Source organism: Pseudomonas sp. MIL19, from assembly GCF_028680365.1.
In the GTDB taxonomy this organism is placed as follows: domain Bacteria; phylum Pseudomonadota; class Gammaproteobacteria; order Pseudomonadales; family Pseudomonadaceae; genus Aquipseudomonas; species Aquipseudomonas spirodelae.
In genome coordinates this window covers 115343-173013 of sequence record NZ_JAPPVG010000002.1, presented here as the reverse complement: position 1 = coordinate 173013, position 57671 = coordinate 115343, and the positions used below count along the sequence as shown (strand labels likewise).

Here is a 57671-nt window from a genome sequence, read left to right as displayed (position 1 = left end):
CGCCAAGGCGCTAAGCGAGAGCGAGCGCTGGATTCGCCTGATCACCGACCACGTGCCGGCGCTGATTGCCTACCTCACGGCGGACCTGACCTATCAGTTCACCAACAAAGTGTACGAGGAATGGTACTGCTGGCCGCGTGGCGCAATGCTCGGGCAGAGCCTGCGTGTGGTGCATCCTGAGGAGCACTGCCGACGCCTGGAACCGTTTATTGAGCGTGCGCTGTCTGGCGAGAGCGTGACCTTCGAGTTTGCCGAAACTAACCACAACGGCCAGGAGCGTTACATGCTGCGCTCCTATGTGCCCAATCGGTTGGCCTGCGGCGAGGTGGTGGGGATCTTTGTGCTGATCCGCGACATCACTGAGCGTCGGCGTACCGCCGAAGCGCTGCATCAGGCCTACCAACACTTGGAGCAACGGGTGCGTGAGCGCACCGCTGAGCTGACTGACCTGAATAACCAGCTGCGCCGCGAGATTGATGAACGTACGCAGATGGAAGCGCGCCTGCGTGAAGCCAAAGGCGAGGCGGAGCAGGCCAACCTGTCGAAAACCAAGTTCCTCGCCGCCGTCAGTCATGATTTGCTGCAACCACTCAACGCGGCGCGGCTGTTCACCAGCGCGCTGATGGAGAAACGTGAGCTGGCCGAGAGTGCCAGCCTGGTGCGCAATGTCAGCAACTCGCTGGAGGATGTTGAAAGCCTGCTGGGTACCCTGGTCGACATTTCCAAACTGGATGCAGGGGTGATCAAAGCCGACATTGCGCCTTTTGCGGTCAGCGAGCTGTTGGAGAATCTGGCTGCCGAATATCACCAGATCGCCGGCAGTGAAGGCCTGCAACTGGACTTTGTGCCCAGCTCGGCTGTGGTGCACAGCGACATTCAGTTGTTGGCGCGCATTCTGCGCAACTTGCTCAGCAATGCCATCCGTTACACCAGCAGTGGGCGCATTTTGCTGGGTTGCCGGCGGCGTCGGCAAAGCGTGTCGATTGAGGTGTGGGACACCGGCATGGGCATCGCCGAAGACAAACTGGAGGAGATCTTCCAGGAGTTCAAACGCGGCGACGTGGCGCATTTGAAGCAGGACCGCGGGCTTGGCCTCGGGCTGGCCATCGTCGATAAGATTGCCCGTATCCTGGGCCACCGTGTCCGTGTGGCGTCATGCCAGGGCAAGGGTTCAGTGTTTGCCATTGAAGTGCCGCTGAGCACACGTATGCCGCGCGCGCGTGAGGTACATGACACGCCAAACCTACTGCTGGAACGTCTCAGTGGGTCGCGGATCTGGGTGCTGGATAACGATGCGGCGATCTGCGCCGGCATGCGCACCTTGCTGGAAGCCTGGGGGTGTCAGGTGGTGACCGCCTTGTCGGAAGGGGATTTGGCGCGTCAGGTGGATAATTATCATGCTGATGCCGACCTGCTGATCGCCGACTATCACCTTGATGATGACCATAACGGGGTGGATGCCGTGGCCCAAATCAATGCCCGGCGCAGCTCACCCTTGCCGGCACTGATGATCACCGCCAACTACAGCAACGAGCTCAAGCAGCAGATGCGTGAGTTGGGTCATACCCTGATGCACAAACCGGTGCGACCGATGAAGCTGAAAACCGCTATCAGCCATCTACTGGACCGCAGCGTAGCGGGTTAGCCACACCTTTAGCGCGCCGGCTTCTTTACCGGGCTGCGCTAAAGGTGAGGGCCGTTACGACAGCTTGCTTAGCAGTGTTTCGGTGCTCGCCACATTGGCATAGGCAAACGCCAGTGCGGCCATGTACGCCGCATGAACCTGGCTGGCGGGCACGCTCACCCCGTTGAATTCCAGTGCCAGGGTGGCGCAAGCATCATGCGCCACCGCGCAGCTGTAACCGAAATCGTGGGCCGCACGGGTTACAGCGTCGATGCACATATGGCTCATGGCGCCGCAAATAAGCACTTGGCTAACCCCGGCCTGATCCAGCACCTGTTTGAGCTCGGTATCGCGAAAGCTGTTGATCTGCTGTTTGATCAACACCGCTTCGCCAGGGCGTTCAGCGACCAGTGGATGCACCTCGGCACCCGACGAACCTGGGGCAAAGAAGGGGGCGTCGGCGTTGGCGAACACGTGACGTATATGCACCACTGGCCAGCCTTTTTCACGAAACGCGCTGAGCAGGCGAGCGGCGTTGGCGGCTGCGGCTTCGGTGCCTTCGAGCTGCCACTTACCACCTTGGAAGTAGTCTTTTTGCAGGTCGACGATGATCAATGCTGTTTTAGACATGCGGTTAACCTTTTATTTGGGGAGGGTAGTGCGCGAGTAGGGTGCTAGCGGGCCCATCCGTGGGCGTGCTGGCGCAATAGCTGCGGGGATTAGCGACGCAGGTAGGCCGCGAAATCAATATCGCCAGCTGAAAGAATCGCCTGCACCCGGTTGTGCACATTGAGCTTGCGCAAAATGGCCGAGACGTGGGCTTTGACCGTGGTTTCGGCGATGTCCAGGCTGTAGGCGATCTGCTTGTTAGACTCGCCCTTGGTCATGCGTTCGAGTACCAGCAGTTGTTTGCGGGTCAGCGCTTGCAGCAATTCAGGCGGGAAGCTGTGGTGGTCGTGATGGCTGCGCTGCGAACCGCTTTTCTGGGCGCGGATGATGTCCGGCGGTAGGTACACGTTGCCGTTAAGAATTTGCTGGATGGCATCAGTCATCTGCACCCGTGGCGATGACTTGGTAATAAAGCCGACCGCACCGTAGGTGATGGCCTGCAGGACGATTTGTTTGTCCTGTTCGGCCGAGACAATCACCACTGGAATAGTCGGTGCCTCGTTACGCAGGTTGATCAGGCCATTGAGGCCGTGCATGCCGGGCATGTTCAGATCGAGCAGGATCAGGTCGAGGTCATCGTGCTCCTGGGTCATTGCCAGGGCGCTGTCGAGGTCGGCGGTTTCCATGATGCTGCTGCCGGGGAAGCCGTCACTGATGACGTTATGGATGGCCTCGCGAAACAGCGGGTGGTCATCGGCAATTAAAATTTTGTACATGGCCTTATCACCTCGTTGTTTTGATTATGGTGGGGTTGAGCCGTAACGCTGGGGTTAACGTAGCAAGGGCAAAGGTTGTGCGGGTATCAGGGGCAGGCCGGCTTGTTGCCAGGCATCAATGCCGTCACGGTACCAGTAGAGGTTGCGGTAACCCAGATGATGGGCGCGTTTAATTGCGTTCCAGCCCAGCCAACAATCAGAGCGGCAATAAAACACCAAGGGCCATGCCGTGTTGCCCTGGCTGGCTTGGCGTAGGTGTTCGCTCAAGTAGCGCTGCCACTGCGGCGTCAGCTGACCGTCGCCGGTGTTGGCCAGCCACAGGCTGTTTGGCAGGTTGGCGTGCAGCTCATCCTCGATAAACTGACCATGCAGCCATTGCCGGCGGTAGACATCAATCAGGCGGGTTTGGGGTTGTTCACGCAGCAGCTGCTGCAGCGCCGCGGTATCCAGCGTGCGGGCATTGTCGTGGCTAATGGGTGTGGGGCTGCGGTAATGGCTTAGGCGGTAACCTTCGGCTGAAAACAGCGGGGCTTCGGCCAGTGCAGCGCTGGTCAGCAACAAACTAGCCATCAGTATCAGGAGCTTTGGCAGCGCCAGGCAGTGTTTCATCGCCTTTCTTCTCGGTTCTTTTTATCGTTCTATTACAGGGCAATGTTGCTGCTTTGGGAATTCTACGTTGGAGATGAAAACCAGTACCAAAGTACTAGAGCGCAGGCCTGCTGGCTGTGCTGGCGCCCCTTAGGCATTGCCCTTGCGCAGCGCCGCATGCTGCGGGTTGAAGGTCAGCACGGCGAGTACGGCGAACAGCAGCGTCAGGCCCAGACACACGGCCAGCGCCAACGGGCTGAAGCGTTGATAGAGGGCAAAACGCACCAGCTCCACCGCATGGGTAAACGGGTTGAGGGCGCACAACCAGTAGAGCCATTCATTGGCCTCACGCATCTTCCACAGCGGGTAGAGCGCTGAGGAGAGGAAGAACAACGGGAAGATGACGAAATTCATCACCCCGGCGAAGTTCTCCAACTGGCGAATGCCGTTGGACAGCAGCAAACCAAGCGCGCTGAGCATGAGTGCCACCAGCAGCAGCGCCGGCAGTGCGCTGAGCAATCCCCAGGCGGGCGGTTGCACGCCGTAGACCCAGGCAATGGCGAGAAAGGCATACACCTGCAGCAGCGAGATCAGGGCAATGGCCAGCAGCTTGGCGGCCAGCAGAAAGGCACGTGGCAGTGGGCTGGTCAGCAGAATACGCATGCTGCCCATTTCACGGTCATAGACCATCGACAGCGAGCCCTGCATGCCGTTGAACAGCAAGATCATGCAGGCCAGCCCCGGCACGATGTAGGTCTCGTAAGTGATGTAAGTGTCGTACGGCGCGATGATGGCGATGCCCAGCGCGGCGCGAAAACCGGCGGCGAACACCAGCAGCCACAGCAGCGGCCGCACCAGGGCGCTGAAGAAGCGGCTGCGCTGCAGGACAAAGCGCAACCACTCGCGCTGAACGATGCCCTGCAGGCAATACCAATAGGCGCTCATGGGCGAGGCTCCAAGTGAAAGAAGGCCGTTGATAGGGCTGTCATGGATGATGCTCGCTCCCTGTGAGGCGGGCGAAGGTGGCGGCCAGGTTGGCGTCAGCGCGGCTGATTTGAGCAACGCCACCCTGGGCGACCAGACGGCTGCGATTGAGGATCAGCAGCTCATCGTGGTGCTCAACTTCATCGAGCAAATGGGTGGTCCACAGCACCGCAAGCGCATGCTCAGCGCACAGCTGGCGCACATGCTGGTTCAGCGCCAGGCGGCTGGCCGGGTCGAGACCAGCGCTGGCCTCATCGAGCAACAGCAGGCGTGGGCGATGCAGCAGGGCGCGGGCAATTTCCACGCGGCGACGGTGGCCACCATTCAGTGCACGCACTTTCTCATGGCGGCGTTCATCGAGTTGCTGGCGCGCCAGTTCCTCGTCGATGCGCGCCAGTGCCTCGCGCTTGCTTAAACCATGCAGGGCCGCGTGATAGGCGAGGTTCTGCTGCACCGACAGGTCCAGATCCAGGGTGCTTTGTTGAAACACCACACCCAGTTGCCGCAGCGCCTGGCGCGGGGCGCTGCGTAGGCTGTGGCCGAAGATGTGGATATCGCCCTGTTGCAGGTCGTAGAGCCGGGTGAGCAGGGCGATCAGGGTGGATTTACCTGCGCCATTCGGGCCCAGCAGCGCGCTAAAACTCCCCGCAGCAACGCTGAAACTAACGTCCTGCAGAGCTTGGCGCTGGCCGTAGGCAAAACTCACGCCCTCTACCTGAAGTGCACTCATGGTGTGACAACCACGCCCCAAGGGTAGCGGCCGACCTTGATCGATTTGCTGACCTTGAGCGAGTCGACATCAATCACCGAAACATCGCCGCTAACGCCGTTGGTGGTCAGCAATTGCTTCTGGTCCGGGGTAAAGGCCAGGTGCCAGACGCGGCGGCCAACCAACAGGTAATCGAGGATCTCATAGCTCTTGGCGTCGAGCACCGCCACGTGGTTGGCCGGACCGAGTGCGACAAAGGCGTACTTGCCGTCGTCACTCAGCTTTACGCCCACCGGTTGCACTTTGTCCGGGTGCACGCCCTTGATCTGGAAGGTCAGGACTTTTTCGATCTGCTTACTGGCCACATCAATCACGCTGACCGTGCCACCAATCTCGGCCGAGGCCCACAGGCGTTTGCCGTCCTTGTCGAATTCGACATGGCGTGGGCGCTGGTCGACCAGGGTGTTGTCTACCAACTGCTGGGTGCTGGTGTCGATCCAGTGCAGCATGTTGGTGGTTTCACTGGTGTTCACCGCCCACTTGCCATCCGGGCTTACGGCCATGCCTTCGGGCTCGACGCCCACATCAATCTGCCCCAGCACTTCGTCGCTCTGGGTATCCACCACCGTCACTAGGGCATCGTCTTCGTTGGAGATGTACAGCCAGCGATCGTTGGGGTGCAGGGCGAACTGCTCGGGGTCGGCGCCGGAGGGCAGTTCCTTGATGATTTTGCGCGTGGCCAGGTCCATCACCTGTACGCGGTCCGAGTCGCTGGCGCAGATGTACAGCAGCTTGTTGTCACTGGAGAGCAGCAAGCCGCGCGGCCGCTGGCCGACCTCCAGGGTGGCGGTGACCTGCAGGCTGTCCAGGTCGATCACGCTGATGCTGTCGTCTTTTTCGTTGGACACATAAGCCGTGGCCGCCAGGGCGCTGTGGCAACTGAGACTAATGGCGATGGCGCAGGCAAGGCGAGTAAGACGCATGGGGTTGATCCTCTTGTTATAGGTTGGCAGCCAGATCGCAGCTCACTTCCGGGCGGTCGTAACCGAGGCTGTCGAGTTCAGTGTTGGGGTGCAGAAAGCCTTCTTGTGGCGAATTGCTGACCAGGGCGCGGGGCTGCACCAGGGGGATGGGTTGGCGCAGCTGGCCGTTCCAGCTGCGAAAGCTCAGTTTGCGGCCCTTGAAACCGTCGAGTGGCAGTTGGTCACTCAGGGCCAGGCTGCGGATGGCCTGGGCGTCGTTCTGGCGCAGTTTGCTGACGGCGCTGGCGATGCTGCGTACGGCGATCCAGGCGGCGAAGTCACGGTCATTCATCCAGCGTTGCGCATGGGCCTCAAAGCGCTTCTGCAGTTGCGCAGCACCGTAGGTTTCCACCGTCTTGTGCCAAGCCGTCGGGGTCAGGCCCTGGGTACCAGCCACAGGGCGCGGGTACCAGGTCTGGTAGGGCAAGTATTCGCCGAAGTCACCGCGTTCATCGGCCACCAAGACCACGTCGTATTCCGCCGTTTGGGTGAACAGCGGCATCTCGGCCTGGGCGCTGCGGCGCTGGTCGTTATCAAAACTCCAGGCTTTTTCCGCGACGATGCGCAAGCCAAAGCGTTTGGCCGCGCGTTTGAGTGCTGCGGCATAGGCTTGATCGTCCGCAGTCGGGCCGCTGATCAGCAGGCCACGCGTCCATTTGCGTACAACCAAAAACTGCGCCAAGGCATCGGCGAGCATGGCGCGGCTGGGCAGGGTGTGCAGCACATTACTCAGGCACTGGCTCTGACGCAGGCTGTCGTCGGCGCTGCCTGCGTTAAGCAACAGGCTGTCAGGCAGCGCTTGGCTGAGCTGGCGCAGGGTGACGGCAGGGGCGTTGACCACAAACAGGCGCACGCCTTGGCCATGCAACTCGCGCGCGGCGGCCAGCAGGCTGTCACTGTCGCTGCGCTCGGCCACGTCTAGCTGGTAGCGGTGCTTGAGAAAACGCCCGGTGCTGTTGTTGTCAATAATCGCCAGTTCGGCGCCACGGCGGCCGGCATCCTCGGGTTCAGGAATCACGTTGGACAGCAGCGGGCCGGTCTCGGGTGTGTAGCCCAGGTAGGCGATGCGGACCTCTAACTCAGCCGTACCTGGGTTAGCCAGACACGGCGTGGCCAGGCTGCACAGGGCAATGGCGCAGAGCATGAGGGATTGGCTGATCCGGCGCATGGGCAACTCCTGAATAGGTGCTGCCAGCATAGGAACAGCCGGGCGTGCGGGAAATATGCCCAAAGTACCACTACGCCTGTACCAAGGTAGTAAGTCAGTTGCTGCGCCTGGGTTTTACGATGGGGTCATTAACTAAAACAACAAAAGGTATCCGTCATGACCACGCTCAAAACCCTGACGCTGGGGCTTATTGTGTTAAGCGGCCTGATCGGCTTCGACAACATTTACGCCGCTGGCGACCTGACTCGACGTTCACAGGCGCTCCCGGATTTAGTGTTGGGTAACGAGGCCAGCGACTACAGCATGTCGCAAATGGAATACCAGCTGGAAACGGGCAAAGCCTACCAACTGAAGATCATCGCCAGCGGGCAGAAGGAATACGCTTTTCAGTCCCCCGAGTTCGCCACCTCAATCTTCCTGCGCAAGGTCGAAGCTGGCGGCGTGGAGATCAAGGCCATCACCCTTACCGAGCTGGAGTTCGAGGATGCCGGTGAGGCGGAGATCTTCTTCGTGCCGATCAAACCAGGGAAGTTCCGCTTCTACGCCAAGGGCCTGGAAGGCAAGGGCATGCTCGGTCATTTCGTGGTCAAGTAACGTGTCCGTTCTATGGCGCATCTACCTGCTGGTGACGCTGTTCTTCGCGCTGGTCACGGTGCTTGGGCTGGCACTGCTGTTGCGCCAGGCCAGCGAGGATGTGCAGCGCGAGGTGCAGGCCGCCGAGGCGGTGGTCGAGTACCTGTACGAAACGGCCCAGCGTGATCCAGCCAGCCTGCACAGCGGGCTGACCGGCAACCTGCGGCATGTGCGGGTGCAATGGTTGCCAGCGCCTGTCGCCGTGCCGGAGTTGTCGCTTGAACAATGGCTGGGGCAGCGTCTGTTCCCGCAGCAACACCGCCCGCGTGTGGTGCAACTGGCCGATGGCCGACAGTTGCAGATTGCCGTCGATCCGGCGGATGAAATCGATGAAGTCTGGGATTCGCTGCTGCAATTGCTGTTGCTCTGCCTACTGGCGCTGTTGATCAGCCTGGTGGCGATTCGCTGGGCCGTGCACCGTGGCCTGCGGGTGCTGGATGAGTTGCTGTGCGGTCTGCAACAGGTGACTCAGGGCCAGCTCGATGCGCGTTTGCCGGCGCACAGCCTGCCAGAGGCACGGCAACTGGCCGGGCATTTCAATGCCATGGCCACCACCCTGCAACAGGTGCAGGCCGACAATACCGAACTGACCCAAGCGCTGATGGCGTTGCAAGAGCGCGAGCGCACCCGTCTTGGGCAGACCCTGCATGACGACCTCGGCCAGTACCTCAGCGGTATCCGTGCCCAGGCCTGTCTGCTGCAAGCGGTGGCCGCTCAGCCCGAGCAGGTGCGCCTGACCGCCCAGCATCTGGACAACCACTGCCAGCGCTTGCAGGACGGTTTTCGCGCCTTGATCCGTGATCTCTACCCGGTGGTACTGGAGCGCCTTGAACTGGACGAGGCGCTGCAACTGCTCGCTGATAACTGGCAGGCCGCACAGCGCGTGCAGTGTCAGGTTTCGCTCAGCCGCCGGCTGCCAAGTTTGCCACTGCCGACCAAGGCGCATCTGTACCGGCTGGTGCAGGAGGCCCTGACCAACGTCGCCAGGCACGCCCAGGCCAGCGAAGTGCGCGTGCGCCTGCATTATCAGGGGCAGCGTTTGCGTCTGTTTATTCGTGACAATGGTTGTGGTGCGCAACTGCCGCAGCGTCCCGGTATTGGCCTGCGCTCGATTCACGAGCGTGCGCGCAGCCTGGGTGCAGTGTTGCGCGTACACAGCCGTCCTCAAGCGGGGTGGGCACTGTGCCTGACCCTGATAGTGCCGGAGCCCGAACTATGAAGATTCTGCTGGTCGATGATCACGCGGTGGTCCGTCAGGGCTATGCCAGCCTGCTGCGGGCCTTGTTGCCAGAGGTGCAGGTGCGCGAGGCCTGCGATGGCGAACAGGCCCTGCAGATGGTGCAGGAGGAAATCCCCAACCTGGTCATCATGGATATCGGCCTGCCAGGGATCAGCGGGCTGGAAACCACTCGGCGGCTGCGTCAGCGCCTGCCGCAACTGCGGGTGCTGTTCTTCAGCATGCACGATGAGCTGCCCCTGGTTCGCCAGGCCCTGGAAGCCGGCGCGCTGGGCTACCTGACCAAAACCTCCTCACCCGAAGTGCTGGTCGAGGCCGTTAAACGCACCCTGGCCGGCCATGCCTATATCGAACAGAGCCTGGCCACGCATCTGGCCTGCAATCCGCTGGGCGATGGCAGCAGCGACCCGCGTCTGCGCGGCATGACCCAGCGTGAATTCGAGATATTCGTGATGCTGGCCAAAGGCATGCCCAGCCGGCAGATCGCCGAACGGCTGTGCATCAGCGGCAAGACCGTGTCCAACTACCTGACCTTGCTCAAGAGCAAGTTGCAGGTCAGCTCCCAGGCCGAGCTGGTGCATCTGGCCATCGATACCGGGGTGATTCGCCTGGGCCTGGAAAGCGCCTGAGAACCTGTTCACGATCTGCTGCGCGTCGGCGCTACTGCGTTAAAAACAAGCTCGGCCTGCTCATTTACAACGCGTAAACTCCGCGTGATTCGCTGCGCTCACCCTGCGGGCCAGCCGTTGTCTGTTACTCCGCTGCGCTGCGTTTCTCGCTTGTTTTGACTAGCCGGAGGCTGTTACTAACGTAGCGCCTTGTATCGCTCTAGCTCGCGAGATCGTGAACAGGTTCTGAGCCGTTTTTCTAGATAAAAGAATAGGTAGCCCGGCTGAACTCCTCGGAGTGCAGCCGGGCTACGGCTTTGTGCTGTGTAGAGGTTCGCGGGCATGGCCCGCTCCTACAGAGGAAGGGGGGGTGTAGGAGGGGCGTTAGCGTGAGGTTATTCCCAGCCATCGGGGCAGGCGGTGCAGCCTTCCATATTGGCGCCCTGGAAGTTGCCGTAGTGGGTGCGCGTGCCGCTTAGGTCGGCGTCGGCGAGGTTGGAGCCTGAGAGTTTGACCTCTTGCAGGTTGGCGTCCTTGAGGTTGGCGCCCTTGAGGTCAGCCTTGCTTAGCCAGGTCATTTCCAGATTGGCCGCTTGCAGGTTGGCATTGTGCAGTTTGGCGGCAGACAGGCGGGCGAATTCCAGGTTGGCAGCGCGCATATCGGCTGCGTTGAATTTTGCCGCCTGGGCATACATGGCCCAGCCGTTGATGGCTACCAGGGTGCTGTTGCTGAAGTCGGCCAGGCGCAGCTGACTTTGTTGCAGGCTGGCACGGGTCAGGTCGGCACCTTGCAGTTGTGCTTTTTCCAGGTTGGCCAGATCCAGGCGGCTATGGCGTAAATCGGCACCACGCAGGTCGGCACCTTCCAGGTTCATACGGCGCATGTCCTGGTTGCTCAGGTTGGCACCTTGCAGGTTGGCTTTGGGGCATTGGCTGTCGGCTTCGATGCGGCAGCCGTTGACGGTGAGCACCTCATCGGCGTTGACCAGTTCGGTACCCAGCACCAGCAGTACGATGGGCAGAAGCAGAGGCAGGTAATTCATGGCGAGTCCTCGGGTAGGGTGCGCCGTGCGCACCACGGGGGCAACGCAGGTGGTTGCTTGGAAGCGCGAAAGTGGATGCGCATGACGCACCCTAGGGTGCGTCATGCGAGTTGCGATCAGCGTTGTGCGGTCTTGTTATCCCAGCTTGGCAGCTTGAATACCCAGAACGAGCCGCCTTGCGCGATCGGTTTGGTCAGCTCGGCCATGTCGCCGCCCCACAGCGGTACTGCTCCGCCGTAACCGGTGGTTACGCCGATGTACTGCTCGCCATCCTGTTCCCAGGTGATGGGCGGGGAGATGATTCCGGTGCCGGTCTGGAACTTCCACAGCTCCTTGCCGTTCTTCGCGTCGAAGGCCTTGAAGTAGCCGTCGCCAGTGCCGGTGAACACCAGATTGCCCTTGGTGGCCAGTACGCCGGCCCACAGTGGCAGTTTTTCCTTGTGCTCCCAGACGACCTTGCCGGTGGTCGGGTTCATTGCCCGCAGGATGCCGACGTGGTCTTCGAACAGGCGTTTGATGCGGAAGCCCATGCCCAGGTAAGCGGAGCCCGCCTTGTAGTTGGCTTCCTCGGCCCAGTAGTCCTCTTTCCAATGGTTGGCCGGCACGTAGAACAGGCCGGTGTCCTGGCTGTAGGCCATCGGGTTCCAGTTTTTGCCACCGAGGAAAGGCGGCGACACTTCTACCGATTTGCCTTTGGCTTCACCCGGCTCCGGTTTTGGTGGGCGTTGACCTTCGTTTTCCACCGGGCGACCGGTTTTCAGGTCGATATGGCTGGCCCAGGTGATCTTGTCGACGAAGGGGAAGGCGTTTTGCAGCTTGCCGTTGGCGCGGTCGACTACATAGAAGAAACCGTTGCGGTCGGCGTGGGCGGTAGCCTTGACGGTTTTACCGGCCTTGTCCTTGTAGTCGAACAGCACCAGTTCGTTGTTGCCGGAGAAGTCCCAGGCATCGTTCGGGGTGTGCTGGTAGAACCACTTCACTTCGCCGGTGGACGGGTCTACGCCAACCTGGCCTGAGGTGTAGAGGCTGTCGTAGTCCTTCGGATCGCCACCGTCGGCGGTACGCGCCCAGCCGTTCCAAGGGGCCGGGTTGCCGGCACCGATGATGATGGTGTTGGTTTCCGCATCGAAGCTGGCGCTCTGCCACGGTGCGCCACCGCCCTGGCTCCAGGCGGCCTTCTTGCCGGTTGGGTGGCTGGGATCATCCGGCCAGGAAGGGGCTTTGACGTCGCCGGTTGGCGTGCTGTCTTTGCCATTCAGGCGACCCATGTGGCCTTCGACAAATGGACGCATCCAGACTTCTTCACCGGTTTCCGGGTCGCGGGCGAACAGCTTGCCGACCACGCCGAACTCATCGCCAGAACTGCCGTGAATCAGCAGGGTCTTGCCCGATACCTTGTCCTTCACCAGGGTCGGCGCGCCGGTCATGGTGTAGCCCACTGCGTGGTCACCAAACTTCTTGTTCCACAGCACTTTTCCGGTGTCTTTATTCAAGGCAACGACACGGGCGTCTAGGGTGCCGAAGTAGACCTTGTCGCCATAAATTGCGACGCCGCGGTTGACCACGTCACAGCATGGACGAATGTTGTCCGGCAAGCGGTGGTTGTAGGTCCAGAGGCGCTTTCCAGTCTTCGCGTCGAGAGCAAAGACTCGTGAATAGGAACCGGTGACGTAGATCACGCCATCGTGCACCACACCTTGGGATTCCTGGCCGCGCTGCTTTTCATCACCGAAGGAGAACGACCAGGCGGGAGTCAGTTTGTACACGTTGTCGGCGTTCACTTGAGCCAGCGGACTCCAGCGCTGGGCGTTGGTGCCCATGCCGTACTGCAGCACATTATTGGTGCTCAAGTGGTCGTTGGCGATGTCGTCCCAAGTGACGTTTTTGGCCAGCGCACTGCCACTCAAGGCCAGGCCGCCGGCCAGTAATAGGCTGTGGATGGCGAGCGCCATGGGACGTGGCGAGCTGGGTAACGATCTTGTTGTCATGGTTGTGGTTTCCCATCGTGGTGGTGAAGGTTGCAGGTACTGCCCTGTTGGCGACCTGGCGAACCGATAGTGGAACCACGCGGATTACGCCGAAACGGAAAAACTCCCGGCTAGGCCGGGAAGAATGCCCAAACCGGACATGACTTAGCCTTGCTGCTAAAGCCACCTGTTACACGGCCACAAGCCCTACTACCAAGGGATTAGTCGCGGGCCACCAAAGCAGCATTCGGTGCGCGCGGCGCTGTTTCTAAGATGCTCACAAGCAAGCTCCATGAGCTGTTGTGCGTGCATTTGATGAGGCCTTGAACATGACAATTAAAAAGAACACCGGTTATGCATTTCTGCTGTTGGCCTTTTCCGCCAACCTCTGGGCCCATGGCGACGTGGTGCCCCAAGCCGTTAAGACCGAGGGGCTGGAGCCACTGGGCGAAGAGTGGCTGGATGAAAACCCCTACCGGGGTAATGCCCGGGCCATCGAAATCGGCTCTTCGGCGTACAACCAGAACTGCGCGGCGTGCCATGGCCTGGAAGCCAAATCCGGTGGCATTGCCCCGGACCTGCGCCTGCTCGAAGCCGGCATCAGCGGCGATGAGTGGTTCAAGGAGCGGGTGATCAATGGCGCCGTGCGTGATGGTCGGGTGTATATGCCGAAAATGGCCGACTACCTCAGCCAGGAAGCGCTGTGGGCCGTGCGCAGTTACCTGGAGAGCGTGGCCATCGAGGAGTAATCGGCATGGCTCGGCGACTGGTGTGGCTGGGGCTGTGGTGTTCTGCACTGCTGGCGGTCTGTACGCCGCTGCAGGCGCAGGTGCGCAGCTATGACTCGATTGTCGAGTCCGGTGTGCTCAAGGTGGCGCTGTATCAGGATTTCGCGCCTTACAGCTTTCAGCAGGACGGGAAATCCCGTGGCGTCGACTATGAGGTCGCCGAGGCTTTGGCCGCAGGTCTGGGGCTCAGGCTTGAAGTGATCTGGGCACCGCCGGGCGAGAAGCTCGATGATGACCTGCGTGATTACATCTGGCGCGGGCATTACCTGCGTCCGCACGAACTGGCCGATGTGATGCTGCGCGTTCCTTATGACCGCGAGTTTTCCTACAAGAGCAACGAGTTCGGCGAGCTGGTCAACGAACTGGTGGTGATGTTCGGCCCGTATCAGCGTGAGCGCTGGCAGGTGGCATTCGACCGCCGCCGGCTGGACGCGGTGCCCAGTGTGGCGGTGTTTCAGCGCCACCCCATTGGTGTCGAGGTGGAAAGCGTGCCGTCCTTTTATCTGTCATCGGTGAAAGACGGCATGCTCAGCCAGCAGACCCATCACTACAGCAATGTTCAGCAAGCGTTCGCGGCGATGAAAGCCGGTGAAGTGGATGCGGTGATGGCGCTGCGCGGCGAGGTCGACTGGCAGCTCAAACTGGCGGCTGACGAGCAACTGGCGCTGGCCGAGAACGCTTACCCGGACATGGGCAAGCAGGTCTGGGACATCGGCATGGCGGTGCATGAAAGCAATCGGCAATTGGCCTATGCCCTGGAAGAAAAGCTCGAAGAGCTGATTCTCGCCGGGGAGCTCAAGCGTATCTATGGCCACTACGGTCTGCGTTATGAGTTGCCGGGGTTGTACCAGGAGGTTGAGTAGGGCTGCAGGTCAACGGCACCGGGAGGTGTGGGATGGAACTGGATTGGCGTTCATTTCTACTGCTGGCGCTGTTTGCCGTGCCCTGGGACAGCTGGGGCAGCCAGCGCGACCCGGTCACATCGGTGATGTGGGACTACTACCACGAGCGTCTGCTGGGCGGCGAAGCCTTTGTTTTCGATGAGCGGGTCAAGCTCAGCGCGCCGCCGTTTGCCGAGGACGCGCGGCAGGTGCCGATTCAGATCGACGCCAGTGCCTTCGACGGTCAGGTGGTGCGCATGCTGGCCTGGGCCGAACTCAATCCGATTCCACAGATCTTCGATTTCCAGCCGGGTGAGCAGGTGCTGCCACGGCTGGCCATCCGCATTCGGGTCGAGCAGGCCACGCCGCTGCGGGTGGCGGTACTGACCCGTGACGGGCTCTGGCATGTCGGTTCGACGCAAATCGATGCTGCCGGTGGCGGCTGCACAGCCCCCAGTGTGGTGCGCGCCCAGGCCGGTTGGGAGGAGCATCTGGGTGAAGTGCTCGGCAAGCGCTTTGTCCTGGCTGATGCCAACCGCCTTCGCGTGCAGGTGGCGCACCCCATGGACAACGGCCTGGTCGGCGGTATTCCGGAATTTTTTCTCAACCAGGCGCAGTTGCGTGATCGCAGCGGCAACACCCTGGCCAGCCTCGAACTGTTTCCCGCCGTCAGCGAAAACCCGACCATTAGCCTGGATGTAAAGGGCAACGTCGAGACCGAGCTATGGTTGCGTGACAACAACGGCAATGAATTCAAAGCCGAACTCTGAAAGCCACAAGGACCTGCCATGATCAAAGTCAGCGTGCTGTACCCCAATACTCCCGGTGTGCGTTTCGACATGACCTATTACTGCGAGCAGCATATGGCGATCGTGCGCGAATGCCTGGGCAGCGCGTGCCAAGGCATTGCCGTGGACGCTGGCCTGGCCAGCGCCACGCCCGGTGAGGCCGCGCCCTATATCGCCATGGGGCATCTGTATTTCGACAGCGTGGCGGTGTTCGAGCAGAGCTTTGCCCCGCACGCGGCACGGATCATGGGCGATCTGCCGAACTTTACCGACAGCCAGCCGCTGGTGCAGATCAGCGAGGTCCGCCTCGCGCCCTAAATGGCGGTTCTGCCCTGGGCAGCCCAGCACGGCGCTGCCCGTCTTATCGCGAGGTGCTTATGCGCTGGATACTCATACTGGCGGCGCTGGCCAGCGCCTGCGTGCACGCCAATCCGCTCGCCTACGACCTACAGCCCCGGCAGATTGCCGATGGCGTGTGGCTGTTTGAAGGCAGCACGGACAACTTCTCCCAGGCCAATGGCGGCAATATCGTCAACACCGGGTTTATCGTCACCGATAAAGGCGTTGTGGTGATCGACAGCGGGCCGTCGCGGCGTTACGGCGAGGTGATGCGCCAAGCGATTGCCCGCGTCACTGACAAGCCGCTGCTCAAGGTCATGCTGACCCATCATCATCCCGACCATGTGCTGGGCAATCAGGCCTTCAGCGATGTGCCGATTGCCGCCTTGCCCGGCACCACCGCGTTGCTGGTAGAGCAGGGCGATACCATGGCGGAGAACATGTACCGCCTGGTGGGCGACTGGATGCGCGGCACCGAAGTGCTGCTGCCCACTGAGAGCCTTGAGCCGGGAATGCTTGAGGTAGGCGGGCGGACGCTGCAACTGCTGGCCCTGAGCGGCCACACCGGGGCTGATCTGGCGATTCTCGATGTGCAGAGCGGCGTGCTGTTTGCCGGTGATCTGGTGTTTTATCAACGTGCCCTGACCACACCCGGCACACCGAGCCTGGCCACCTGGCTGGCGGATCTCGACCAGCTGCAGCACCTGCCCTGGAAGCAGATCGTGCCCGGCCATGGCCCGCTGGCCAGCGATGCTGCGCCCTTTGCCCAGATGCGTGATTACCTCGGCTGGCTGGACGGCGTCATGCGCAGCGGTGCCGAGCAGGGCGCGGAAATGAATGAACTGATCCGCACCGCCATCCCGGAACGCTTTGCCGGCGTAAACCTCAGCCGTTATGAGCTGATCCGCAGCGTCAGTCATCTCTACCCGCGTTATGAGCAGGCCGCGATGCAGCGGGTGGATCGCTAAGAAAAACTGCGATACCCAGATGCGGTGGCTCTGTACCACGAGTGTGGTACGTCTGTATTTATCGACACAGACGTGAGGTGCTCTTGCTTCGTAGGGTGCGCCGTGCGCACAAGTCATTACTCGTCTAATTGGGGGTATGTCCGCGCAGACGTTGAATCCCGGTGCGCGCAGCGCACCCTACGGGTTGTCCCTGGCAACACATGATTGGCTTAGCGCAGCTGCAATTCCTCGCCGCGCTCCTGCTGCCACTCATCCTGGCTCGGCGCGGCCTGGTCGCCGTCCATATGGTGGATGATGTCGAAGTAGTGCTGCTTGAACGGGTCGAGCATCACGTCGTCACGCTTGCGTACCCGTACCGCATAGATGCTCTGCACGTTCTGATGGTCGAAGGCGCGCCACTGCTGCTGCCCCTTGAGCAACTGGTAACTGTGGTCTTCCAGGGTGCTGATCAGCCGTTCGCTGTCCAGGCTTTGCGTGCGCTGCACGGCATCGGCCCATTGCTTGACGATGGAGTAGGCGGAGGCGCTGGTGCTGCCGGGGTACTCCTGATAATCGCTGATATAGCGCTCAACGAATTGCTGGCCCTGGGCGATGTTGTCCTGGCTGGGCAGGTTCCAGGTCCAGGCTTCGGTGCCGATCACGCCCTCCATCACCAGCGGCCCGGCCTGCTGCACCACGCTCTTGGTCAGGTTGGGCACGATGATCTGCGTACGTTGCTTGAGGCCCATGTTGTGCACCATGCGCATGCTGCGCTGCAGGTTCTCGCCGAGCAGCACCAGCACGAGGATATCCGCCTCGCTGCGGGCCGCTTTATTGAGCGCCGCCAGGTACTGCTCACGGCGCACCAGACCACTGGGTAGCGCAGTACGGCCATGGCGTGCGCGGTCGGTGCTGTTGGTGGTCAGGCGCAGGGCGTTTTCCATGCTGCGGCCCCAGGCGTCATCGACAATGATGTAGTGGTAGCGCTGGCGTGGCATATGCCAGGACAGGTATTCGCCGAGCACCCGTGCACTCATCCAGGCGCTGTTGGACTCCCGGAACAGATAGCGATGGCCGGCCAGGCCGGTCACTTCATTGGCATAGCTCAGGGTGGCGAAGTACAGCAGGCCGCGCTCGCGGGCGCGTCGCCCGGCGGCTATCGCCTCTTCACTGGTGGCGCCGCCAAACACCATGCGTGCGTCCTGGTTGGCGAAGTAATCGACATTGCTGACGGCCTTGTCGGCCTGCGAGCTGGTGTTCTTGCTGAGCAGCTCCAGCGGTTTGCCGAGCACGCCACCTGCTTGGTTGATTTCGTCCACGGCCAGCAGTGCACCACGGCGCAGCTCGAGACCTTCATCCTTGTAATTGCCGGTACGTGGGTAGTTGAGGCCGATCTTGATGGGCTCGGCCTGGGCAAGGTTGCCCAGGTCTACCAGCAGCAGGCAGCTCAACAACAGGTGGCTGAGTGGGGTGGTGCGGCCCATATGGCTTGCTCCTTAGCGTGGGGGAGTAGCTTTCTAACGGCTGGGCCGGGGGCTGGGTATGCTCTTTTCAGGGGGCTGGGCTAGCACTTAAGTCGGCCAGGCCATGTGCCGGTACGGTGTGGGTGCACATCCGGGCGGGAAAATTGCCTGCGTGGCAGGTGCGTCAGGCAGCGATAAAACGGGCGGTATTGCTACCAAGGGAGTAGCTAAATCGGTACTGCGTTCAATTGTTGGGGGAGGCTGGGCAGCCAAGAATCTGTGGCAGATCGGGAAAAATTCCCGGTGATAACAATGAACCCGCAGAGGTAGCCGCAATGAAACACTCCGGTTTTCGCCAATCCTTCGTTCTCAGTGCCTTGTGTAGCGCAATGCTCGTGGCCGCCGCTCCAGCCTGGGCGGTGACTGATCAGGAAATCCTTAACGATGTGAACACCACCGATGAGATCGTCACCAATGGTATGGGCCTGCAGGGTCAGCGCTACAGCACGTTGACGACCCTGAACACGGATAACATCAAGGACCTGCGTCCGGTCTGGACCCTGTCCTTCGGTGGCGAAAAACAACGCGGCCAGCAAGCCCAGCCGATGATCAAGGACGGCGTGATGTACGTGACCGCCTCCTACTCGCGGGTATTTGCCGTGGACGCCCGCACCGGCAAAGAACTGTGGCAGTACGATGCGCGCCTGCCGGATGACATTCGCCCATGCTGCGACGTGATCAACCGCGGGGTGGCGCTGTATGGCGACTTGGTGATTTTCGGCACCCTCGACGCCAAGTTGGTGGCCCTGAATAAGGACACCGGTAAGGTGGTCTGGCGCAAGAACGTGGCGGATCACAAGGCCGGTTACTCAATCACTGCTGCGCCGCTGGTGGTCAATGGCAAGCTGATTACCGGGGTTTCCGGTGGTGAGTTTGGTGTGGTCGGCAAGATTGAAGCCTACGACCCGAAGAATGGCGAGTTGCTGTGGAGCCGACCAACCGTTGAAGGCCATATGGGCTATGTCTATAAAGACGGCAAGGCCATTGAGAACGGCATCAGCGGTGGCGAGGCCGGTAAAACCTGGCCGGGTGACCTGTGGAAAACCGGCGGTGCCGCACCGTGGTTGGGCGGCTACTACGACCCGGAAACCAACCTGCTGCTGTTCGGTACCGGTAACCCGGCGCCGTGGAACTCGCACCTGCGCCCTGGCGATAACCTCTATTCCTCCTCGCGTCTGGCCCTGAACCCGGATGACGGCACCATCACCTGGCACTTCCAGACCACCCCGCATGACGGCTGGGACTTTGACGGGGTCAACGAATTGATCTCCTTCAACTATGAGGAAGGCGGCAAGACCATCAAAGCCGCGGCCACCGCTGACCGTAACGGCTTCTTCTACGTACTCGACCGCACCAACGGCAAGTTCATTCGGGGCTTCCCGTTTGTCGACAAGATCACCTGGGCCAAAGGCCTGGACAAGAATGGTCGGCCGATCTACGACGACAGCAGCCGTCCTGGTTCGCCAAGCGCGAAGGAAAAGGGCAAGAGCGTGTTCACCGCGCCGGCCTTCCTCGGTGCGAAGAACTGGATGCCGATGGCCTACAGCCAGGACACCGGGTTGTTCTACGTGCCGTCCAACGAGTGGGGCATGGACATCTGGAACGAGGACATCGCCTACAAGAAAGGCGCGGCCTACCTCGGTGCTGGCTTCACCATCAAACCGCTGAACGAGGACTACATCGGCGTGCTGCGCGCCATCGACCCGAAAACCGGCAAGGAAGTCTGGCGGCAGAAGAACTACGCGCCGCTGTGGGGTGGGGTAATGACCACTAAGGGCAACCTGGTGTTCACCGGTAACCCGGAAGGTTTCCTGCAGGCCTTTAACGCCAAGACCGGCGAGAAAGTCTGGGAATTCCAAACTGGCTCCGGCGTACTCGGCTCGCCGGTTACCTGGGAAATGGACGGCGAGCAGTATGTCTCGGTGCTCTCCGGCTGGGGTGGCGCGGTACCGTTGTGGGGCGGCGAAGTGGCCAAACGGGTGAAGAACTACAACCAGGGCGGCATGCTCTGGACCTTCAAACTGCCCAAGGAGCTGGTCGCCAAGCGTTAATTAGCCTGTAGCGTATGAGATGGCCGGTCTAGACCGGCCATCTGCGTTTTAGGCGTTAGTACTAAGGATTCTCGACTAAAGCGGCATGGCCGAATGCACGGCCATGCCTCAGCGTGGCGCTCTATCGCCTGGCTATGGGGGACGTATGCAGGATCTTACCCGTCGTCAAATGCTCGCCGGCCTGGCCGCAATGCCTTGGTTGTTACCCAGTGGGTTAAATGCCAGCGTGAGTCGCGCGCGGGTCTTGGTAGTCGGTGGTGGTTTTGCCGGTGCCACTGCCGCGCGTTACCTCAAACGCCAGGCACCGGCGCTTGAAGTGGTGCTTATTGAGCCCAAGTCGGCGTTCTATACCTGCCCCTTCAGCAACAATGTGCTGGCGGGTATGGCTGAGCTCGATAGCCTGCGCCAGGATTACCGCGCCTTGCAGCGCCAGCAGGTGCTGCACGTGCGTGAGCGTGCGCGGGAAATTGACCTGCAGGCCCGCCAAGTGGTGCTGCAAGACGGCCAGCGTTTGCGCTACGACCGGGTGTTTCTGGCGCCCGGCATCGACATGGATTGGCAGGCCATTGAAGGCTACGACCGTAACGCCTCGATGCACCTTCCGCATGCCTGGCAGGCCGGTGCGCAGACCAGTCTGTTGCGCAGGCAGTTGCAGGCCATGAACGACGGCGGCCTGGTGATTATCAGCGTGCCGGACAACCCCTATCGTTGCCCGCCGGGCCCCTACGAGCGCGCGAGCCTGATTGCCCATTACCTGAGCCAGGCCAAGCCACGCAGCAAGCTGCTGATTCTCGACAGCAAGGACAGCTTCTCCAAGCAGGCGCTGTTTCAACAGGGCTGGCAGACGCTCTACGGTGAGCGTATCGAATGGGTCGGCCGGGCCGGCGATGGTCGTGTGGTGCGTGCCGATGCCATACGCCGCGAGTTGGTTTGCGAGTTTGGCCAGCGGCATCGCGCCGCCGTGATCAACCTGATCCCACCACAGAAGGCGGCCGAGGTGGCCCAGCGTAGTGGCCTGGTGGACGCCAGCGGCTGGGTGCCGATTCGCCCGGCGACGTTTCAGGCCCGTGAGGCCAGCGACATCTACGTGGCCGGGGACGCCTGTATCGCTGCACCGATGCCCAAGTCAGCCTACAGCGCCAATGCCCAAGCCAAGGTTGCGGTGGCGGCGTTACTCGCTGATTTGGCTGGACAGGCGCCGCCGCCAGCGGTGTGGCGTAACACCTGCTACAGCTTGCTGGCACCGGGTCAGGCGGTGTCGATTGCCGCGGATTACGGCGTGCAGGCGCAACGTCTGGTCGAGTTACCAGGCAGCCTGGCGCTCAGCCCGTTGCAGGCGCCTCTCGGTCTGCGCGCTCAGGAGGCGGCGCTGGCCGAGGCCTGGTATCAAAGCATCTGTGCAGATGCCTGGGGGCAGTTGCTATGAGCCTGCGCGCAGTGCTGTTGATGCTGATGCTGGCGGGGCCGGCTGCGGCGCAACCCTGGGGGCAGGCCCAGGAAGCGGTGGAGCAGTGGTTGCAGGGTGCTCAAGCGCAGACACAGGGACTGACTGTCGAGGTGCCAAGCTGGGTCGAGGACGGTGCGTTCGTTGCCGTCGACCTGACCCTGCACGGTGCTCAGCCGCCGTTATCCCTCAGCCTGTTGCGCAGCGGCGAGGAGGACCCTCGCATTGCTACGGTGCAGCTGCAGGCCTGGGAAGCGCCGCTGCGCCTGTCGACCCGCGTGCGCTTACCGCGCAGCCAGCAGCTGATTGTGTTGGCACGTGACGGCCGCGGACGGATTTGGCAGGCCGCGCAGTCAGTCGAGGTGCTGGCCAGCAGCTGCCTGTCACCCAGCCTGGGCAATAGCGCCGCCACGCTGGGCCAGTTGCAGGGCTGGCTGGAGGCGGGCGAGCACGGCCTGGAGTTGCGCAGCTTATTGCGTCATCCGATGGAAACCGGGCGGCGTCCCGGCGCGGACGGTCAGCTGCTGGCGCGGCACTTGCCGACACGCTTTGAAATCAATGGAACGCACGGCAACTTGCTGCGCGTCGAACCTTTTGAGGGTTTGGCGGCCAACCCTTACTGGCGGTTGTGGCTGCCGACTGGACATACGCCACTGCTGCTACGCTGGGTGGACGCCGATGGCCGCGAGTTCCGTCGGCAGTTGCCCTGACGTGTGCGAGTACGAGGCTCTGGGTCGCGGTTTGCGGCTCTACTACCAAATGACGAGAGGTTTTGTGCCATGGGCGCATACCGGTCGAGCAAGGCGCTTCATAAGATCGAACCATGACCTGCTCCACGTCCCAGGGGGCAGGCTCCGCCAACAAGAGAGGTTAATCCCATGCTTTACGCCAAACCCGGTACGCCAGGCGCTGTCATCACCCTCAAACCGCGCTACGGCAACTACATCAATGGTGAGTTTGTCGCCCCGCTGAGTGGTCAGTACTTCACTAACACCAGCCCGGTGGATGGTTCGGTGATCGGTGAGTTCCCCCGTTCCGACGCCGCCGATATCAACAAGGCGCTGGATGCTGCTCACGCCGCTGCCGATGCCTGGGGCAAGACCTCGGTGCAGGAGCGTTCGCACATTCTGCTGAAGATTGCCGACCGCATCGAAGCCAACCTTGAACTGCTGGCTGTGGCCGAGACCTGGGATAACGGCAAGGCCGTGCGCGAAACCCTCAACGCCGACGTGCCGCTGGCTGCTGACCACTTCCGCTACTACGCCGGGTGCATCCGCGCGCAGGAAGGCAGCACCGCCGAGATCAATGAAGGCACCGTGGCCTACCACTTCCATGAACCGCTGGGCGTGGTCGGGCAGATCATCCCGTGGAACTTCCCGCTGCTGATGGGGGCCTGGAAACTCGCACCGGCTCTGGCCGCTGGCAACGCCATCGTGCTCAAACCGGCCGAGCAGACGCCGCTGTCGATCACCGTGCTGATGGAGCTGATTGGCGACCTGCTGCCGCCGGGTGTGCTCAACGTCGTCCAGGGCTTCGGCCGTGAAGCCGGTGAAGCACTGGCCACCAGTAAACGCATTGCCAAGATTGCCTTCACCGGATCGACTCCAGTGGGCTCGCATATCCTCAAGTGTGCCGCCGAAAACATCATCCCGAGCACCGTCGAACTGGGCGGCAAATCGCCGAACATTTTCTTCGCCGACATCATGAATGCCGAGCCGGCGTTTATCGAGAAGGCCGCTGAAGGCCTGGTGCTGGGCTTCTTCAACCAGGGCGAGGTGTGCACCTGTCCGGCGCGTGCGCTGGTGCAGGAATCGATCTATGAGTCGTTCATGGTCGAGGTCATGAAAAAGATCAAGCAGATCAAGCGTGGTGATCCGCTGGACACCGACACCATGGTCGGCGCCCAGGCCTCGCAGCAGCAGTTCGACAAGATCCTCAGTTACCTGGAGATCGCCCAGCAGGAAGGCGCCCAGGTGCTCACCGGTGGCGGCGTGGAGAAACTCGAAGGCAACCTGGCCAACGGTTACTACATCCAGCCGACCCTGCTCAAGGGCACCAACCAGATGCGCGTGTTCCAGGAAGAAATCTTTGGCCCGGTGATCGGCGTGACCACCTTCAAGGACGAAGCCGAAGCGCTGGCGATTGCCAACGACACCGAGTTCGGCCTGGGCGCAGGCGTGTGGAGCCGCGACATCAACGTCGCCTACCGCATGGGTCGGGCAATCAAGGCCGGTCGCGTATGGACCAACTGCTACCACCTGTACCCGGCGCACGCCGCGTTCGGTGGCTACAAGAAGTCTGGCGTTGGCCGCGAAACCCACAAGATGATGCTCGACCACTATCAGCAGACCAAGAACCTCTTGATCAGCTACGACATCAACCCGCTGGGCCTCTTCTAACTCGTGTAACCCCGGCGTATCCGCTCCAGTGCGCCGGGCTCCTTCCTGCGATTCGCCGGTCGGCGAGATCTGTTTGTGGTCTGGGCAGATAACTGCTGCAGCAGGTCACTATCGCAACGCGGCTTCGGCCGCGTTTTTTTATTGGCTGCTGTCAGCGGCAGCGTGTTGCATCTGTTGCTGCATAGTCAGCGTGAGGCTGCCGGACAAAGCAGGTGGTGTCGCGCGCACCCTGCAAACACTACCAATGCCAGCAGAAATTCATCCCAAAGTACCATTTGGCTGCTGTCGGTCGGGGCGCTTAATGAAGGGGCCGGAATTCGCCGGCGTCGATAAGAAGAGGACCGCGCCATGTGGACTAAACCCGCCTACACCGACCTGCGTATTGGTTTCGAAGTGACCATGTACTTCGCCAATCGTTGAGCCGTTTTTGCCCCGGCATTGCCGGGGCATCCCAATAGGCATGCCCATTGGCATCGCAATCGGAAGCGTCCATGTATATCAAGATTCTTGGCTCCGCCGCTGGCGGTGGTTTCCCCCAGTGGAACTGCAACTGCCGTAACTGCCGTGGCATGCGCACGGGCAGCGTGCGGGCGCAGCCGCGTACACAGTCTTCGATTGCCCTGAGTGACAATGGCCAGGACTGGATCCTGTGCAACGCCTCACCGGACATTCGCGTACAGATCGAAGCCTTTCCTGCGCTCAACCCGGCACGTCGGCTGCGCGACAGCGCCATCGCCGGGATCATCCTGCTTGACAGCCAGATTGACCACACCACCGGCCTGCTGACCCTGCGCGAAGGCTGTCCGCACCAAGTCTGGTGCAGCGAGATGGTGCATCAGGACCTGACCAGCGGCTTTCCCCTGTTCAACATGCTCAGCCACTGGAATGGCGGCTTGCAGCACAACCTGATTGCCCTCGATGGTGAGCCGTTCAGCATTGCGGCCTGTGCCAACTTGTCGATCACGGCCGTGCCGTTGCGCAGCAGCGCACCGCCGTATTCACCGCACCGTGGCAACCCGCATCCGGGCGACAACATTGGTTTGTTTGTCGAGGATCGCCGCACCGGCGGCACGCTGTTCTATGCCCCCGGTCTGGGTCAGGTCGATGAACCATTGCTGGCCTGGATGCGCCGCGCCGACTGCCTGCTGGTGGACGGCACACTGTGGCGCGATGACGAAATGCGCGTGTGCGAAGTGGGCGACAAGCTCGGCAGCGAGATGGGCCACCTGTGCCAGAGCGGTCCGGGCGGCATGATCGAGGTGCTCGATGGCCTGCCATCTGCACGCAAGATCCTTATTCATATCAACAACACCAATCCGATTCTCGACCTGGATTCGCCTGAGCGCGCCGAACTTGACGCGCACGGTATCGAGGTCGCGTTCGATGGCATGAGCATCGTTTTGTAGGGAGCCCAGGCCATGCACACCTCAAAGAATACTGGTGCGCACGGCACACCCTACGGCAACGCGTATTGGAGATACTGATGAGCCAACCCGCCATGAGCCCTGCCGAGTTCGAGCAGGCCTTGCGCGCCAAGGGCGCGTACTACCACATTCACCACCCGTTTCATCAGGCGATGTATGCCGGCCACGCCAGCCGTGAGCAGATTCAAGGGTGGGTGGCCAATCGCTTCTACTATCAACTGAACATCCCGCTCAAGGATGCGGCGATCCTGGCCAACTGCGCCGATCGCGACACGCGCCGTGAATGGCTGCAACGCATTCTTGACCACGACGGTGCGCAGGGCGAGGAGGGTGGGATCGAAGCCTGGCTGCGCCTGGCCGAAGCCGTGGGCCTTGAGCGCGAGCAGGTGCTGTCGCAAGAGCTGGTGCTGCCCGGCGTACGCTTTGCTGTGGATGCCTACGTCAATTTCGCCCGCCGCGCGTCCTGGCAGGAAGCCGCCAGCAGCTCGCTGACCGAACTGTTCGCTCCGCAAATCCACCAGTCACGTCTGGACAGCTGGCCGCAGCATTACCCCTGGATCGATGCCGAGGGCTACAGTTACTTCCGCTCGCGCCTACAGCAGGCACGCCGCGATGTTGAGCACGGCCTGCGCATCACCTTGCAGCATTACGTCACGTGGGAGGCCCAGCAGCGCATGCTGGAAATCCTGCAATTCAAGCTGGATGTGCTGTGGAGCATGCTCGACGCCATGAGCATGGCCTATCAGCTGGAACGTCCGCCGTATCACAGCGTGACCTGTGAGCGCGTCTGGCACCGAGGACTTGCCCTATGAACCCGTTGACTATCGACCAGGTGCCCAAGCTGCGCCGCGGTTTCCGCCTGCAGTGGGAACCCGCTCAGGATTGCCATGTGCTGCTCTACCCGGAAGGCATGATCAAGCTCAATGACAGCGCCGGGGCCATCCTCAAACAGGTCAATGGCGACCACAGTGTGGGGCAGATTATTGCCAGCCTGAGCGCGCAGTTTCCCGATGTGCCGGGCCTCGACGAAGACATCCTCGCCTTTATGGAGGTCGCCAATGCTCAGTTCTGGATTGAGCTTCGCTAAGCCGGGGCACGAGGCTGGACCACCGTTGTGGTTATTGGCCGAGCTGACCTACCGTTGCCCACTGCAGTGCCCGTACTGCTCCAACCCGCTGGACTTCGCCCAGCAGGGGGCCGAGTTGAGCACCGCCGAGTGGATCGATGTATTTCGTCAGGCCCGCGAACTGGGCGCGGCGCAACTGGGGTTTTCTGGCGGTGAGCCACTGGTGCGCCAAGACCTGGCCGAGCTGATTAAGGCGGCGCGTGACCTGGGCTATTACACCAACCTGATCACCTCCGGCATCGGTTTGACCGAAGAACGTATCGCCAGCTTCAGCGAGGCGGGGCTGGACCATATTCAGATCAGCTTTCAGGCCGCCGATGAAGAGGTGAACAACCTGCTGGCGGGTTCGAAAAAGGCCTTCGCCCATAAACTGGCCATGGCACGCGCGGTCAAGGCGCATGGCTACCCGATGGTGCTGAACTTCGTCACCCATCGGCACAATATCGACAACATCGAGCGGATCATCGAGCTGTGTCTGGAGCTGGAAGCGGACTTCGTCGAGTTGGCCACCTGCCAGTTCTACGGCTGGGCTGAGCTGAATCGCGCCGGGTTGCTACCGACCCGTGCGCAGCTTGAACGCGCCGAACGCATCACCCAGCAGTGGCGCGACAAACTGGCGGCCGAGAATCACCCCTGCAAACTGATTTTCGTCACCCCGGACTATTACGAAGAGCGGCCCAAGGGCTGCATGAATGGTTGGGGCAACCTGTTCCTCGACATCACCCCGGATGGCACCGCCTTGCCGTGCCACAGCGCGCGGCAACTGCCGGTGCAGTTTCCCAATGTACGCGAGCAGAGCATTGAACAGATCTGGCGTCACTCCTTCGGCTTCAACCGTTTTCGCGGTGATGACTGGATGCCTGAACCCTGCCGCTCCTGCGATGAGAAGCACAAGGACTTTGGCGGCTGTCGTTGCCAAGCCTTTATGCTCACCGGCGATGCCAGTAATGCCGACCCTGTGTGTAGCAAATCGGCCCATCACGGCATCATCCTCGCGGCGCGGGCAGAGGCCGAGCAGGCACCCGGTGCGTTGGAAAACCTGCAGTTTCGCAACGAAAAGGCCTCCAAGCTGATCTGTAAGGTGTGACGCGCCGATGACGCCACGCACCGCCGACTATGGCCAATGGTCCAGCGCCTGGGGCAGCGCCCAGGCCGCCAGTGCCAGCCGCGATTTTGCCGAACTGCGCACGGGGCTGGGCGGCGTGGTGTGGTCCGAGTTCGATCCGGCGGATGCCTGCACCCGCTTGTGGCACTGGATGCCCAGCGGCTTGCGCTGCCTGACGGTCACGGGCTGGTCCGTGCGTAGCCGGGTGTACGAGTACGGCGGCGGCGCCTTCTGCCTCGGTGAAGATGGCCTGGCATGGGTTTGCGAGGCGGACCAGCAACTCTACTGGCAAGACCTGCACGGGCAGCCGCAGGCACTCACCGCACGCAGCGACTGCCGCTACGGCGACCTGTGTTATGACCCTGTACTCTTCGCCGTGCTCGCCGTGGAGGAGCAGCACACGGCATCAGGCGTGGTGCACCGCCTGGTGGCGATCGGTCGCGATGATGGCGTGCGTCAGGTGATCAGTGAAGGTTGTGATTTCTACGCGGCGCCCACCCTCTGCAACGACGCTCAGCGCCTGGCCTGGATCGAATGGGACCGACCGCAGCAGCCTTGGTTGGCCACGCGTTTGTGCGTGAGCCAGCGCACGGCGCAGGGCGGCTGGTCGCCAAGGCAGGTGGTGGCTGGGCAGGGGATGGATCAGTCGATCCAGCAACCGAGCTTTGATCAACATAACCGTTTGCTGGCCTTGAGTGATCGTCAGGGTTACTGGCAGCCTTGGCGTGAAGGCGAGGGCGGCATGCAGCCACTCAACTGCCGCGCGGCGGATCATGCCGCTGCGCCCTGGCAGCTGGGGGCGCGCAATTACCTGACGCTGTCGGGGGAGCGTTTATTGCTCAGCGGCTTTGATCGTGGGTTTGCCTGGCTGGCTGAGCGTGACCCCGTCAGCGGCCATGAGCAGCGCCTGGCGCCCGACTACAGCCGCTTTCGTCAGTTGGCGGCGGATCAGCAGTATTTCTACGTGATCGCCGCTGCACCGCAGCACGGCAGTGTGGTGCTGGCCATTGATCGGATCAGTCATGCCTGTCAGGTGCTGGCGGGAAGCCCGTGCGCTTTGCCGGCCGAGGCGGTTTCCTTGCCGCAGCGCTTGTTGTTTCTCAGCGGTGCAGGAGAAAGTTGCCACGGTTTTTTCTACCCGCCGCATAACCCGGTATTTCAGGCACCTGCTGGACAGAAACCGCCGCTGCTGGTGTTTCTGCACGGTGGGCCAACGTCGGCCTGTTATCCGGTGTTTGATCCGCGCATCCAGTTCTGGACCCAGCGCGGCTTTGCCGTGGTCGACCTCAATTATCGCGGCAGCAGTGGCTATGGCCGTGCCTATCGCTTGCGCTTGCAGGGCGGCTGGGGCGAGGTGGAGGTCGAGGATGCCGTGGCGGCCGTGCAGCACTTGGCTGAGCGTGGGCTGGTTGATGCTGATCGGGTGTTTATTCGCGGTGCCAGCGCCGGCGGTTATACCGCTCTGTGTGCGTTGGCTTTTACCCAGGTATTTCGCGCGGGAGCGAGCCTGTATGGCGTCAGCGATCCGCTGGCGCTGCGGCGTGTCACCCACAAGTTTGAGGCCGACTACCTGGACTGGCTGATTGGTGATCCGCAACGCGATGCCGCACGTTATCAAGCGCGCACGCCGCTGCTGCATGCCGAGCGCATCCAGGCGCCGCTGATTTTCTTTCAGGGCGCGCTGGATAACGTCGTGGTGCCCGAGCAGACCGCGCAGATGGTCGCCGCCTTGCAGCTTCGTGGCGTTGAGGTGGAGTGTCGCGTTTATGCAAACGAGCGTCATGGTTTTCGCCAGGCGGAAAATCTGGCCGATGCGCTAGACGCTGAGCTGGCTTTCTATCGTCGCCTGCTGTGAGTGGCGCCTGCTGCCATGGTGCAATTGCATAAAGCCGGGAATGCAGTAGGCTGGCGGACGATTTTTGATAACAACAAGAACAGGCCGTTGTATGAGCTACACCCTCAGTCAGTTACGTAAATTCGTTTCACCAGAAATCATTTTTGGTGCGGGCTGCCGCCACAATGTTGGCAACTACGCCAGTACCTTTGGCGCCCGCAAAGTGCTGGTAGTGTCCGACCCCGGCGTGGTTGCCGCTGGTTGGGTTGCCGATGTTGAAGCCAGCCTGCAGGCGCAGAACATCGACTACTGCCTCTACACCCAGGTTTCGCCCAACCCACGGGTGGAAGAGGTGATGCACGGCGCGGAAATCTACCGCGCCAACAACTGCAACGTAATCGTTGCCATCGGTGGCGGCAGCCCGATGGATTGCGCTAAGGGCATCGGCATCGTGGTCGCCCACGGGCGCAGCATTATCGAGTTCGAGGGCGTGGACACCATTCGCGTGCCGAGCCCGCCGCTGATCCTGATCCCGACCACCGCCGGTACTTCAGCGGATGTTTCGCAGTTTGTGATCATCTCCAACCAGACCGAGCGGATGAAGTTCTCCATCGTCAGCAAGGCTGTGGTGCCGGATGTATCCCTGATCGACCCGGAAACCACCCTGAGCATGGATCCGTTCCTGTCGGCCTGTACCGGCATTGATGCGCTGGTGCATGCCATCGAGGCTTTTGTCTCCACTGGCAGCGGCCCGCTGACGGATACCCATGCCCTTGAGGCGATGCGCCTGATCAACGGCAACCTGGTGCAGATGATTGCCACACCACATGACATCGCCCTGCGCGAGAAAATCATGCTGGGCAGCATGCAGGCTGGGTTGGCGTTCTCCAATGCGATTCTCGGTGCGGTGCATGCCATGAGCCACAGCCTGGGCGGGTTTCTCGACTTGCCCCATGGGATGTGCAATGCGGCGCTGGTCGAGCACGTGGTGGCGTTCAACTACAACTCGGCCCCTGAGCGCTTTCGCATGGTGGCCGAGACCCTGGGCATTGATGCGCGCGGCCTCAACCATAATCAGGTGCGCCAGCGCTTGGTGGAGCATTTGGTTACCTTCAAGAAGTCGGTCGGCTTCCACGACACCCTCAAGTTGCATGGGGTGAGCGTCTCAGACATTCCCTTTCTCTCGCAGCATGCCATGGAGGACCCGTGCATTCTGACCAACCCTCGCGAGTCCAGTCAGCGTGATGTCGAGGTCGTCTATGCCGAGGCGCTCTGACCCGTCGCAGAGCCAGAGTGAGGCCCTCGCCGGGCTGCTGGGGCTGGGCAGTCACTCCGCCCGCAAGAGCCACTACCCAGAGCTGTTGGCGCGGCTGGAGGAGTTGGAAACCGAGCGCAATCGCTACAAATGGTTGTTTGAGCATGCGGTACACGGGATTTTCCAAGCCAGCCTGCAGGACGGCCTGCTGGCTGCTAACCCGGCGCTGGCGCGCATGCTCGGTTATGACGACCCGGAGCAGGTGCTGTGGTCGCTGACTGGCTTGGCCAACTACCTGTTCGTGGGAGGTGCCACTGAACTGGAGCATATCCGTGATGTGCTGGCCCTTGAGCCCGGCTTGTTTGGCTACGAAACACAATTGCGTCGACGCGACGGCAAGGTCATCGATGTGTTGATGAACCTGCTGCTCAAGCCTGATGAAAATGGCCTGTTCGAAGGCTTTGTGGCCGATATCACCGAGCGCAAGCAAGCCCAGCAACGCCTGCAGCAGCTCAATGATCAACTGGAACAGCGGGTGAGTGCGCGCACCGGCGAACTGCAAGAAGCCAACCGCAACCTGTTGCAACAGATCGGTGAGCGCAAACGCATCGAGACGGCCCTGCGTGATGCACGCGATGCCGCCGAAGAGGCCAATCGCAGTAAGGATAAGTACCTGGCTACTGCCAGCCATGACCTGTTGCAACCCCTGAACGCTGCGCGTTTATTGATCTCGACCTTGCGCGAGCGCCGCTTGCCGGCCAGCGAGCAGAATCTGGTGGAGCGTACCCACCAGGCCCTCGAAGGGGCGGAAGATCTGCTGACCGATTTGCTGGATATCGCGCGGCTGGATCAGGCCGCGATCAAGCCCGACCTGGAGGTTTACAGCCTGGATGAGCTGCTCGCTCCGCTGGCCTCGGAGTTTCAGCCGGTCGCCGCCGTTGCGGGGTTGGCGCTGCGGGTGCGCATCAGTGGCTATCAGGTAAATACCGATTTACGCCTGCTCACGCGCATTTTGCGCAATTTTCTCAGCAACGCCTGCCGCTATACCGAGCAGGGCGGAATTTTCCTGGGGGCGCGCAAGCGTGGCGCGTTTGTCGAGTTGCAGGTGTGGGACAGCGGCAGCGGGATTGCTGATGACCAGCTCGACAGCATCTTTCTTGAGTTCAATCAGTTGAATGTCGGGCGAGCGCAAGAGCGCAAAGGCGTAGGTTTGGGCCTGGCGATTGTTGAGCGGATTGCACGCATCCTCGGCTATCCGATCAAGGTACGTTCGCAGCCAGGGCGTGGTTCGGTATTCAGCATCCGCGTACCGCTGGCTAGCACCGCGCAACAACGCACGGCCGTGCTGCCGACATTGTCACGGCCGCGGCTGGGGGATCCACTGCCGGGGCGGCGTTTGCTGGTACTGGATAACGAACTGAGCATTCTGCACAGCATGTCGGCGCTGCTTGAACAGTGGGGCTGTGAAGTACTGACTGCCACTGACCAGGCTGGCGCGCTGCAGGTGCTGGGCGCGCATGCACCGGAGCTGATCTTAGCCGACTTCCACCTCGATCACGGTGTCGTAGGTAGTCAGGTGGTTCAGCACATGCGCGAGTACTTTGGCTTGAATATTCCGGCAGTGATCATCACCGCCGATCGCAGCGATCAGTGCCGCCGCGAGTTGCAGGCCATGGGCGTGCCACTGCTGAATAAGCCGGTCAAACCCGGCAAGCTGCGTGCGGTGTTAAGCCAGATTCTGCAGGACGCGCCCACTCCTATTGCTTAGGCGTTGCTGGAGAGGGGGCTGCGAAATGCAGGCTAAAGCAGAAGACCCAGCTGCAAACGCTTGGGCAATTTTGCCACCACCAGTTGATGGGAGCGTGTCAGCAACGCGTGCAGCTCACCCTCACTCAGCGGGTAGGGCGCAGCCATGCTGATCCAGTGTGCGCGGGCCAGATAGGGCGCAGGGCGAAAGCCCGGGCGGTCGCAGTAACCGAGGAACAGGTCGTCATCCACTTTGCAGGCCAGGCCAGCGTGCCCGCCTAGGTGAAACAGGGCGAACATTTTGCTCTCAGCCACCGAAAATACCCGCACGCCACCCCATTTGATGTCCTCACTGGCACCGGGCAGGCTCAGGCAAAATGCGGCGATCTGTTCGGCAGTCATGTGGCTCACTCGCGGTAGAAAACCTGCACCAGATGATAGCCAAACTGGCTTTTCACCGGGCCGTGTACTTCACGCACTGGCTTTTTGAAGATCACCTGATCGATGGCGCGCACCATCTGCCCGGGGCGCACTTCACCCAGGTCGCCGCCTTTCTTGCCGGAAGGGCAGGTTGAGTATTTGCGCGCCAGCACATCGAACGCTTCGCCAGCGGCTATGCGTTTTTTCAGTGCGGCAGCTTCTGCTTCGGTTTTCACCAGAATGTGGCGGGCCATTGCCTTTGCCATGACGGGCTCCTCATTTTTAAGTGGGCGTATTGTGCCAGTATTTCAACCGCTTAGCGCTTGGGCCGGGCAGGTGCGGATAATTCCCGGAGCGCTGCACAGTCTTGGCCTAACGTAATACCTCTCACCTTCGGAATAAGTCGCTATGGACCTCAATGCAATGCTCAAAGTCCTGTCCAGCCAGGACGGGTCCGACCTTTACCTTTCTACCGGGGCACCGCCCTGTGCCAAGTTCAACGGCGTGCTCAAGGCGCTCAGTGCCGAGCCGCTAAAGGCCGGTGAGGTGGCTGACATCGCCGCCTCGGTGATGGATAGCGCGCAGCGCGAGGAGTTCGAGCGTGAGCTGGAAATGAACCTGGCCATCTCGATTGCCAGCGTCGGGCGCTTTCGCATCAATATCTTCAAGCAGCGTAACGAAGTGTCGATTGTCGCGCGCAATATCAAGATGGATATCCCGCGCTTTGAAGACCTCAAACTGCCGGAAGTGCTGCTCAAGACCGTGATGGAAAAACGCGGGCTGGTGTTGTTTGTCGGTGGCACCGGCTCGGGCAAGTCGACCTCCCTGGCGGCGCTGATTGACTACCGCAACCGCAATAGCGGCGGCCATATCATCACCATCGAAGACCCAGTGGAGTACGTGCACAAGCACAAGAAATCGATCATCAATCAGCGTGAGGTGGGGGTGGATACCCGCAGCTTCCATGCCGCGCTGAAAAATACCCTGCGTCAGGCGCCGGACGTGATTCTGATCGGTGAGATTCGTGACCGCGAGACCATGGAGCATGCGCTGGCCTTTGCCGACACCGGCCACTTGGCGATCTCGACCTTGCACGCCAACAACGCCAACCAGGCGCTGGACCGCATCATCAACTTCTTCCCCGAAGACCGCCGGCCGCAGTTGCTCAACGACCTGGGCAATAACCTCAAGGCCTTCGTTTCCCAGCGTCTGGTGAAAACCACCGATGGCAAACGCCGCGCTGCGGTCGAGGTGCTGCTCGGCACGCCGACCATCCGCGACCTGATCAAACGCAACGAGTTTTCCGAAATCAAGGAGATCATGGAGAAGTCGAAGAACCTCGGCATGCAGACCTTCGATCAGGCGCTGATCGATTTGGTCAATGACGGCTCCATCGACGAAGAAGAAGCCGTGAAAAACGCCGATTCGGCGAACAACGTACGGCTCAAGCTCAAACTCTATCGCGACAATCCATCCACGCCGACTCCAGTACCGGCGGCACCCGCTGCCGTTGTGACCGCGCCGGCCAAGGTCGCCGCCACCGGCGATTGGGGCTTGGAACTGAAGCTCGAAGAGCTGGAGACAGACGAGCAGGCGGAAGACCCGGGCCGCCAAGGAATTTGAGCGAAGGCCAGGCCCGGATCAGCGCAAGGCAATCCGGGCTAGCGCTTGGCCACAGCCTTATATGCCCTTACAGGACGCTTTTCGCGCCCGCTGTCATCACATCAAAAGAAACCGAAGAGCTGCCTTTGAGCGCAGGTAGTCCGCGACAACGAACTGGATTCCATTGCATACCGATGTTGCTCCGCGGGGGCAGGTCTAGCCCATCATCCACATCGCCGCAGGTGGCCGCTAGCCCCAGGCGAGCGCGGCGGTTCATTCGCCCTGGCGGCGTATGTCCAGGCGCAAGCTGTGGATCAGTGCTTTGCCTGCGACGAGCTGCAATGTGGCGTTTTCATGGATTTCCAATACCTGGGTAGCGCCGGGTGCTTGCAGGTGCTCGGTGATGGTCGAGAAGGCCATGATGCGCCCTTCGGCCGTCAACAGCTCCGGCTCCGAGCGCTGAGACTCGTAGCCTTCTACGCGGTCGAAGGTGGCCTGCCAGAGCGCCGCCAGTTGCGCTTTGCTGAGGCTGTCCCAGGCGCCGCCGGGCAGGCGCACGCGGATCTGCGCCTGGGGGCTGAGCCCGCTGACGATGCCCTGGGCATCTCGTCGTTGTGCGGCGCTGTCGGCAGCCGCCAGGGTGTCGAGTACGGCGGCGCGTTGTGCCGCGCTGGGTGTCGTGCCGCCTGGGTTGTGGCCTTCGATGCGGCTGAGAAACTGCGTGGCGGCCGGATTATCGCCTTGCCGGGCGGCGGTGCGAATCCAGCTCAGGCCGGCCAGCCGGTTGCCTTGCGCGTAGAGGTTTTTACCCAGCGCCCATTGTGCGGAGCTGTTATCCAATTCGGCCGCGCGCTGGTACCACTCGGCAGCCTTGGCCGCATCCGGCGGGACGCCCAAGCCTTCGGCATAGGCCCGGCCGACCTCGTACATGCCGATGGCATCGCCTGTATCCGCCGCGCGTCGATACCAGCGCAACGCCGTCTCATGGTTTTGTGGCACCGCCAGGCCCGCCGCGTGCATATTGCCGACATTCAGCATGCCTTGCCGGTTGCCGGCTTCGGCCAGCGTCAGGTAACGGCTGTAGGCTTCGTCGAAGTCCCCCATTTTGTATACCGCATAGGCTTCCAGCACCTGGATCATTTCGCGGGCGATTTGCTCTTGCGGGGCCCCTGCGGCGGGGTTCGAGCAGCACAGCGCGATGGCCAGGCCAGCCGCATATTGACGGTAAGAAGCGGGGGCGTGAAGCATGGTCGGTTACCTTCTGTGGTGTCTACGCGTGGTGGCGCAGTAGAGAATCCACGCTAGCAACGGCTTGTCGGCGCGTCTGTGCTGCAAAGGTGCCGAGTCAGTACGACCAAGGTTTTAGGGCGCTTTGGCGAGCGCGACCTTTATGCGCTCGCCAAGCAGGTCAGCGTGGGGGGGCGAAGGTCAACGCGTCGACAGTGATGTCTGCGAGGTCCGTCGGGGGCGTTGTTGAGCCGAATACGCGGTTTATTCGGCTCAGCTCAACGTGTGCTCAGTTGCTGGCTAGGCTTTGAGCTGTGGCAGGTCGCGGTACAACTCCAGCGCCAGTGGGTTGGCCAGGGCGTCGGTGTTTTTCACCGGTTTGCCGTGCACCACATTGCGCACCGCCAGCTCGACTATCTTGCCGCTGATGGTGCGCGGGATGTCGGCCACGGCGATGATCTTCGCTGGCACATGGCGCGGTGTGGTGTTGGCGCGGATTACCTGGCGAATCTGCGCTTGCAGGGCATCGTCAAGTTGTACGCCTTCACGCAGACGGACAAACAGCACCACGCGCACGTCGTCGTCCCACTCCTGGCCGATGGCGATGGATTCCAGCACGGCTTCGACCTTTTCCACCTGGCGGTAGATCTCGGCGGTGCCGATCCGCACGCCACCGGGATTCAGCACTGCATCGGAGCGGCCATGGATCACCAGCCCGCCGTGCTCGGTAATCTCGGCGTAGTCGCCGTGGGCCCAGATACCGGGGAAGGTGTCGAAGTAGGCCGCCTGGAACTTGCTGCCATCGGCGTCCTTCCAGAAGCCAATCGGCATGCACGGGAAGTGCTGCGCGCAAGCCAGCTCGCCTTTTTCGCCTGTCACCGGCTGGCCGGCGTCATTCCACACTTGCACGTCCATGCCTAAACCCTTGCACTGCAATTCGCCGCGCCACACCGGCAGCACCGGGTTGCCCAGGGCAAAGCAGGAGACGATATCGGTGCCGCCGGAGATCGAGGACAGGCAGATATCGGCTTTGATCTCGCGGTAGACGTACTCGAAGCTCTCATGGGACAGCGGCGAGCCGGTCGAGAGAATCGCCTTAAGCCGTTGCAGTCTGTGCGTGCTGCCCGGCTTGGCACCGGCTTTTTCCAGGGCGGCGAGGAACTTGGCGCTGGTGCCGAAGAGGCTGATGTTTTCCGCATCGATCAGGTCGATCAGACGCTCGGCTCCAGGGTGGAACGGTGAGCCGTCGAACAGCACCAGGGTCGCACCCAAGGCCAGGCCCGAGACCAGCCAGTTCCACATCATCCAGCCGCAGGTGGTGTAGTAGAACAGCGTGTCATCGGCCTGCAGATCGGTGTGCAAGCCGAGTTCCTTGACGTGCTGCAGCAGGGTGCCGCCGGCGCCATGCACGATGCACTTGGGCACGCCGGTGGTGCCGCTGGAGTAGAGGATATACAGCGGGTGATCGAACGGAACCTGGGTGAATTCGGGTTCGCCGCCGGCCTGGTAGAAGTCCTGCCACAGCGCCACCTTGGCCGCCGAGTGGAAGTCGGCGGCTTTGGCCTGGGTATTGGAGTAGGGCACTACAATCAGCTGCTCAAGCGAAGGCAGGCGTTCGAGGATTTCATTGAGCTTGGCGGTCAGATCGAGATTTTTGCCGGCGTAGCGGTATCCGGCTGCGGCGATCAGCACTTTGGGCTCGATCTGGCCGAAACGGTCGATGACACCCTGGGTGCCGAAGTCCGGCGAGCAACTCGACCAGGTGGCGCCCAGGCTGGTGCAGGCGAGCATGCCGACCAGGGTTTGCCAGGTGTTAGGCATAAAGGCGGCCACCCGGTCGCCGATCCCCACGCCAGCTTCACGCAGGCTGCGCTGCAAGCCGGCAACATGGGCGGCCAGCTCGGCATAGCTCAGTTGCTCGCGCAAGCCGTATTCGCCAATGGCGATCAGGGCTGGGTGATTATCACGGCGGCGCAGCAGGTGTTCGGCAAAATTCAGCGTTGCGCCAGGGAACCAGTGCGCACTGGGCATGGCCCGGCCTTCTTGCAGTACAGCCTGCGGCTCGGCGCTAAAACGGATATCGAAGAACTTGACCACTGCCTGCCAGAAGGCTTCACGCTGCGCCACGCTCCAGGCGTGCAGGGCGGGGTAGTCGGCCAGTTGCAGGCTGTGACGCTGATTGACGAAGCGGCGAAAGCTGTCCATTCGTGTCGCCGCAATACGTTCGGCAGAAGGCGTCCACAGGGGCTGTTGCATCGTGCTTCCTCATCATTCTTGTTATGCCGACAATGATGCTCGGCTGGTGCGGCAAGCCTACTGACTGATGGCGGGCTTGCGTCGAGCAGTTGCGGCGCCGTTTTGATCAGTCTCAGCTGTAGCTGTAGTCACTTTGCACCGCCCTCAGGCAAAAGGCCGTTAGCCTGAGGCGTGTGCTTTACAGTGCGTAAACAAAACCTTACGCACGGCCTGCCGCTAGGCATTGGCCAGCTTGGCCCGTGCCACCCGCGAGCCGTTGGGCTTGTCCAGCACTGCGCAAATACGCTGGCCGGCGGCGATCAGTCGGCCCATGTCGATGCCGGTTTCAATACCCAAGCCCTGGAGCAGGTACAGCACGTCTTCGGTCGCGACATTGCCGGTGGCGCCTTTGGCGTACGGGCAACCGCCGAGACCCGCGACCGAGCTGTCGAACACGCTGATGCCTTCCAGCAGGCTGGCGTAGATATTCGCCAGCGCCTGGCCGTAGGTGTCGTGGAAGTGCCCGGCTAATTTGTCTCTGGGAATATCGCGACCAACGACCTCGAACAGCTTGCGGGTGTCGCCAGCAGTGCCTGCCCCGATGGTGTCACCCAGGGAAACCTCATAGCAGCCCATGGCGTACAGCTCACGGGCCACGCTGGCGACCTGCTCGGGCGGTACAAAGCCGTCATACGGGCAGCCCAACACGCAGGACACATAACCGCGCACGCGGATGCCATGCTGTTTGGCGGCGTCCATTACCGGCACGAAACGCTCCAGGCTCTCGTTGACTGAGCAGTTGATATTCTTCTGCGAGAAGGCTTCCGAGGCTGCGGCAAATACTGCGACTTCGCGTACACCCGCTTGCAGCGCACCTTCAAAGCCCTTCAGATTGGGGGCAAGGGCGGCGTAGGTGATGCCCGGCAGTTGCTGAATCTGCGCAAATACCTCGGCGCTGCCGGCCATCTGTGGCACCCACTTGGGCGAAACGAAGCTGCCCACCTCGATATAGCTGAGGCCTGCGGCCGACAAGTCATCGACCAGGCGCACCTTGTCGGCCACGCTGATCGGCTGTTTTTCATTCTGCAAACCGTCGCGCGGGCCGACTTCGACCAGGCGCACCTGTTTGGGTAGGTTCATGCATCTTCTCCGTAGGGTGGATGGCGCTTTTCCATCCACCATGACCCTTCGCCGTGTATTTTCAGGTGGACATAAACAGCGATGTCCGCCCTACATGCCATGCTCTGTAGGGTGGATGGCGCTTTTTCCATTCACCCATTTGGATGAACACGCTGCGGGGGTTTCAACCCTACGCGTTGGCTTCTTCCAGTTCCACCAACACGGTGCCTTCACTCACCATCTCACCCTCGCCGCAATACAGTGCCTTGACCGTACCGGCATGCGCTGCGCGGATGCTGTGTTCCATTTTCATTGCCTCCAGCACCACCAGGGCAGTGCCGGCCTCGACCCGCTGGCCGGCCTCGACCAGCACGCGCACGATGCTGCCGTTCATCGGTGCCGTCAGGGCGCCGTGATGCTGATGGCTGGCTTCGACTTCGGCAATCGGGTCGACACGCTGGATGCTGCGCAGCTCGCCGGCATAGTGCAGGTAGAGGGTATCGCTGCGGCGAATCGCCAGATGTTGTTGGCGCAGGCCGTCGCGCTCTACCGACAACGTTTCGCCTTGCAACTGTAGGGTGGACGTCGCTGTGTGGCGCAGACGGATTACCTGGCACTCGCTCTGGCAGGCCAAGTGCACGTCAGCTTCGGCCGGTAAACCCAGGCGCAAGCCATGAGTGCGTGACCAGGGGGAGTGGTAGTCGTCGTGGCGCTGCTGCGGCGCTTCGCTCTGCACAAAGGCTTCGGCGGCTAGTTGCCAGAACTCAGCCGGTAATTCGCTTGCCGGTGGTAGGAGCTGTGCTTCATGGCGCGGAATAAAGCCGGTATCCAGCTCGGCATTGGCAAAGGCCGGATGGGCCAGCACACGTTGCAGGAACGCCAGGTTGGTTCTGACGCCGCCCACGCAGGTTTCCTTGAGCATGGCCAGCAGGCGCAGGCGCGCCTCTTCGCGGTTCTCGCCCCAGGCAATCAGCTTGCCGAGCATGGGGTCATAGAAGGGTGAGACTTCATCGCCTTCGCTGACCCCGCTATCAACACGGCGGCCTGGGCCCGCGGCGGCTTCGCGGTACAGCGCCAGGGTGCCGGTGGCAGGCAAGAAGTCGTTGTCCGGGTCTTCCGCGTACAGCCGCACTTCGATGGCGTGACCAATCAGTGGCACCTGTTCCTGAGTAATCGGCAGCGCTTCACCACGGGCCACGCGGATCTGCCAGGCCACTAGGTCCAGGCCGGTAATCAGCTCGGTGACCGGATGCTCGACCTGCAGGCGGGTGTTCATCTCCATAAAGAAGAAGTCGCCGCGCTCATCCAGCAGAAACTCCACGGTACCAGCGCCGACATAGCCGATGGCTTGGGCCGCCTTGACTGCAGCCTCACCCATGGCGCGGCGCAGTTCTGTTGACAGCCCAGGCGCAGGAGCTTCTTCGACGACCTTCTGGTGGCGACGCTGGATCGAGCAGTCGCGCTCATTCAGGTACAGGCAGTTGCCGTGTTGGTCGGCGAACACCTGGATTTCCACATGGCGTGGCTTGAGGACGTATTTCTCCACCAACATGCGCGAGTCGCCGAACGACGATTGCGCTTCGCGCTGGGCGCTGGCCAGGGCTTCGGCCAGTTCGCTTTCACGCTCGACCACTTTCATGCCCTTGCCACCGCCGCCTGCCGCGGCCTTGAGCAGCACTGGGTAGCCGATTGCGTTCGAGGCGGTGCGGAAGGTTTCCACATCCTGCGCTTCGCCGTGATAACCCGGCACCAGCGGCACGCCGGCGGCTTCCATCAGCGCCTTGGCGGCGGACTTGCTGCCCATGGCGTCGATGGCCGAGGCGGGCGGGCCGAGAAAGATCAAGCCAGCGGCTTCGATGGCGCGGGCAAAGCCGGCGTTTTCCGAGAGAAAGCCATAGCCCGGGTGAATCGCCTGAGCGCCGCTGGCCTTGGCCGCCGCAATGATCTTGTCGATCAGCAGGTAGCTGTCCGCCGGCTTGGCACCGCCGAGATTGACCGCCAGATCGGCTTCGCGCACATGCCGCGCGTTGGCGTCGATGGTGCTGTGCACTGCCACGGTCTGGATGCCCATGGCTTTGGCTGTGCGCATTACTCGGCAGGCGATCTCGCCACGGTTTGCCACCAGCAAAGTGTCGATAGGCTTAAGGCTCATGCTTGTGGCTCCTGCCAGGCGGGCTTGCGTTTATCCAGAAAGGCACGCAAACCTTCCTGGCCTTCGGGGCTGACGCGAATACGGGCGATGGCGTTTTCGGTATAGCGGCGCAGGGCCGGAGTCAGCACGCCGCTGCCGACTTCGCGCAGCAGGTCTTTGCTGGCCTGCATGGCCTGTGGACTGTTGAACAGCAGGGTGTTGATCCAGTTTTCTACCTGAGCGTCGAGTTCGGCAACTGGATAGCTCTCGGCAAACAAGCCCAGCTCCTGCGCGCGTTCCCCACTAAAGCGCTCGGCGGTCAGTGCATAGCGCCGCGCCGCACGCTCACCAATCGCCTGCACCACGAAGGGGCTGATGACTGCGGGTGCTAGACCGATGCGAACTTCCGACAGACACAGCTGCGCGTCGCTGGCGCCGATGGTCATGTCGCAACAGCTGATCAAACCCAGCGCTCCGCCAAAAGCCGCACCTTGCACCACGGCCAGGGTCGGGATTTTCAGCTGGTAGAGGTTGTGCATCAGCTCGGCCAACTCGCGCGAGTCGGCCAGGTTGGCGGTGTAGTCCAGGGTCGCCGCGTGCTGCATCCAGGCCAGATCCGCACCGGCGCTGAAGTGCTTGCCGCGTCCGCGCAGCAGCAGAAAGCGCAGGCTTTTATCGGCCATCACCGCGTCGAGGGCGAGGATCAGCTCGCGGATCATCTCGGCGTTAAAGGCGTTGTTCTTATCGGCGCGATTGAGCCAAAGCGTGGCAAAACCACGTGGGTCGGTTTCAAGCTGGATGGTGTTGAAGTCGGTCATCAATCTACCCTCATGTAGGGAGGAAGACGCTTTTTCTTCCACCATCGCCGGTGGATGGGTGAAGCGTCATCCACCCTACGGTCACATACGGAATATGCCGAACTGAGTCGGCTCAATTGGCGCGTTAAGACTGGCGGACAGCGCCAGGCCCAGTACATCGCGGGTTTGCGCCGGGTCGATCACGCCGTCATCCCACAAGCGAGCACTCGAGTAGTAGGGGTGCCCTTGACGCTCGTACTGTTCGAGGATGGGCTGCTTAAGCGCCGCTTCATCCTCGGCGGAGAAACTCTGCCCGGCGCGGGCGGCCTGTTCGTGCTTAACCTGCACCAGCACACCGGCGGCCTGTTCGGCGCCCATCACGCCAATCCGCGCGTTCGGCCACATCCACAGGAAGCGCGGCTCAAAGGCACGGCCACACATGCCGTAGTTGCCGGCGCCGAAGCTACCGCCGATGATCACGGTGAACTTCGGCACCTTGGCGCAGGCCACAGCGTTGACCAACTTGGCGCCATGTTTGGCGATGCCGCCGGCTTCGTACTTCTTCCCGACCATAAAACCCGTGATGTTCTGCAGAAACAGCAGCGGAATACCGCGCTGGCAGGCCAGTTCGATAAAGTGCGCGCCTTTTTGCGCCGACTCGGCAAACAGGATGCCGTTATTGGCGAGGATCGCTACCGGGTAGCCGTGAATATGCGCAAAGCCGCACACCAGCGTCGCGCCAAATAGCGCTTTGAATTCATCAAATACGCTGCCATCGACGGTGCGGGCAATCACTTCACGCACATCGAAGGGTTGTTTGGCGTCCGCCGGAATCACCCCGTATAACTCTTCGCTGCTGTACAGCGGATTGATTGGCGCACGGTTATTCAGCACGCCGAGCTTGCGCCAATTTAGATTGGCAATTGAGCGGCGGGCCAGGGCCAGGGCGTGCTCATCGTTATCGGCGTAATGGTCAGCCACACCACTGGTTTTGCAGTGCACATCGGCGCCGCCAAGGTCTTCAGCACTGACCACCTCACCGGTGGCGGCTTTAACCAGCGGCGGGCCGGCGAGGAAGATGGTCGCCTGGTTGCGCACCATGATCGCTTCGTCAGCCATGGCAGGCACGTAGGCACCGCCGGCGGTGCAGGAGCCCATGACCACGGCGATTTGCGGGATGCCCATGGCCGACATATTGGCCTGGTTGAAGAAGATCCGGCCGAAGTGCTCACGATCCGGGAACACCTCATCCTGACGCGGCAAGTTGGCCCCGCCGGAGTCCACCAGGTAGATGCAGGGCAGGCGGTTCTGTTGGGCGATGGTTTGCGCGCGCAGGTGCTTTTTTACGGTCAGCGGGTAGTAGCTGCCGCCTTTTACCGTGGCGTCGTTGGCCACGATCATGCACTCAACACCTTCGATCCGGCCGATGCCAGCCACCACGCCAGCCGCCGGTACATCTTCACCGTAGACCTCATAGGCAGCCAGCTGGCCGATTTCGAGGAACGGCGAGCCGATATCCAGCAAGCGGTTAATGCGTTCGCGTGGCAGCAACTTGCCGCGCGAGGTGTGACGCTCCTGCGCCTTGGCGCCGCCGCCTTCGTGAATACGGGCGAGCAGGGCGCGCAGGTCGTTTACCTGGGTAAGCATTGCCGCACTATTGGCGGCGAACTCCGGTGAACGGGTGTTGATCTGGGTGTGCAGGATGGCCATTGAGTTGGCTCCGGTGTGCTGGCTAGCGCTTGATGGGTATCGCTCTGCTCAACCCATCCTACGGTTTGGCTTATTTGGTTTCGTTGAATAGCTCGCGGCCGATCAGCATGCGGCGGATCTCGCTGGTGCCCGCGCCGATTTCATACAGCTTGGCGTCACGCAGCAAACGGCCGGTGGGGTATTCGTTGATATAGCCGTTGCCGCCGAGAATCTGGATGGCGTCGAGGGCCATCTGGGTGGCGCGCTCGGCGCTGTAAAGGATGACCCCGGCGGCGTCCTTGCGCGTGGTTTCGCCACGGTCGCAGGCCTGGGCCACGGCATACAGGTAGGCGCGGCTGGCGTTGAGCTGGGTGTACATATCGGCCACCTTGCCCTGGATCAGCTGGAATTCGCCGATGCTCTGGCCGAACTGTTTGCGGTCATGGATGTACGGCACGATCACGTCCATGCAGGCCTGCATGATCCCGGTTGGGCCGCCGGAGAGCACCACACGTTCGTAATCTAGGCCACTCATTAATACGCGCACGCCGCCATTGAGCTGGCCGAGGACGTTTTCTTCCGGCACTTCGACATTGTCAAAAAACAGTTCGCAGGTGTTGGAGCCGCGCATGCCGAGTTTGTCGAACTTGCTACCACGGCTGAAACCCTTCCAGTCGCGCTCGACGATAAAGGCGCTGATGCCGTGCGCGCCCTTGTCCAGGTCGGTTTTGGCGTAAATCACGTAGGTGTTGGCGTCGGGGCCGTTGGTGATCCAGGTCTTGCTGCCGTTGAGCACGTAACGATCGCCTTGCTTATCGGCGCGCAGCTTCATGCTGACTACGTCGGAACCGGCATTCGGCTCGCTCATCGCCAACGCGCCGATGTGCTCGCCAGACACCAGCTTGGGCAGGTACTTAGCCTTCTGCTCAGGTGTGCCATTGCGTTTTATCTGGTTGACGCACAGGTTGGAGTGCGCGCCGTAGGAGAGGGCGACCGAGGCCGAGCCACGGCTGATCTCTTCCATGGCGATGACGTGGGCCAGGTAGCCCAGGCCGGAGCCGCCGTATTCTTCCTCAACGGTGATTCCAAGCAGGCCCATGTCGCCGAACTTCTTCCACATATCCGCCGGGAACTGATTGTCGCTGTCGATGGCCGCCGCGCGCGGTGCCAGCTCGGCCGCGACAAAGGCCTGGGTCTGCTCGCGCAACATGTCGATGGTACCGCCGAGGGCGAAGTTGAGGGACGGGTAGCTCATGGTTCCACCTATAAGATTTGTTATTAGGTTTAGGAGGTAATCGATTGTTTTTTATCAGTTTCAGCCAAAGCAGCTAGGCAGCGTTCTTCGGCGGTATCCAGCTCTAGCTGCATCTGCTCAATGTCCAGCAGCTGTTGCTCGAGCTGGGCGCGGCGCTCGGCAATCTTGGCCATAAAGGTGTGCAACTGTTTGTGATTGCCATGTACGGGGTCGTACAGCTCGATCAGCTCCCTGCACTCGGCCAGGGAGAAACCGATGCGCTTGCCGCGCAGAATGAGCTTGAGGGCGACTTTGTCTTTGGCGCTGTAAATGCGCTCCTGGCCACGGCGTTCGGGGCTGAGCATCTGCTGCTCTTCATAAAAACGAATGGCGCGGGTGGTGATATCCAGCTCGCGGGCCAGTTCTGAAATGGAGTAGGTGACGACGGACATAGGCGATGGCTCTTGCTTACCTTTACGTTAACGTAAGCCTGGCTGGCGCTGTAGTCAACTGGCGCCCAGGCAATGCCGACTAGGCCGCAACGAGCGATAACTGAGTTGGTATTTTTTATAGCTTAAAAGTCGTTGGCTGACAGTGCTTTACGGTGTTTATCTAGAAAAGTTAGGAGGTATGGATTACCGCAGCCATTGCAGCTGCGCTCATTCATAAACACGCACAACCCCGGCCAATTGGCGCAAACCAGTTTGGCTGTGGGGTTGGCTAACGGTCTTGGGCGCAAATAAACAGAGCCTGGAGTGGCAAGCGCTCTTTATCCGAAGGCGTCAGGCCTGGGCCTTCTCGTTTTTCTTTTCCAGGGCTACGGCCTGCTGGGATATCTCGATGATCTGCTCGCGCATCCAGCGGTTGGCCGGGTCTTGGTCGGTGCTTTCGTGCCAGTACAGGTGGGTTTCCAGCGGCGTCATGTCTTTGATTGGCAACTCGACAAAGTGCAGGTCGTTACGGCGGGCGAAGCGTTCTGGCACGGTCATGGCCATGTCGGTGCCTTGCAGCACAGTGGTGGCCATCAGGTAATGCTGTGAGCGCAGGGCGATCTTGCGCTGGATGCCCAGGCGGCCCAACGCCAGGTCGACGTGGCCCAGGCCGCTGCGGCGGCTGGAGATATGGATATGGGTCAGGCCCATGTACTCATCAAGGCTGATTTTCTCCTTGGCCATGGGATGACCACGGCGCATGGCACAGACGTAGCGGTCTTCCATCAGCTTGACGTGGCGCACCTGAGGGTCGGTGTTGAGTGGTGCATCCACTGCGAAATCCAGACGGCCAGCGGCCAATTCCTTGGTGGTTTCACGGCGACGCGCGAGCATGCTCTCGATATTCACATTCGGCGCCATACGCCGCAGACGCTGGAACAACGGCGGCAGGATGATGGCCTCAGTGAGGTCGGTCATGCTGATGCGGAAGGTTTTGTTGGCCTGGGCCGGATTGAAAATGCGGCTTTCCTGCACGGAAATGCGCAGCTGCTGCAGCGCGTTGCGCACTGGACCAATAATGTTCTGCGCCATCGGCGTAGGCACCATGCCCTGCGCGGTACGCACGAACAGCGGGTCGTTAAAGGTTTCACGCAGACGCGCTAGGGCATTCGACACGGCGGGCTGGGTAATGCCGACAATCTGCCCGGCGCGGGTCAGGTTGGCTTCGGTATAGATGGCATCGAAGACGACAAAGAGGTTGAGGTCGACCTTGTTGAGATTCATGACGCGCGCGCTCCGCAGGTTGTTGTTATGGGTGGATCATATATCGGTGATGAATGTTTATACACGCTGAGAATAGATTAGATAAATCTTAATCCCTGCTCTAGCATCATTTCCACCTCACCTCATTCCCTAAAAATCAGCGTCAGAAGGTAGCCATCATGGATTTCGCCTACTCCCCAAAGGTTCAGCAACTGCGTGAACGCGTCACCGCGTTTATGGAGAGCCATGTCTATCCAGCAGAAGCCGTGTTTGAGCAGCAGGTCAATCAAGGCGACCGCTGGCAGCCCACCGCGATCATGGAAGAGCTCAAGGCCAAAGCCAAAGCCGAAGGGTTGTGGAACCTGTTTCTACCGGACTCTGAGCTGGGTGCAGGGCTGACCAATACCGAATATGCGCCCCTGGCCGAGATCATGGGTAGTTCGTTGATTGGTCCTGAGCCGTTCAACTGCGCCGCGCCGGACACCGGCAATATGGAAGTTTTGGTGCGCTACGCCAATGAAGCGCAGAAGGAGCAGTGGCTCAAGCCGCTGCTGGACGGCACCATCCGTTCGGCTTTCGCCATGACCGAGCCGGGCGTGGCCTCATCCGATGCCACCAATATGCAAGCCAGTGCGGTGCGCCAGGGCGATGAGTGGGTGATCAACGGCCGCAAGTGGTGGACATCCGGTGCGTGCGATCCGCGCTGCAAAATCATGATCTTTATGGGCCTGACCAACCCGGATGGCCCGCGCCATGCGCAGCACTCGATGATTCTGGTGCCCATGGATGCGCCGGGGGTGAAAGTGCTGCGCCCGCTGCCAGTATTCGGCTATGACGATGCACCGCACGGCCACGCTGAAGTGTTGTTCGAAAACGTCCGCGTGCCTTATGAGAACGTTCTGCTCGGTGAGGGGCGCGGTTTCGAGATCGCCCAGGGTCGCCTTGGCCCGGGCCGCATTCACCACTGCATGCGCTCCATTGGCATGGCCGAGCGCGCGCTGAAACTGATGTGTGAGCGCTCGATCAGCCGTACTGCCTTCGGCAAACCGCTGGCGCGTTTGGGTGGCAATATCGATCACATCGCCGACTCGCGCATGGAGATCAACATGGCCCGCCTGTTGACGCTGAACGCGGCGTACATGATGGACACCGTGGGCAACAAGATTGCCGCCAGTGAAATCGCCCAGATCAAGGTGGTGGCGCCCAACGTCGCGCTTAAGGTGATCGACCGCGCGATCCAGATGCACGGCGGTGCTGGGGTGTCTAATGACTTCCCACTGGCTTACTGGTACGCCATGCAGCGCACCCTGCGCCTGGCCGACGGCCCGGACGAAGTGCACCGTGCGGCCATTGGCAAGTTTGAGATCGGTAAGTACGTGTCCAAGGATGTGATGAAAGCCAGCCGTTAAGGCGCTTCAGCAACACAGCACAAGGCCCGCAATTGCGGGCCTTGTGCGTTGTGGGTTTACGCTGGCCTAAACCAGTCAGCTAGCTCTCAGTAGACCCAGACTTCTACCCGGCGATTCTTTATTCGGCCTTCGTCCACGCTGTTGGCGGCCACTGGCAGCTCATCACCGAGGCCGATGATGTCGCGGAATACGACTCCGCCTTTGCTTAGCTCACGGCGTACCGCCATGGCGCGTAACTTTGACAGCAACTCGGCGCGGGCCGGGTCAGCTTTGGCGTCACCGAAACCCACCAGTACCACGTTGCCCTTGAGCTTGTTTTGCGCCTGCAGGTAAGCCAGTAGCCGGTTCAGATCGCGCCGTGCCTTGTTGTCCAGGCTGGCGCTGCCTTCCTGAAAGCGAAAATTCACCGATAGGCGTTGGGCGTTTTGCGCCAGGTCCAGATAGCTGGCGGGCATATGCGCATGCGCGGGGATGTTCACCGCCTGTACGGTCTGCGCGATAAACCCACTCTGCTCGACAATCGCCTGGCCGCGCGGGCTATGGGCAAACTGCACCAAGGCACGGGCCCAGGGGTTGTTAAGCGCGGGCTGGTTATACAGAAACAGCCGGCGCGACAGCGGGTAATCCTCGGTGGCAATCAAGGTCAGGCTGGGCAGCATGGGTTGCGAGTCGCCGGCCGCGATGGCCAGGGCCTTGGCCTGGCGAATATAAGGCAGGCCGATAAAGCCGATACCGTTACGGTCTTGGCTGACCGCATCGGAGAGTTTCTCGCTGGATTCAAAACGCTTGGCGTTACTGGCCAAGGCTTTGCCATTGGCGCTCAGCACCAGCTCTTTAAAGGTGTCATAGGTGCCGGATTTGTCATCGCGCGCATAAATATTGATTTCGCCTGCGGGTGCACCGAACTGCGCCCAGTTGGTGATTTCACCTGCAAAAATCTGTGCCAGCTGCAAGGTGTTTAACGCGGACAGCGGGTTGCCCGGGTGCAGGATGATGGCCAGGCCATCGAGCGCGATGATCTGTTCAGCACCGGCGCTTTTAAGGTCGCCAAGGGCAAGCAGGCTGGTGGCTTCGCTGTCCTTGATGGGCCGTGATGAGGCCGCCAGCTCAGCACTTCCATCGGCCAATGCAGTGAAGCCGGTGCCCGAGCCATGGGCTGCGACCTCAATGCTGATGCTACGGCCATCGGGATGTGTGCCAGTGATGCGCTGCTCATTCTCCGCCGCGCCGGCTTCAATGCGAATGGCGCTTAACCCTTGCTCTTCAAACAGGCCTTTGACCAGCGCCGGGCCGAGCTTGGCGCCAATGGTGTTGGAACCCTGAATGCGCAACACGCTGTTGTTATCAGCGGCAATGGGCAGGGCGGCGAATACCGACCAGGGCAGGGCGTAGCAGATTGAGCCGAGTAACAGGAAACTGATGGTGCGAATCCAGGTTTCACGATCAGAAGCGGAATGGGTGCGCGGCATGCGACAAACACCTTGTATGGGTGAGTGAAAGTGCCGCGACGATAAGACAAATACGTGACTGCAATATGACAGTCACTTTTCGATATGAGCGCTCTAGCGCCGGGTTTATTCGCTCAATTCGAGCCAGATTGGAGCGTGATCCGAGGGTTTCTCCATGCCGCGCAGGTCGTAGTCGACACCGGCATCCTTAATTCGCCCCTGCAAACCCGTTGAGGCGAGAATCACGTCGATACGCAGGCCGCGCTTGGGCTCGTCCTCAAAGCCGCGGCTGCGGTAATCGAACCAGCTGAAACGGTCATTCACCGCCGGGTTGAGATGACGGAAGCTATCCACCAGGCCCCAGTTCTTCAAGGTGGCTAGCCATTCACGCTCTTCCGGGAGGAAGCTGCACTTGCCGCTTTTCAGCCAGCGCAGACGGTTTGGCTCACCGATGCCGATGTCGCAGTCTTCTGGCGAGATATTGATATCGCCCATCACCACCAGGGCTTGCTGCGGATTGAACTGGCTCACCAGCAAGTTCTGCAAATCCGCATAGAAGCGCTGCTTAGCCGGGAATTTGGTTGGGTGGTTACGGCTTTCACCCTGCGGGAAGTAGCCATTCATCACCGTGACCGGGTTGCCCTGGGCGTCGGCAAAGGTGCCATAGATGAAGCGTCGTTGGGCGTCTTCGGGATCACCGGGAAAGCCTTTGTGCAGGCTCAGCGGCGCCTGGCGCGACAGCAGGGCAACGCCGTAATGGCCTTTCTGGCCGTGGTAGTGCACGTGGTAACCCAGCTTACGGATCTCGGCTTCTGGGAACTGCTCATCCGCCACCTTGGTTTCCTGCAGGCCAATGACATCTGGCTGGTGCTTGTCGATCAGCGCGGCCAGTTGATGTGGGCGGGCACGCAGGCCGTTGATATTGAAAGAGACGATCTTCACGGGCGACTGTCCTGGGTGGCGTTCTGGAAAAAACGCGATGCTAGCCCATTGCGCGCGCCAGCGGCCAGCCTGTGGCGGTGGCTGATGCACGGTGCTAACGTGGCTGCAGGCCGAACACACTAAGAACAGCAGAGGTCAAGCAGATGCCCAACAGTCTCGCCGAAGTTCGCATGCTCGATAGTGGCTATGCCCGTGAAGCGCGCTCGCTGCTTTATCACGCCTACCGCCATGACCCCACGTTCGCTTACCTGTTTGAAGCCGAGCGCCCTGGTTATGATCAGCGTGTGCGCGCCACGGTGCGCGAGTTGGTGCAGCAACATTTTGCCGAAGAGCTGCCGGCCATCGGCCTGCTGATCGACGACCGACTGATTGGCATGGCGCTGATCGCACCGCCGCAGCGGCGTATGGACATTACCGAGAGTTGGGGCTGGCGCATGCGCATGCTGCTGACGGCCGGGTTTCGTTGCACCAAGCGCTACCTTGAATACCATGACGCGGTGATTGCCTGCCTGCCGCCCGGCCCGTATCACGTGCTGCCGTTGCTGGGGGTTCACCCGCAATACCAGGGCAAGCACCTTGGTGAGCAACTGCTCGAGGCGCTGCACAACTGGTGCGCTGAAGATGCCAGTTCACAGGGGGTGGTCCTCGACACTGGCAATGGCCACTACCTGGATTTCTACAAGCGCCAGGGCTATGAAGAGGTCGGTGAAGTTGCCATTGGCCCAGTCATTGAGCACGTGTTCTTCCACCCGAGCCCACAATTGGCCGTCAAAGCCAGTGCTTGAGGGTATGCCGGCACGGTGCAAAGATGCCGTGCCGCGCCACTAAAGCGCAGCCAGATGCTCTAAATCGGCCTCTGGCTCGTGCTAGCATCGCCTCCATGGCTGTTTTTTCTAACTTCTTTGCTGGGTTTTTCCTTCTCTTGCTGAGTGCTACGGCCCTGGCCGAAGCACAGCTGCGCGTGCGCGTTGAACCGGCCAATAGTGCGCTGAAAAGCAATATTGAAGGCTATATCGGTAGCCTCGGTGAGCGTCATGCCGAGGCCCTGCAGCGTTATCGTCGGGTGGCCGAGGGCCAGGCGGAAAAAGCCGCCCAGGCCTTGGGCTACTACCAGACGCAGATCACCACAGAGGTCAGCGACGGTGCCACGCCGCGGCTGACCGTGCGGGTTCAGCCTGGTGCGCCGGTGTTGCTGCGTGACGTGGTGGTGCGTGTTGATGGCCCTGCGGCGCAGTTGCGTGCCTTCCGCACCCCCGATGACCCGCAACTGCGCAGCGGCGCGCAGCTTAATCATGGGCGTTACGATGCGGCCAAGCGGGACATCCAGAACCAAGCCTCACGCTATGGTTTTTTTGCCGGGCGTTTCACTCAACAACGTCTGACCATCGACCCGGATGCCGGGGTTGCCGATATCGAGCTGGTCTATGACAGTGGCCCGCGCTACCAGCTCGGTGCCGTGCGTTTTCTTGGTGACGCGCCCTTCGATGAGAAACTGTTGCAACGCATGGTGCCGTTCCCGGCTAATTGCCCCTATGACTCTGCGCTGATTGCCAAGTTGTATCAGGCGCTGCGCTCCAGTGGTTATTTTGAGTCGGTGCAGGTGGATGCCAACCCGAGCAGCACGGCGGCCGAGCAGATTCCGGTCGAGGTTCAGCTGCAGGTGCGTAAACCCCGCAGCATGGGGCTGGGTGTGGGGTTTTCCACTGATGTCGGCCCGCGCGGCAAAGGTAACTGGACCCGGCACTGGGCCAACCCGCAGGGGCACAGTTATGGCGCGGAGTTCGAACTGTCGGCCCCGCGGCAGAATGTCGGTCTGTGGTACGACATACCGCTGGACCCACCGCTGACCGATAAATTGCGCGTGGCCGGTGGCTATCAGGCAGAAGATTTAGCCGATACCGACAGCAGCAGCCGCCTGTTGACCTTCGGCCCGGAATGGCACAGCAAACTCGATAGCGGTTGGCAGCGGGTGGTGTCGCTTATGTGGCGGCACGAACAATACGATCTGGGTGACGACGCCGGTACCAGCACACTGTTAATGCCCGGCATCAGCTACTCCTACCTGCAGAGTGACAATCAGATCGACCCCAATCACGGTTACCGCCTGCAGCTGGATCTGGCTGGGGCTGCTAAAGGGTTGCTGTCCGACGCCAATGTGCTGCACGGCAATGTTCAGCTCAAAGGGCTGACCACCGTATTCAAACGTCACCGCTTGCTGGGCCGGGTGCAAGTGGGCGGTACGGAGTCCAATGGCTTTGCTCGGGTGCCACCGTCGCTGCGTTTCTTCGCCGGTGGTGACCAGAGCGTGCGCGGTTATGACTACCAGAGCCTGTCACCGGAAAATAGCCAAGGGGACAAGGTGGGCGGCCGCTATCTGTTTACCAGCAGCGTGGAATACCAATACAGCCTGACCGAGCGCTGGCGCTTGGCGAGTTTTGTCGACCAGGGTAATACCTTCGATTCGTTACAGCTCCCGTCGCTGAAAAGCGCTGTGGGCGTTGGCGTGCGTTGGGTCTCGCCACTCGGTCCGTTGCGTCTCGACTTGGCGCACCCGCTGGATGATCAGGGCGGCATCCGCCTGCACTTTTCCATGGGCCCGGAACTGTGACGCGCCGGCTGCGCTATGGCCTTTACGGCTTACTCGGGGGGCTGCTTGTTGTGTGCAGCGGCCTGAGCCTGCTGCTGGGTACGCAGGGCGGCAGCCGCTGGTTACTGGAGCAGGTGCCGGGCTTACAGGTCGAGGGCTTTAACGGCCGCTTGGCCGGGCGCTGGAGCGCGGCAAACTTGCGCTGGCAGCAGGGGCAAAACAGCGCGCAGCTGATCTCGCCGAGCCTGGCCTGGTCGCCTGCCTGCTTGCTGCGCCTGACGCTGTGCATCGGACAGCTGCACAGCGGGCCGATCACCTTGGAGTTACCAGCAGATGAGCAGGCCAGCAACGAGCCATTCAGTCTGCCAGACCTGAGCCTGCCCCTGGCGTTGCAACTGGGTGATGTGCAGATCTACAGCCTGCAGCTCAACGGCGTCGAACAGCTACGGGCCTTGCAGTTGGCTGCACGCTGGACGGCGCAAGGTATCCAGCTCGATAACCTCAGCCTGCACGCCGCTGACCTCGACCTGGCTCTGCAAGGGCAGGTGCACACCACGGGTAACTGGCCCTTGCAGCTCAGCGGGCAACTGCAATTACCGGCGCCTGAGCAGCAAGCCTGGCCTGTAACGCTTGAGCTCAGCGGCGAGTTACGTGAGCGGCTGCAACTAAGGGCGAGCAGCAGCGGTTACCTGCAGGGCGAATTAAGCGGCTGGCTGCAGCCTTTGGTAGAAGACCTGCCTGCGCAACTGCGCTTGCAGGTCGCAGCCTTTAAGGCCAGCGCTGAACTGCCGGACAGCCTGACTCTTGAGCAGCTTGAGTTGACGGCCCAGGGCGATTTGCAGGCGGGTTATCAGGTTATCGGCAGTGCCAGTTTGCCGGCCGTCGAAGGGCCTGTGGCTTTGGCGCTGGCGGGTGTGGTCAAGGCTGACGGTGCGGATGTCAGTAACCTCAGCCTGACTGCCAGCCCTGAGCAGCAGGTAGAGCTCAGCGGCGAGCTGAACTGGCAGCAGGGCCTGAGCCTGGACAGCCGCTTCACATGGCAGAACTTCCCCTGGCAGCGCCTTTACCCACTGAGCGAGGCGCCGCCCGTGGCGCTGCGTACGTTAAAAGGTGAGTTGGCCTATCAGGCTGGCAATTATCTGGGGCATTTCGCCGCCGAGTTGGATGGCCCAGCAGGCGCGTTTAGCCTGCAAAGCCCGCTGAGTGGAGATCTGCAGCATCTGTACCTGCCCGAGCTGCGCCTGCAGGCCGGGCAGGGCCGCGCCGAAGGTCAGGTCAGCCTGGGTTTTGCCGAGCAACTGAGCTGGGATGTACGTTTGCTGTTGAGCGAGCTTGACCCGGCCTATTGGCTGGCCGAGCTGCCGGGCAACCTGGCCGGCCCTGTGAACAGCTCCGGGAGCCTGCTTGATGGGCAGCCCACACTCAGCGCCGATATCGACCTCAAGGGGCGCCTGCGCGGGCAGCCGGCCACGTTGCTGGCAAAATTTGCCGGCGGTTTGCAGCAGGGCGAGCTGAGTGCGTTGGACGTGCGCCTGGGTGATAACCGTATCAGCGGTAAAGCGGCCTTGCAGGAGCAGCTAAGCGGCCAATTGTTGTTGGCGATGCCGCGCCTGGGGCAACTCTGGCCTGGTTTGCAGGGCCAGCTCAGCGGCCAGCTGGACCTGGCCGGCAACCTGCAAGCGCCTCAAGGCCAATTGCAGCTGCAAGGTCAGCGTTTGGCCTATGCCGACCAGCGTCTGCAACAGCTCAGCCTCGATGCGCGCCTGAACCGTGTCCAGCGCGGCCAGTTAACCCTGCAGGCCCTGGGCATCCAGCTTGGCGAGACTGATCTGGGCCGCCTCGATGTCACAGCCAATGGCGATCAGCACCAGCAAAGCCTTGAGTTGCAACTGCAAGGCCCCTTAGTGCAAAGCCAGCTGGCGTTGGCTGGCCAACTGGATAAAGGCAACTGGCGCGGCAGTCTCAGTCGCGGCCAGGTGCAAAGTGGTGGTCAGGACTGGCGCCTGCAACAGCCGGCTTCACTGGTGCGCCTGGCCAGCGGCCAGCTTAGCCTCGGCGCGCATTGCTGGCGTTCGGGCAACGCCAGCCTGTGCGGCGGTGAGCAGCGCCTGTTGCCGGAGCCTAAGTTAAGCGTTCAGCTCAGTAATTTGCCGATGGATAGCCTGGCGCCGTGGTTACCCAAGGATTTCACCTGGCAAGGGCAACTCAATGGTCAACTGCAGCTTGAACTGCCAGCCAGCGGCCCGAATGGTCGCCTGCAGCTGGATGCTGGCAGCGGCATCTGGCGTGTCCGCGATCAGCAACAGTGGCTGGAGTTCGCCTATGACAGCCTGCGCCTGAATACCCAAATTCGTCCGCAACGCATCGACAGTTCACTGCTGTTGCGTGGCCCAGCTATTGGCGAGCTGGCCCTGGACGCCACGCTTGATCCGCGTCCGGCGAGCAAACCGCTGTCTGGCAGTTTCCGTCTCAACGGCCTGGACCTGGCACTGGTTCGGCCCTTTGTGCCGATGGTTGAGCGTATCGCCGGGCAGCTCAATGGTGCGGGCACGCTGTCGGGTGGGCTTTTAGCGCCGCAGATCAACGGCAACCTGCGCGTCAGCAATGGCGAAATCGCTGGCGGCGAATTGCCCATGAACATCGAACAGCTACAACTCCAGGCCCGTATTGAGGGCGAACGATTACTGCTGGACGGTGATTGGCGCAGTAGCGAACAGGGCCAGGGCAGCCTTAACGGCGAGCTGAACTGGGCCGCTGGTTTAACCGCAGACATGCAATTGCGGGGTAGCCGGCTGCCGGTGGCGGTGGAACCTTATGCGGCGCTGGAGGTTGAGCCAGACTTGCGTTTGAGCTTGCGCGATGAGCAGTTGTCGGTGGCGGGCAAGGTGCTGATTCCCAGCGGCAAGATTGAGATCCGCGAGCTGCCGCCCTCAACCGTGCAGATTTCCAGCGATGCGCATGTGCTGGGGCGTGACCGTGCGCAGCAGCAGCCCACGGCGATTGCCATGGACATTGATGTCGAGGTTGGTCAGGAACGCCTGACCTTCAGTGGTTTTGGCTTGAATGCCGAGCTGAAAGGCCGTGTGCACATCAGCAATGACCTGGACACGCGCGGTGAGTTGAGCCTGAATAAAGGACGTTTCCGCGCCTATGGTCAGCGCCTGAATGTGCGCCGCGCGCGCTTGCTGTTCGCCGGCCCCATCGACCAGCCGTTTCTCGATATTGAGGCCATCCGCCAGGTTGATGATGTCACCGCGGGTCTGCGCCTCAGCGGTAATGCCGCGCAACCGACCACTGTGGTGTTTTCCGAGCCGGCGATGAGCCAGGAGCAGGCGCTGTCCTATTTGGTCATGGGTCGTCCGCTGGGGCAGGGCGGTGGTGACAACAATATGCTCGCCCAGGCCGCACTGGCCCTTGGCATGGCCGGCAGCGCGCCGCTGATCAACAACCTGGCGCAAGGTTTGGGGATCAGCGATTTCCAGCTGGATACCGAGGGTTCCGGGGTGACCACCAGTGTGGTCGCCAGCGGTAACTTGTCTGAGCGCCTGAGCCTGCGCTATGGCGTGGGGGTGTTTGAGCCGGCTAACACCATTGCCTTGCGCTATGAACTGAGCCGCAAGCTCTATCTCGAGGCTGCCAGCGGCCTTGCCAGTTCCCTGGATTTATTCTATCGACGGGATTTTTAGCCGCTGTTTGTGCGGACAAACGCTGGATTAAGCCAGTTAATTCGCGTTTAAATTGCGCACCGCGCTCAAAACGTCTGAGCGTTGAAATCTAAACGGTGAAAATCACTATCACAGTCTCCCTATACTGGCTGCCGCTGAGCACTGGGCAGCCGTTGCGCTGACTGGTATAGCCCGATTCGCTGTTTGCCCGCGCACCAACCCGGCTCGCGTTTGCCTAACAGCGTTGCCTACCCGGCAATCGGATAAGCGATGGGTACCCACCTCGCGTTCACTAAAACAATAAGGAAATGAGCATGGAATTCGTCAACACCCTGGTTAATCAACTCAATGGCGTGGTCTGGGGGCCACCCATGCTGGTGCTGATTCTCGGCACCGGCCTGTTCCTCATGCTGCGCCTTAAATTTATGCCGCTGAGCAAGATCGGCGCTGGCTTCAAACTGATGTGGCAAGGCCGCAAGAAAGGCGATGAGGAAAGCGGCGAAATCAGCCCCTTCCAGGCGCTGATGACCTGCCTGGCTGCCACTGTGGGTACCGGTAACATCGCCGGTGTGGCCACCGCGATCTTCCTCGGTGGTCCGGGCGCACTGTTCTGGATGTGGTGCACCGCATTGGTCGGCATGGCCACCAAGTACTGCGAAGTGGTACTGGCGGTGCACTACCGTGAGAAGGACAAGCGCGGCGAGCACGTTGGCGGGCCGATGTACGCGATCAAAAACGGCCTGGGCAAAAAGTGGCTGTGGCTGGGTACGGCATTCGCCATTTTCGGCGGCTTTGCTGGTTTCGGTATCGGCAACATGGTGCAGGTCAACAGCATGGCCGCGGCCCTGCAAACC

At 61.2% G+C, this 57671-nt stretch carries 50 protein-coding genes (2 of these 50 running past the window's edge); 27 read left to right on the top strand and 23 right to left on the bottom strand.

The annotated features are described in order from the left end of the window. Positions 1–1645, top strand: partial view of a hybrid sensor histidine kinase/response regulator NahK/ErcS' gene (gene nahK / locus N1078_RS02565; RefSeq protein ID WP_274086636.1) — the 3' portion only. The gene continues 998 nt to the left of window position 1, outside the view; the window shows 1645 of its 2643 coding nt (coding positions 999–2643); its start codon lies off the left edge, out of view; it ends in the stop codon at positions 1643–1645. A gap of 54 nt (positions 1646–1699) precedes the next feature. Here the strand turns inward: nahK and N1078_RS02560 are convergent, their stop codons facing one another. The 7 genes from N1078_RS02560 to N1078_RS02530 form a co-directional block, all read right to left on the bottom strand. After that, a complete protein-coding gene (locus N1078_RS02560) occupies positions 1700–2254 on the bottom strand; it encodes a cysteine hydrolase family protein (protein WP_274086635.1) in 555 nt (184 codons plus the stop codon). 89 nt (positions 2255–2343) lie between these two features. Further along, complete coding sequence (locus tag N1078_RS02555) at positions 2344–3009, bottom strand: response regulator transcription factor (protein ID WP_274086634.1); 666 nt, start codon at positions 3007–3009, stop codon at positions 2344–2346. Positions 3010–3063: 54 nt separating this feature from the next. Then, positions 3064–3618, bottom strand: coding sequence for a PQQ-dependent catabolism-associated CXXCW motif protein (locus N1078_RS02550; RefSeq protein ID WP_274086633.1), 555 nt, complete (start codon positions 3616–3618; stop codon positions 3064–3066). A gap of 129 nt (positions 3619–3747) precedes the next feature. Next, positions 3748–4542, bottom strand: a complete 795-nt coding sequence (locus N1078_RS02545; RefSeq protein WP_274086632.1) for an ABC transporter permease — start codon at positions 4540–4542, stop codon at positions 3748–3750. 40 nt (positions 4543–4582) lie between these two features. Further along, positions 4583–5311, bottom strand: a complete 729-nt coding sequence (locus N1078_RS02540) for an ABC transporter ATP-binding protein (protein WP_274086631.1) — start codon at positions 5309–5311, stop codon at positions 4583–4585. Then, positions 5308–6273, bottom strand: coding sequence for a YVTN family beta-propeller repeat protein (locus N1078_RS02535; RefSeq protein ID WP_274086630.1), 966 nt, complete (start codon positions 6271–6273; stop codon positions 5308–5310). Before N1078_RS02535 ends, N1078_RS02540 begins: the two co-directional genes overlap by 4 nt. 16 nt (positions 6274–6289) lie before the next feature. Further along, positions 6290–7456: an ABC transporter substrate-binding protein gene (locus N1078_RS02530; protein WP_443218079.1), complete on the bottom strand. Its 1167-nt coding sequence runs from the start codon at positions 7454–7456 to the stop codon at positions 6290–6292. 180 nt (positions 7457–7636) lie between these two features. On the opposite strand from N1078_RS02530, the gene N1078_RS02525 reads away from it, so the two are divergent. The 3 genes from N1078_RS02525 to N1078_RS02515 are packed head-to-tail and all read left to right on the top strand — an operon-like array spanning position 7637 to position 9979. After that, entirely contained in the window at positions 7637–8074 is a 438-nt protein-coding gene (locus N1078_RS02525; RefSeq protein WP_274086628.1) for a copper-binding protein, read from the top strand. Position 8075: 1 nt separating this feature from the next. Continuing rightward, positions 8076–9332, top strand: coding sequence for a HAMP domain-containing sensor histidine kinase (locus N1078_RS02520; protein WP_274086627.1), 1257 nt, complete (start codon positions 8076–8078; stop codon positions 9330–9332). Beyond that, entirely contained in the window at positions 9329–9979 is a 651-nt protein-coding gene (locus N1078_RS02515; RefSeq protein ID WP_274086626.1) for a response regulator transcription factor, read from the top strand. Before N1078_RS02520 ends, N1078_RS02515 begins: the two co-directional genes overlap by 4 nt. A gap of 374 nt (positions 9980–10353) precedes the next feature. Here the strand turns inward: N1078_RS02515 and N1078_RS02510 are convergent, their stop codons facing one another. Both N1078_RS02510 and exaA read right to left on the bottom strand, forming a co-directional pair. Continuing rightward, positions 10354–11001 carry a pentapeptide repeat-containing protein gene (locus N1078_RS02510; RefSeq protein WP_090252807.1) on the bottom strand — a complete coding sequence of 216 codons (648 nt, stop codon included), beginning with the start codon at positions 10999–11001 and terminating at the stop codon, positions 10354–10356. 116 nt (positions 11002–11117) lie between these two features. Continuing rightward, positions 11118–12989, bottom strand: a complete 1872-nt coding sequence (gene exaA, locus N1078_RS02505; RefSeq protein ID WP_274086625.1) for a quinoprotein ethanol dehydrogenase — start codon at positions 12987–12989, stop codon at positions 11118–11120. A 308-nt stretch (positions 12990–13297) separates the two neighbouring features. On the opposite strand from exaA, the gene pedF reads away from it, so the two are divergent. The 5 genes from pedF to N1078_RS02480 are packed head-to-tail and all read left to right on the top strand — an operon-like array spanning position 13298 to position 16732. Next, positions 13298–13717: a cytochrome c-550 PedF gene (gene pedF / locus N1078_RS02500; protein WP_274086624.1), complete on the top strand. Its 420-nt coding sequence runs from the start codon at positions 13298–13300 to the stop codon at positions 13715–13717. A 5-nt stretch (positions 13718–13722) separates the two neighbouring features. Then, complete coding sequence (locus N1078_RS02495) at positions 13723–14619, top strand: substrate-binding periplasmic protein (protein ID WP_090252812.1); 897 nt, start codon at positions 13723–13725, stop codon at positions 14617–14619. Positions 14620–14657: 38 nt separating this feature from the next. Next, a complete protein-coding gene (locus N1078_RS02490) occupies positions 14658–15407 on the top strand; it encodes a quinoprotein dehydrogenase-associated SoxYZ-like carrier (protein WP_090254090.1) in 750 nt (249 codons plus the stop codon). 18 nt (positions 15408–15425) lie between these two features. Continuing rightward, positions 15426–15743 (top strand): EthD family reductase, encoded by a 318-nt coding sequence (locus N1078_RS02485; protein WP_090252814.1) that lies wholly within the window; start codon positions 15426–15428, stop codon positions 15741–15743. A 59-nt stretch (positions 15744–15802) separates the two neighbouring features. After that, entirely contained in the window at positions 15803–16732 is a 930-nt protein-coding gene (locus N1078_RS02480; RefSeq protein WP_090252817.1) for a quinoprotein relay system zinc metallohydrolase 1, read from the top strand. Between the two features lie 209 nt (positions 16733–16941). Here the strand turns inward: N1078_RS02480 and N1078_RS02475 are convergent, their stop codons facing one another. Beyond that, a complete protein-coding gene (locus N1078_RS02475) occupies positions 16942–18195 on the bottom strand; it encodes an ABC transporter substrate-binding protein (RefSeq protein WP_274086623.1) in 1254 nt (417 codons plus the stop codon). A gap of 314 nt (positions 18196–18509) precedes the next feature. Here N1078_RS02475 and N1078_RS02470 point away from each other — a divergent pair, with 314 nt between their 5' ends. The 12 genes from N1078_RS02470 to N1078_RS02415 all read left to right on the top strand — a co-directional run bounded on the left by N1078_RS02470 (position 18510) and on the right by N1078_RS02415 (position 32640). Then, on the top strand, positions 18510–20285 hold the full coding sequence (locus N1078_RS02470; RefSeq protein WP_274086622.1) for a methanol/ethanol family PQQ-dependent dehydrogenase: 1776 nt from the start codon (positions 18510–18512) through the stop codon (positions 20283–20285). Between the two features lie 145 nt (positions 20286–20430). Then, a complete protein-coding gene (locus N1078_RS02465) occupies positions 20431–21711 on the top strand; it encodes an NAD(P)/FAD-dependent oxidoreductase (protein ID WP_274086621.1) in 1281 nt (426 codons plus the stop codon). Next, positions 21708–22439 (top strand): thiosulfate oxidation carrier protein SoxY, encoded by a 732-nt coding sequence (locus N1078_RS02460; RefSeq protein WP_274086620.1) that lies wholly within the window; start codon positions 21708–21710, stop codon positions 22437–22439. Before N1078_RS02465 ends, N1078_RS02460 begins: the two co-directional genes overlap by 4 nt. 168 nt (positions 22440–22607) lie before the next feature. After that, a complete protein-coding gene (exaC, locus tag N1078_RS02455; RefSeq protein ID WP_274086619.1) occupies positions 22608–24128 on the top strand; it encodes an acetaldehyde dehydrogenase ExaC in 1521 nt (506 codons plus the stop codon). Positions 24129–24476: 348 nt separating this feature from the next. Then, positions 24477–24548: a pyrroloquinoline quinone precursor peptide PqqA gene (pqqA, locus tag N1078_RS02450; protein WP_003243383.1), complete on the top strand. Its 72-nt coding sequence runs from the start codon at positions 24477–24479 to the stop codon at positions 24546–24548. Positions 24549–24619: 71 nt separating this feature from the next. Further along, positions 24620–25534 carry a pyrroloquinoline quinone biosynthesis protein PqqB gene (pqqB, locus tag N1078_RS02445; RefSeq protein ID WP_274086618.1) on the top strand — a complete coding sequence of 305 codons (915 nt, stop codon included), beginning with the start codon at positions 24620–24622 and terminating at the stop codon, positions 25532–25534. 77 nt (positions 25535–25611) lie between these two features. After that, on the top strand, positions 25612–26364 hold the full coding sequence (gene pqqC / locus N1078_RS02440) for a pyrroloquinoline-quinone synthase PqqC (RefSeq protein ID WP_274086617.1): 753 nt from the start codon (positions 25612–25614) through the stop codon (positions 26362–26364). Beyond that, a complete protein-coding gene (gene pqqD / locus N1078_RS02435) occupies positions 26361–26639 on the top strand; it encodes a pyrroloquinoline quinone biosynthesis peptide chaperone PqqD (RefSeq protein ID WP_274086616.1) in 279 nt (92 codons plus the stop codon). The genes pqqC and pqqD overlap by 4 nt, the downstream gene beginning before the upstream one ends. After that, positions 26611–27765: a pyrroloquinoline quinone biosynthesis protein PqqE gene (gene pqqE, locus N1078_RS02430; RefSeq protein ID WP_274086615.1), complete on the top strand. Its 1155-nt coding sequence runs from the start codon at positions 26611–26613 to the stop codon at positions 27763–27765. Before pqqD ends, pqqE begins: the two co-directional genes overlap by 29 nt. A gap of 7 nt (positions 27766–27772) precedes the next feature. Further along, entirely contained in the window at positions 27773–29638 is a 1866-nt protein-coding gene (locus N1078_RS02425) for an alpha/beta hydrolase family protein (RefSeq protein ID WP_274086614.1), read from the top strand. 91 nt (positions 29639–29729) lie between these two features. Next, positions 29730–30893 carry an alcohol dehydrogenase-like regulatory protein ErcA gene (ercA, locus tag N1078_RS02420; RefSeq protein ID WP_274086613.1) on the top strand — a complete coding sequence of 388 codons (1164 nt, stop codon included), beginning with the start codon at positions 29730–29732 and terminating at the stop codon, positions 30891–30893. Further along, positions 30877–32640, top strand: coding sequence for a PAS domain-containing hybrid sensor histidine kinase/response regulator (locus N1078_RS02415; RefSeq protein WP_274086612.1), 1764 nt, complete (start codon positions 30877–30879; stop codon positions 32638–32640). The genes ercA and N1078_RS02415 overlap by 17 nt, the downstream gene beginning before the upstream one ends. A gap of 32 nt (positions 32641–32672) precedes the next feature. Here the strand turns inward: N1078_RS02415 and N1078_RS02410 are convergent, their stop codons facing one another. Both N1078_RS02410 and N1078_RS02405 read right to left on the bottom strand, forming a co-directional pair. Further along, positions 32673–33020: an MmcQ/YjbR family DNA-binding protein gene (locus N1078_RS02410; RefSeq protein ID WP_274086611.1), complete on the bottom strand. Its 348-nt coding sequence runs from the start codon at positions 33018–33020 to the stop codon at positions 32673–32675. Between the two features lie 5 nt (positions 33021–33025). Beyond that, the gene (locus N1078_RS02405; RefSeq protein WP_090253882.1) at positions 33026–33304 is read right to left on the bottom strand and encodes a peptidylprolyl isomerase; all 279 of its coding nucleotides are present in this window, start codon (positions 33302–33304) and stop codon (positions 33026–33028) included. Positions 33305–33446: 142 nt separating this feature from the next. Between N1078_RS02405 and N1078_RS02400 the strand changes: the two genes are divergently transcribed. Beyond that, positions 33447–34661, top strand: coding sequence for a PilT/PilU family type 4a pilus ATPase (locus N1078_RS02400; protein ID WP_274086610.1), 1215 nt, complete (start codon positions 33447–33449; stop codon positions 34659–34661). A 252-nt stretch (positions 34662–34913) separates the two neighbouring features. Here N1078_RS02400 and N1078_RS02395 read toward each other — a convergent pair whose 3' ends face one another. The 9 genes from N1078_RS02395 to N1078_RS02355 form a co-directional block, all read right to left on the bottom strand. Beyond that, on the bottom strand, positions 34914–35888 hold the full coding sequence (locus N1078_RS02395; protein ID WP_274086609.1) for a tetratricopeptide repeat protein: 975 nt from the start codon (positions 35886–35888) through the stop codon (positions 34914–34916). 279 nt (positions 35889–36167) lie between these two features. Further along, a complete protein-coding gene (locus N1078_RS02390; RefSeq protein WP_274086608.1) occupies positions 36168–38123 on the bottom strand; it encodes an acetoacetate--CoA ligase in 1956 nt (651 codons plus the stop codon). A gap of 216 nt (positions 38124–38339) precedes the next feature. Further along, a complete protein-coding gene (locus N1078_RS02385) occupies positions 38340–39242 on the bottom strand; it encodes a hydroxymethylglutaryl-CoA lyase (protein WP_274086607.1) in 903 nt (300 codons plus the stop codon). 169 nt (positions 39243–39411) lie between these two features. Next, the gene (locus N1078_RS02380) at positions 39412–41373 is read right to left on the bottom strand and encodes an acetyl/propionyl/methylcrotonyl-CoA carboxylase subunit alpha (RefSeq protein WP_274086606.1); all 1962 of its coding nucleotides are present in this window, start codon (positions 41371–41373) and stop codon (positions 39412–39414) included. Continuing rightward, positions 41370–42170: a gamma-carboxygeranoyl-CoA hydratase gene (locus N1078_RS02375; protein WP_274086605.1), complete on the bottom strand. Its 801-nt coding sequence runs from the start codon at positions 42168–42170 to the stop codon at positions 41370–41372. Before N1078_RS02375 ends, N1078_RS02380 begins: the two co-directional genes overlap by 4 nt. A gap of 81 nt (positions 42171–42251) precedes the next feature. Then, positions 42252–43859 carry a carboxyl transferase domain-containing protein gene (locus tag N1078_RS02370; protein ID WP_274086604.1) on the bottom strand — a complete coding sequence of 536 codons (1608 nt, stop codon included), beginning with the start codon at positions 43857–43859 and terminating at the stop codon, positions 42252–42254. Positions 43860–43929: 70 nt separating this feature from the next. Beyond that, positions 43930–45093 carry an isovaleryl-CoA dehydrogenase gene (locus tag N1078_RS02365; protein WP_274086603.1) on the bottom strand — a complete coding sequence of 388 codons (1164 nt, stop codon included), beginning with the start codon at positions 45091–45093 and terminating at the stop codon, positions 43930–43932. A 29-nt stretch (positions 45094–45122) separates the two neighbouring features. After that, on the bottom strand, positions 45123–45524 hold the full coding sequence (locus tag N1078_RS02360) for a MerR family transcriptional regulator (protein ID WP_274086602.1): 402 nt from the start codon (positions 45522–45524) through the stop codon (positions 45123–45125). A gap of 330 nt (positions 45525–45854) precedes the next feature. Further along, the gene (locus N1078_RS02355; protein WP_274086601.1) at positions 45855–46787 is read right to left on the bottom strand and encodes a LysR family transcriptional regulator; all 933 of its coding nucleotides are present in this window, start codon (positions 46785–46787) and stop codon (positions 45855–45857) included. A gap of 158 nt (positions 46788–46945) precedes the next feature. On the opposite strand from N1078_RS02355, the gene N1078_RS02350 reads away from it, so the two are divergent. Beyond that, the gene (locus N1078_RS02350) at positions 46946–48175 is read left to right on the top strand and encodes an acyl-CoA dehydrogenase (RefSeq protein WP_274086600.1); all 1230 of its coding nucleotides are present in this window, start codon (positions 46946–46948) and stop codon (positions 48173–48175) included. Positions 48176–48261: 86 nt separating this feature from the next. On the opposite strand, the gene N1078_RS02345 is transcribed toward N1078_RS02350, so the two are convergent. Then, positions 48262–49644, bottom strand: a complete 1383-nt coding sequence (locus tag N1078_RS02345) for a phosphate ABC transporter substrate-binding/OmpA family protein (RefSeq protein ID WP_274086599.1) — start codon at positions 49642–49644, stop codon at positions 48262–48264. 105 nt (positions 49645–49749) lie between these two features. After that, positions 49750–50565 (bottom strand): exodeoxyribonuclease III, encoded by an 816-nt coding sequence (gene xthA / locus N1078_RS02340; protein ID WP_274086598.1) that lies wholly within the window; start codon positions 50563–50565, stop codon positions 49750–49752. A 143-nt stretch (positions 50566–50708) separates the two neighbouring features. On the opposite strand from xthA, the gene N1078_RS02335 reads away from it, so the two are divergent. The 4 genes from N1078_RS02335 to N1078_RS02320 all read left to right on the top strand — a co-directional run. Beyond that, positions 50709–51350 carry a GNAT family N-acetyltransferase gene (locus tag N1078_RS02335; RefSeq protein ID WP_274086597.1) on the top strand — a complete coding sequence of 214 codons (642 nt, stop codon included), beginning with the start codon at positions 50709–50711 and terminating at the stop codon, positions 51348–51350. Between the two features lie 95 nt (positions 51351–51445). Further along, entirely contained in the window at positions 51446–53173 is a 1728-nt protein-coding gene (locus tag N1078_RS02330) for an autotransporter assembly complex protein TamA (protein ID WP_274086596.1), read from the top strand. Beyond that, complete coding sequence (locus N1078_RS02325; RefSeq protein WP_274086595.1) at positions 53170–56838, top strand: translocation/assembly module TamB domain-containing protein; 3669 nt, start codon at positions 53170–53172, stop codon at positions 56836–56838. Before N1078_RS02330 ends, N1078_RS02325 begins: the two co-directional genes overlap by 4 nt. Positions 56839–57131: 293 nt before the next feature. Beyond that, positions 57132–57671, top strand: the beginning of a protein-coding gene (locus N1078_RS02320) for an alanine/glycine:cation symporter family protein (protein WP_274086594.1). It continues 804 nt past the right edge of the window; 540 of the gene's 1344 nt are visible here — the first part of the coding sequence; its start codon is at positions 57132–57134; its stop codon lies off the right edge, out of view.

Coding starts and splice junctions, on each gene's coding strand:
- N1078_RS02425 (WP_274086614.1), top strand. CDS start 27,773: ATGACGCCACGCACCGCCGACTATGGCCAATGGTCCAGCGCCTGGGGC.
- pqqC (WP_274086617.1), top strand. CDS start 25,612: ATGAGCCAACCCGCCATGAGCCCTGCCGAGTTCGAGCAGGCCTTGCGC.
- pqqD (WP_274086616.1), top strand. CDS start 26,361: ATGAACCCGTTGACTATCGACCAGGTGCCCAAGCTGCGCCGCGGTTTC.
- N1078_RS02330 (WP_274086596.1), top strand. CDS start 51,446: ATGGCTGTTTTTTCTAACTTCTTTGCTGGGTTTTTCCTTCTCTTGCTG.
- N1078_RS02460 (WP_274086620.1), top strand. CDS start 21,708: ATGAGCCTGCGCGCAGTGCTGTTGATGCTGATGCTGGCGGGGCCGGCT.
- N1078_RS02560 (WP_274086635.1), bottom strand. CDS start 2,254: ATGTCTAAAACAGCATTGATCATCGTCGACCTGCAAAAAGACTACTTC.
- N1078_RS02410 (WP_274086611.1), bottom strand. CDS start 33,020: ATGACTGCCGAACAGATCGCCGCATTTTGCCTGAGCCTGCCCGGTGCC.
- N1078_RS02385 (WP_274086607.1), bottom strand. CDS start 39,242: ATGAACCTACCCAAACAGGTGCGCCTGGTCGAAGTCGGCCCGCGCGAC.
- N1078_RS02380 (WP_274086606.1), bottom strand. CDS start 41,373: ATGAGCCTTAAGCCTATCGACACTTTGCTGGTGGCAAACCGTGGCGAG.
- N1078_RS02530 (WP_443218079.1), bottom strand. CDS start 7,456: ATGCTCTGCGCCATTGCCCTGTGCAGCCTGGCCACGCCGTGTCTGGCT.
- N1078_RS02415 (WP_274086612.1), top strand. CDS start 30,877: ATGCCGAGGCGCTCTGACCCGTCGCAGAGCCAGAGTGAGGCCCTCGCC.
- N1078_RS02485 (WP_090252814.1), top strand. CDS start 15,426: ATGATCAAAGTCAGCGTGCTGTACCCCAATACTCCCGGTGTGCGTTTC.
- N1078_RS02345 (WP_274086599.1), bottom strand. CDS start 49,644: ATGCCGCGCACCCATTCCGCTTCTGATCGTGAAACCTGGATTCGCACC.
- N1078_RS02395 (WP_274086609.1), bottom strand. CDS start 35,888: ATGCTTCACGCCCCCGCTTCTTACCGTCAATATGCGGCTGGCCTGGCC.
- N1078_RS02480 (WP_090252817.1), top strand. CDS start 15,803: ATGCGCTGGATACTCATACTGGCGGCGCTGGCCAGCGCCTGCGTGCAC.
- N1078_RS02470 (WP_274086622.1), top strand. CDS start 18,510: ATGAAACACTCCGGTTTTCGCCAATCCTTCGTTCTCAGTGCCTTGTGT.
- N1078_RS02405 (WP_090253882.1), bottom strand. CDS start 33,304: ATGGCAAAGGCAATGGCCCGCCACATTCTGGTGAAAACCGAAGCAGAA.
- N1078_RS02335 (WP_274086597.1), top strand. CDS start 50,709: ATGCCCAACAGTCTCGCCGAAGTTCGCATGCTCGATAGTGGCTATGCC.
- N1078_RS02360 (WP_274086602.1), bottom strand. CDS start 45,524: ATGTCCGTCGTCACCTACTCCATTTCAGAACTGGCCCGCGAGCTGGAT.
- N1078_RS02370 (WP_274086604.1), bottom strand. CDS start 43,859: ATGGCCATCCTGCACACCCAGATCAACACCCGTTCACCGGAGTTCGCC.
- pqqE (WP_274086615.1), top strand. CDS start 26,611: ATGCTCAGTTCTGGATTGAGCTTCGCTAAGCCGGGGCACGAGGCTGGA.
- N1078_RS02495 (WP_090252812.1), top strand. CDS start 13,723: ATGGCTCGGCGACTGGTGTGGCTGGGGCTGTGGTGTTCTGCACTGCTG.
- N1078_RS02535 (WP_274086630.1), bottom strand. CDS start 6,273: ATGCGTCTTACTCGCCTTGCCTGCGCCATCGCCATTAGTCTCAGTTGC.
- N1078_RS02375 (WP_274086605.1), bottom strand. CDS start 42,170: ATGACCGACTTCAACACCATCCAGCTTGAAACCGACCCACGTGGTTTT.
- pedF (WP_274086624.1), top strand. CDS start 13,298: ATGACAATTAAAAAGAACACCGGTTATGCATTTCTGCTGTTGGCCTTT.
- N1078_RS02540 (WP_274086631.1), bottom strand. CDS start 5,311: ATGAGTGCACTTCAGGTAGAGGGCGTGAGTTTTGCCTACGGCCAGCGC.
- N1078_RS02475 (WP_274086623.1), bottom strand. CDS start 18,195: ATGGGCCGCACCACCCCACTCAGCCACCTGTTGTTGAGCTGCCTGCTG.
- N1078_RS02465 (WP_274086621.1), top strand. CDS start 20,431: ATGCAGGATCTTACCCGTCGTCAAATGCTCGCCGGCCTGGCCGCAATG.
- N1078_RS02350 (WP_274086600.1), top strand. CDS start 46,946: ATGGATTTCGCCTACTCCCCAAAGGTTCAGCAACTGCGTGAACGCGTC.
- N1078_RS02365 (WP_274086603.1), bottom strand. CDS start 45,093: ATGAGCTACCCGTCCCTCAACTTCGCCCTCGGCGGTACCATCGACATG.
- N1078_RS02515 (WP_274086626.1), top strand. CDS start 9,329: ATGAAGATTCTGCTGGTCGATGATCACGCGGTGGTCCGTCAGGGCTAT.
- N1078_RS02510 (WP_090252807.1), bottom strand. CDS start 11,001: ATGAATTACCTGCCTCTGCTTCTGCCCATCGTACTGCTGGTGCTGGGT.
- N1078_RS02555 (WP_274086634.1), bottom strand. CDS start 3,009: ATGTACAAAATTTTAATTGCCGATGACCACCCGCTGTTTCGCGAGGCC.
- pqqB (WP_274086618.1), top strand. CDS start 24,620: ATGTATATCAAGATTCTTGGCTCCGCCGCTGGCGGTGGTTTCCCCCAG.
- exaC (WP_274086619.1), top strand. CDS start 22,608: ATGCTTTACGCCAAACCCGGTACGCCAGGCGCTGTCATCACCCTCAAA.
- ercA (WP_274086613.1), top strand. CDS start 29,730: ATGAGCTACACCCTCAGTCAGTTACGTAAATTCGTTTCACCAGAAATC.
- N1078_RS02355 (WP_274086601.1), bottom strand. CDS start 46,787: ATGAATCTCAACAAGGTCGACCTCAACCTCTTTGTCGTCTTCGATGCC.
- N1078_RS02390 (WP_274086608.1), bottom strand. CDS start 38,123: ATGCAACAGCCCCTGTGGACGCCTTCTGCCGAACGTATTGCGGCGACA.
- exaA (WP_274086625.1), bottom strand. CDS start 12,989: ATGACAACAAGATCGTTACCCAGCTCGCCACGTCCCATGGCGCTCGCC.
- N1078_RS02550 (WP_274086633.1), bottom strand. CDS start 3,618: ATGAAACACTGCCTGGCGCTGCCAAAGCTCCTGATACTGATGGCTAGT.
- N1078_RS02525 (WP_274086628.1), top strand. CDS start 7,637: ATGACCACGCTCAAAACCCTGACGCTGGGGCTTATTGTGTTAAGCGGC.
- N1078_RS02400 (WP_274086610.1), top strand. CDS start 33,447: ATGGACCTCAATGCAATGCTCAAAGTCCTGTCCAGCCAGGACGGGTCC.
- N1078_RS02545 (WP_274086632.1), bottom strand. CDS start 4,542: ATGAGCGCCTATTGGTATTGCCTGCAGGGCATCGTTCAGCGCGAGTGG.